We start from the raw sequence: 57,386 nt of genomic DNA, 5'->3' as shown, positions 1-57,386 counted from the left end.
TGGTGTCGGCCGTGGTCGCCTCGGTGACGCCCGGCGTCCCGGGGATGCCCAGCGTCAGGACGCCGGAACCGGCCTGAGCCAGCAGCGCGTCTACATGGCCGTGGTAGCAGCCGGCGAACTTCACGATCTTGGCGCGCCCGGTGAACCCGCGGGCCAGCCGGAGCGCGGACATCGTCGCCTCGGTCCCGGACGACACCAGCCGGACCTTGTCGACCGGCGTCCGCGCGACGATCTCCTCGCCGAGCAGGACCTCGGTCTCGGTCGGCGTGCCGTACGACGTCCCGCGGCCGACGGCGGCCTGGACGGCGGCGATCACCTCGGGATGCGCGTGGCCGAGCAGCAGCGGGCCCCAGGAGGAGACCAGGTCGAGGTAGCGGTTGCCGTCGACATCGGTCATGTGACATCCGTCACCGGAGGCCATGAAACGCGGCACGCCGCCGACGGCGCGGAACGCGCGGACGGGAGAGTTGACCCCGCCCGGCGTCACGGCGGAGGCCCTGTCGAAGAGCGCGGCGGACTGTTCTGTGTGGTCGGGCCCAAGGTCACTCACCGGGCCATTCTCCCCGACCGGGCGAACGGCCCGGCGGGCAGGGCCGGGCCAATTCCTGGTACCGATCGTTCCCAAGGGGTTCACAGGCGCTTTGTTACGCGCCAGTATGGGTACCCGGTCACCGCACGTACACGGCCTACTTCCGACGCGTAACCCACGCAACGGGGCGGACGTTAGACCTATGACGACGGGCAACCGACAACGACACAAAGACTGTCCGCAGCGTGGGGCCGGGCTGGTCGATGAGTCACGGAGGGGACTAATCGATGGCGAAGGGCAAGCGCCGCGCCACGGGTAGCGGGTGGCGTCAGGTGGCGCCGCTGATCCCGTTGGCGCTGTTCGCGAGCGCGTTCACCGTCAGCGCCACGGACGACCCGGCGATCGCGACCGCGTCGCTGGAGAACGGCCTGTCCGGCGGCAGCCCGGTCGTCGTACCGAAGCAGCCGGTCCGCGAGCCGGCCAACGTGCCGGTGCCGGGCGTGGTCGGCCATGGCGTCGACCCCGGCGAGCAGCCGACCCAGGTGGTCTCGGGTCTGTCCCGCAACGGCATCCCGAACGCCGCGCTGAAGGCGTACTCGCGGGCCCAGCAGGTGCTCGCCCAGGTGGACCCGTCGTGCCACCTGCCGTGGACGCTGGTGGCCGCGATCGGCCGCGTCGAGTCCAACCACGGCCGCTTCGGCGGCAACGCGCTGAACGCGCAGGGCGTCGCGATCCCGGGTATCTTCGGCCCGCGGCTGGACGGCTCGTCCGGCATGGCCCGGATCTCGGACACCGACGCGGGCTCGTTCGACGGTGACGGCGCGTTCGACCGCGCGGTCGGGCCGATGCAGTTCATCCCCGGCACCTGGCGGGCGATGGGCGTGGACGGCGACGGCGACGGCGTGCGGAACCCGCAGGACATCGACGACGCGGCCATGTCGACCGGGGTGTACCTGTGCTCCGGCAAGACCGACCTCGCCGACGCGAGCGACCTGAACGCCGCGATCCTGCGCTACAACCACTCCCAGCAGTACGTCGACCTGGTGACGAGCATCGCCAAGGCGTACGCCGGCGGCAGCTGGATCGCGGTCGGCGACGGCACCGCGGGTGACGACGTCGACGAGGCCGGCGACCAGATCGGCGACTCGACGATCGACGCGCCGTCCGACAAGGACCTGCCGCAGGCGATCGACATCCCGACGCCGACGGCCACGCCGACCCCGACACTGACCGACGGCCGCGGCGGCACCCGCGAGACGACCCGGCCGACCGCCGAGCCGACCGCGACGCCGAGCAGCCGGCCGACCGCGACGCCGACGTCGAAGCCGTCGCCCTCGAAGCCGACGACGGCCAAGCCGACGGTTCCGACCACCACGACCACGACCACGACGCCGGGGCTCACCAGCCTCACCACGGCCGTCGGCGTGATCGTCGGCACGGTCGGCAGCACGCTGCAGGAGCTGCAGAAGGCCACGACGTACTGCCAGAGCGAGATGGCGAAGGTGACGATCACCAAGCCGACCCAGGCGCAGCTGCAGAAGTGCGTGACTGCCTACCAGACCGGTGGCGCGAAGGCTGTCGACCAGGTCATCCGCGGTCTCCTGTCCGCCCTCGGACTGCTGGGCATCCTGGGCGGAGGCATCCTCGGCAGCTGAACCTCACCGGACCGGCGCGCCTGCCCCCACCCCTCCCTAGGCGCGCCCCTGGCGACGCCACGAAGCAATCCCCCCGCTTCGTGGCGTCGCCTTTTAACGTTCAGCTCGCCCAGGCCCGGTCGATCGTCTGGGTGATGCTGTTGCCGATCAGGTCCGTCGAGGTCACCCGGAGACTCGGGTACGCGCCGGCCGGGACCTGCGTCCGCACGGTGCCGATCCCGCGCAGCGCCAGCTTCGTCCAGGTCTTCCCGTCGTACGAGATCTCGGCTGTCGTCCGGAAGACTCCCAGGCCGCGCACACCCGGCTGGTAGCGCGGCGTGAGCTCGAGCCACCCGTTGGTGTGCCTGTAGTCGACCTGGACGAGCGGCAGGACCGCCCGGCTCTTCGACGGCGCCGAGACGAAGTGCCACCGGGTGTGGGTCGACGTGGACGTCTTCGCCCAGCTGTTCGGCCCACGCTTCTGGCCCAGCGTCAGGTCGTACCAGGCCGCCTTGGCGGGGACCGTGAACTGCGCCACCGACCAGTTCTTGCTGCCGAGTTCGACGCCGTTGCTGCTCAGCTTCATGCTCGTCACGTCGCCGCGGTCGCCCCAGCCGAACACCGTCCGGTCGCCGCTGACGTACGGCGGGATCGCGATCCGCAACGCGTTCTCGAACCGCGCCGGCGGCCAGCCCTGCGCCTCGTCACTGGAGACGTCCGACAACCCCGGTACGGCGGGCCGCGTCAGCGACTCCCACCAGCCGCGCGTGACCTGCTCGCCCGGCCGGTACGCCCGCGTGATCGTCGACTCGAAGCCGCTCTCGTTCCACTCGCCCGCGGACGTCGTCTCGTCCCACGTGACGCCCTTCTGATCCGTCACCAGATAGTCGGTCCGCTTGACCGCGCCCGCGATCAACCGCGACGAGGTCAGGCCGGTCGCGATCCCGGGCAGGTGCGCGATCCGCTGGTCCCGGTGCAGCCAGAACGCGTCGTTGCGCTGGAAGTCGGTCGTCACGACGGCCGGGCGCATCTTGGCGACGTCGTACATCAGCGCGCCCTTCACGACCGACGGGGCGAGGGCGACGTCGTACCGGTAGGTGCTGTCGAGCAGGCCGGTGAGCTGCAGCGAGACCGGGCCTGCGCTGAGCTGGTTGAGCAACTGCTTGCCCTGCTCGGCGCGCAGCAAGTAGAGGGGGACGCCCTGCTCGGTTCCGGTCGACCAGTAGCCGGGGTCCTCGTTGTAGAGGAACACCACCTTCGCGCCGGCCGCCTTCGCCGCCTTCACCTGTTCGGTGGTCGCGTCGAAGCCGCCCCACCGGATGAGCACGGCCTTGTCCTTGGCGCCGGTCAGCTCGCCCGCCGTGCCGTCGCCGCCGTTGGAGAGCGGCAGCTTCTCGTTCCCGACGTACACGGACCGCTGCGAGCCCTCGGCCGGTGTGGAGAGGCGGGCGCCGTTGACGTCCACGGTCAGCTTCGGCTGCGCGAGGTCCCAGCGCTGCACGACCTGGAAGGTGCCGTTGGCAACCTTTCCGAAGTCCTGCACGTAGACGCCGTCGGCGACCCGGCCGTTGTACGCCCAGCCGGACACCGCGTCGCGGTCGCCGACCTTGCGGTGCCAGGCGACCCCGATGCTCTGCGCCTCGGCCGGTCGCGGCGTCTTGATCGTCACCTTGTGCGCGGTCCGGGCGTCGAACGTGAACGTCCGGTCGCGGTCGATCCACTCGTCCGGATCACCGAGCAGCGTGATCGAGTTCGCCCAGTCCGCCTCGTCGCCGCCGACGGCGTACGCCATCACGCTGTAGCGCCCGGTCGGTACTTCGAGGGTGCGGCTACCGGTCTCGTCGAACGCGATCGCGTTCACGTCGCCGGTGTCCTGGTTCCACAGCTGGACGCCGCTCGCGCCGGCTCTGGTCGTGGCGGGCTGCCCGTCGCGGCCGATCGCCTTCACGGTCACCTGGTTCAGCCGCCCACCGGCCGCGAACCCGAGGCCGGTCCGGTACGCCGTGGTGCCGGCGCGGGCCGTCAGTACGCCCGCGTACTTGGCCGGCTGGGTCTTCGCCAGATCAAGCGTGACGGTCGCGGACGCCGTACCACCGGCGGGGACGGTCAGCCGGGCCGGGCTCACCGTCAGCCCGGCCGCCACCCCCGCCGGAGACTGTGCGGCGACCGACAGCGTCAGCGTCACCGCGCGGTTCGAGTTGTTGCGATAGGCAACGCTACGGGTGACCGGCGCCGGCGCCGCCGGGCCGGTCCAGGACAGGTCGCCGAAGAACAGGTTGGCGGTGTCCGGCAGGACCTTGGGGTCGAGCGCGTTCGGGATGTCGACCCGGCCGAGTCCCTGCTGGTCGGTGCGGGCGCCCGCGGACGGGACGGCCGTCGAGGCCAGCGCGGCCTTCAGCTGCGGACCGGTCCAGTCGGGATGCCGCTGCGCGAGGATCGCCGCGGCGCCGGCGACATGCGGCGTCGCCATCGACGTACCGCTCATCGCCGTGTAGTACTGGCCGAGGACGTGCCCCTGCTCGGTGCCGGCCGCGCGGGCGGCGGCGATCTCCACACCCGGAGCGGTGACCTCGGGCTTGAGCGCGCCGTCACCGAGCCGCGGGCCGCGGCTGGAGAAGGCTGCCAGGCTGTCGTCGCGGTCGACTGCGCCGACGGTCAGCGCCTCGGACGCCGTCCCCGGAGACCCGACGGTTTCCTCTGCGCCCGAGTTGCCGGCCGCGATCACGAACAGCGCGCCGCTCGACTTCGACAGCCGGTCGACGGCCTCGCTCATCGGGTCGGTACCGTCGGACGGCCAGCCGCCGAGGCTCATGCTGACCACCTTGGCGCCCTGCTGGACGGCCCACTCCATCCCGGCGATCGCCTCGGAGTCGTACCCGCCGCCGTTGTTGTCGAGCACTTTGCCGATCAGCAGGTCCGCCCCCGGCGCGACACCCTTCCGGACGCCGCCGGACGCCGTACCGAGGCCCGCGACGATCGACGCGGTGTGCGTGCCGTGGCCGTGCAGGTCCTGGACGGCCTCGTCGGGGACGAAGCTCTCCGACGCGACGACCTGCTTCGCGAGGTCCGGGTGGCCGGCGTCGTACCCGGTGTCGAGCACGGCGACCTTCACGCCGTTGCCGTCGTACCCCTGCTTCCAGGCGGTCGGGGCCCCGATCTGCTTCGTGGAGCGGTCGAGGGTGGCGTGTGTGCGGCCGTCGAGCCAGATCTTGGTCACCTGGCTGCTCTTGAACGTGGTCGGGCCGCTGATGCCGTCCCAGAAGGTCTTAGCGTCGGCCTTCCGTACGGAGACCGCGCTGCTTCCGACGCTGGGCAGCGTACGGCGGAGCGTGGCCGCCGTACTGCGCAACGTCGCGGACCCGGTGATCAGCAGCGGCAACTGGTCGGTGCTCGCGTCGTCGTACCCCTGCGCGGCCAGCTCGGTCAGGTTGAAGAGGCGCTTGTCGAGCCGGCCCGCGGTGAGCAACGGGTACGCATCGGCCGGGACCAGCGTGAGGTCTCCGTCGAACGTGCCGAAGTAGTACGGCTCGTCACCGAGCAGGCGGGCCGACACCTGGCCGTTCGAGCTCGTGGTGAGCTCGGCGACGTCGCCGGTGACCAGCGTGATCCGCTTGCTGCCCGCACCGGGCGTCGCCTGGGCGCCCGGTGCGGACCCGGTGGGTGGACCGGCTGGTGGAGCGGCACTCGCCGTGGTGGTCGTCAGCAGCAGGGAACCGGCGACCACCGCGGCGAGCAGGCCCGTCGCGGTCCGGGACGATCGGGAAAACATAGGTGGACACCTCCCGACAGCCCGACCCACGCGAGGCCGTCGCCGAGAGCCTGACAGTTGCCCTCAGCCCCGGTCCACCACTACCACTGACCTACATCCGCCATGACTGATACCGGCCACCACCCCATTTGCCTGGTGAGCCAGGCGAATGGGGGGTTCCACACCCTGGTTACGGGTGTAGAACCCCCAAGCTGGCTGGTGGGCCAGTCAAATGCGGCCTGGTGCGGCCCGGTGCGGCCTGGTGCGGCTGCGGTCAGGCGAAGCGCTTCGTGATGTTCTCGACGCGCTCCAGCAGGTCGAGGTCGTAGGCGACGCCGGGGACGTAGAAGATCACGTAGTCGGCGCCGGCCTCGAGGACCGCCTCGACCTTGTCGGCGATCTCGTCCTCGGTGGCGATCAGGTTGTCCCGGTCGAACTTCTCCCGGTTCATCGGGCCGAGCGCCTTCTCGGTCGCCTTCTGCGGGTCGTCGCCCTTGTCGATCGGGAACACGTTGAAGTTCGTCGACTTGATGATCTCGTCGTAGTCGCGGCCGACCTTCTGGCAGTGCCCGCGGAGGATGTCCGCCTTCTCCTTGAAGGTCTCCGGGTTGCCGCCGCCGATGTTCGCCGCGTCGGCGTACTGTGCGACCAGCTTCAGCGTGACCTTCGGGCCGCCGCCGCCGATCCAGAAGCTCGGGTGCGGCTTGCGGACGCCCTTCGGCTCGTTGATCGGGGCATCGATCGAGTAGTACTTGCCGTTGTAGACCGGCTTGTCCTCGGTCCACATCTTGTAGATGATCTCGGTCGCCTCGCGGAACGCCGCCATCCGCTGCGGGATGTCGGTCCACTCGTAGCCGTACGCCTTCCACTCGTGCTCGTACCAGCCCGCGCCGATCCCGGCGTACAGGCGGCCGTGGCTGGCGACGTCGACGGTGGAGGCGATCTTCGCGTACAGCGAGGGGTTGCGGTACCCGTTGCAGCCGACCATCTGGCCGATGTTCACCCGCTTGGTGTCGCGGGCCAGCGCCGCGGTGGCGCTCCAGCACTCGAAGGTGGTGTTGTCACTCGGCTCCGGCACCGTGTGGAAGTGGTCGAACAGCCAGATCGAGTCCCAGGACTGCTCGTCGGCGCGCTGGGCGACGGCCGTCATCGCCTCCCACTGCTCGATCGGGTCGGCGATCCCGGCCAGGTCCATCTTCCAGCCCTGCGGTACGAAGACCCCGAAACGTGTAGTCATGCCGCCATCCTTTCCGGGGATGGCGGCATCGGTCCATGACTACGAGTACTGAATTCGTTCTCAATCGGACCACTACAGCTTCTGAATCAGCGCGCGCTCAGCACCCCCGCGCCGAACTCGGCGCCGCTGCGGTGCTTCGCCCGGGCCGCGAGGATCACGTTCAGGGCCACCGGGGCGAGCTTGCCGCCGAACTCCTGCCTGGTCAGGGCCGCGACGCCCGCCGCGGTGGGCGCGCTCGCCGACGTACCGAAGAAGCGGCACGCGCCCTGCACGGTGGTCGGGCAGGTGCCGGAGCCGAAGCCGCCCGCGCCGCTCACGGAGACACCGTCCGACGCCACCCAGTACGGCGCCGGGAACGTCCTCGCCCCCGGGCCGGCGACGCCGCGGCACGGACCCGGCTTGCCACCCGGGCACCGCGTCGTGGTCAGGATCTGCGTCGGGCCCGCCGCGCTGTACGCCTCCACCGGGATGGTGGCCGGGTCGACCGACACGCTGGCGTTGACGGCGCCGGCGCTGGTGGCGAAGCCCAGGTAGTTCGAGTCCGGGTTCATCGAGCCGGCGCGCTCCGGCGGGTCGATCGTCTGGACGCCGGCCGAGAGCGCCCGCCAGCGCAGGTCGAGGATCGGCGGCGTCACGGCCGACGACGTGCCCTGGACGTCGACGACCAGCTTGGCGGGCTGCGCCACACCGGTCGTGTTCTCGTAGATGAACTGCTCGATGGTGTCGCCGACACCGTTCGCCTGGACGCCCGTGCTGGACGCGAGACACGTCGTACCGGCGGCGTCCATCAGGTACAGGTTCAGGTCGGTGAAGCCGCCCTGGCCCGCCGTGGGGTAGACGGCCCGCGGCTCGCTCCACTGCAGCGTCGGCATCACGGTCGCACCGGGCAGCAGGTTGAGGTTGTACGTCGTGTCGGTGCCGCGCAGCTGCACGACGTTGTCAGGTGCGTTCGGGCAGCCGGTGAACGGGCCGGTGGCGCCGTCCGGTCCGCTGCCCGTGCCGATCGCCTTGACCCGCGGCGCGTGCCGGCCGCCGAGGTTGCCGGCCGACGAGCTGACCCAGATGCCGTGCTTGGCGAGGCTCTCCGCCGTCGCCGCGCCGATGCCCTGCTGGAACGCGGGCTCGTCGTCGAGCGCGATGTCCTCGGCGATCATCGTGACGCCGGCGGCGGCCAGCGTGTGGAACGCCTCGACGTACTGCGCGGTCGTGTCCTGCGTGCTGGCGAAGGCGAGCTTCGCGCCCGGCGCCAGGTCGTGGATGATCTCGAGCATGGCGGTGCCCTCGTCGTCCTCGTACGACGCGGCCTGCTGCAGCACCTGGACGTCGGCCGGTAGCTCACCCTGCGCGATCGAGTCGGCGATGTGGTCGACGTCGCCGGAGATCGCGCCGACCTTCTGGCCGCGTCCGGTCAGGCCGCGCGCCTGGGCCAGGTCGGCCTTGTGCAACGCGACGCCCTCGGCGGTGATCGGTCCGACGTCGACGGCCGGGCGCAGCGAGGGCCGCAGCGCGGTCACCCAGCCGAGCGCGGCGACGGCGTCGAGCTTGTCGTACGGCACCGAGGCGGACACGAGCCCGGTGCTCGGCATGTCGACGCCTGGCACCTCCTGGAAGTCGGCAGAGTTCTTCAGGACCGACACGCCCAAGGACGCCAGGTCGGCCCGCTGCTGCGCGGTGACCGGCTGCGCGGCGTACACCTGTACGCCGAGACGCCGGCCGCTCGCGTCGGCGCTCAGTGCGCGCGCCTTCACACCGGTCTGTTTGGCCGCGGCCGCCTTCGCGGCGTCCCGCAACAGCGACGGGACCTTCGCGGATGCACCGGGGCTTGCAGCAGAGCTCTGAGCCGGTCCCGCGGCGGCCGGTGTCACGACTGCGACCACCGCCATCGGGACCATCAGTGCCACGCTGCTCAGGACATAACGGAGCTTCATCGATTCCTCCCCACTCGACGCCGGGCACAACAGTCACCCACCGACGAACCACCTGTCCAGACCTCGCGTCGTACCCGAGCGAAGGAGGCAGGATCATCGACACCACGAAGTTCGATCAGTTGTTCGCCCTCGCCGCCCCGCAGATCAGCGCCGGGACACACCAGCGCGACGAGATCCCGCGCGACGGCGGCCGCTGGCCCGTCAGCGTCGTACTGCGCCCCTCGCCCGGGCCTCTCGCGTACGCCCTCGACGCGCTGACCCAGGAAGCCGCCGAACTGGCCGGGCCGGGTCACTGGCAGACCGGGCAGCTCGGATCAGCCCACTTGACCGTGCGGGCTCTGGAGCCGCGCCGCGAGTTGATCCCGCCCGACGACCCGGCTCTGACCCGCTACCGGTCGGCCCTCGGCCGCGCGGCCGCCCGCAGCCCCTGGCCGATCGGCTTCCGCGTCACCGGCCTCACCCTCACCCCCGGCACCGTCATGGCCTGCGCCGAGCCGGTCGACGCCACCGCCGACACCTTCAGCGATCACCTCACCGCCGAACTCGGCCCCGACGCCTGGCACGAACCCGACCGCCGCGACATCTGGTACCTCAACCTCCTCCACTTCACCGAAGACATCACCCACCCCGAAGACCTGATCACCTGGGTCAAGTCCCGCCGTCACCTCCCGCTCGGCACCACCACCATCCCCACCGCCGACCTGGTCCGCTCCGACCACCACCTCCGACCGCGTCCCCACATGCGCCCGGCGCGCCTGTGAGAGCGCTCTAGTTCCGGAACCGGTGAGGTCTTGACCGCGGAGGGTGGGTGTTTGAGAGTCGGGGCCGGACGTGGGCGTCGGGCCCGGGTTCCGGGAGGGAGCGGCCATGCGTGGGTGGCGGCGGGTTGGTGTGGTTGTGGTGGCGGCGCTGGTGGCGGGGATGCTGCCGTTGGAGGCGGTGGCCGCTGATCCGGCGCCGGTGACGCTGGCGGCGTTCGAGGGCGGCGAGCCGTTCGCCGCGCCGCCGAACGCCGGGATCTTCACCTGGGGCAGTGACGCGGACGATCCGCCGACACTCGAGCTCCAGGCCCGCGCGGACGCGCCCGCGGGCGAGAAGGTGCTGCACGGGACCTACGACATCAGCGGCTGGGGCGGGTTCAGCCACGACGTGACGTACGACGTGAACCCGGGCGACTGGTCGCCGTACAAGGGGATCCGCTTCTGGTGGTACGGGCAGAACACCGCTCCGCTGCCGCCCGGCTCGGGGAAGCGGATCTTCTTCGAGATCAAGGACGGCGGCGCGAACGCCGAGGCGTCGGAGTTGTGGAACACGAGCTTCACCGACGACTGGCAGGGCTGGCACCAGGTCGAGATCCCGTTCAGCGAGCTCGTGTACCGCGGCGACTACCAGCCGGTCGGCGGTATCGACCACGTGCTGAACCTGACGCAGATGTGGGGCTACGCGTTCACAATGCCGGCCGGTTCGCCGGGTGAGTTCGCGATCGACCAGGTCGAGGTCTACGGCAAGGCCGACCCGGCACTGAAGAACAGCGTGGTCACCGACGCCGACGTCTACCCGGTCAAGGAGGGCGGGACCGCGCAGGTGAAGGTCACTGTCGCGACCACCGGCGGCACGCCGCTCGACGAGCCGGTCACGGTCGCCTACCGGACCGGAAACGGAACGGCCGGCGCCGACGACTACACACCAGTTTCCGGAACGCTCACGTTCCCTGCCGGAACGGTTTCCGGAACGTCGCAGAACGTTTCCGTGACCACCCGGAAAGACAGTTCCGCGGAAGTTGCGGAAACCGTTCCCCTCGAGCTCACGGTGACCGGCGCGAAGGCCCCGCAGACCCAGCCCGTCGTGGTGATCGACGCGCACGACCTGCCGTACCTGGACCGGAAACTCCCGATCCGCAACCGCGTCGACGATCTGCTCGCCCGGATGACGGTGGCGGAAAAGGTCGGCCAGATGACCCAGGCCGAGCGGAACGCGCTCCGGTCCCGTTCCGACATCGCGTCCTACGCGCTCGGCTCGCTGCTGTCCGGCGGCGGCTCCGTCCCGACCCCGAACACGCCGGCCGCCTGGGCCGCGATGATCGACACCTTCCAGCGGAACGCGCAGGCCACCCGCCTGCAGATCCCGCTGATCTACGGCGTCGACGCCGTCCACGGGCACAACAACGTGGTCGGCGCCACGATCCTCCCGCACAACATCGCGATCGGCGCCACCCGCGACCCGGACCTGGCCCGGCGGACCGGCGAGGTCACCGCGACCGAGGTCCGCGCCACCGGCATCCCGTGGGACTTCGCGCCGTGCGTGTGCGTGGTCCGCGACGACCGCTGGGGCCGTGCCTACGAGGGGTACGGCGAGGACCCGGCGCTGGTCCAGTCGATGGCTACCGTCGTGACCGGGCTGCAGGGCAAGGCCGACGGCAGCCAGCTCGCGCGCAACAACCACGTGCTCGCGACCGCGAAGCACTTCGTCGGTGACGGCGGTACGACGTACGGCAGCTCGACGACCGGCTCGTACAAGATCGACCAGGGCATCACCCAGGTCACCCGGCAGCAGCTTGAGACGATCCACCTGGCACCATTCCAGACGGCCGTGGACCTCGGCGTCGGCACCGTGATGCCGTCGTATTCGAGCCTCTCGGTCGACGGCGCGACGCCGGTCAAGATGCACGGCAACGGCGAGCTGATCAACGGCGTGCTGAAGCAGCGGATGGGCTTCGACGGGTTCGTGATCAGCGACTGGCAGGCGATCGACCAACTCCCGGGCGACTACGCGAGCGACATCCGGACGTCGATCAACGCCGGCCTGGACATGATCATGGTGCCGACGAACTACCAGGGCTTCACCCAGGGCCTGACCGCCGAGATCGACGCCGGCCGGATCCCGATGCCGCGGATCGACGACGCGGTCCGCCGGATCCTGACCGAGAAGTTCAAGCTCGGCCTGTTCGAGCACCCGTACGCCGACACGACCAACGCCGCGTCGGTCGGATCCGCCGCCCACCGCGCCGTCGGGCGCGAGGCCGCGGCGAAGTCGCAGGTGCTGCTGAAGAACCAGGAAGATCTGTTGCCGTTGGCATCAACCAGCAAGGTGTACGTCGCGGGCAGCAACGCAGCAGACCTCGGCAACCAGATGGGCGGCTGGAGCATCAGCTGGCAGGGCGGATCGGGCGCGACCACCACCGGCACGACGATCCTCGACGGGATCAGGCAGGTGGTCCCGGACGCGACCTTCAGCGCGGACGCGTCGGCGCCGCTCGCGGGTCACGACGTCGGCGTGGTCGTGGTCGGCGAACGCCCGTACGCCGAAGGGATCGGCGACGTCGGCAACGGCCACGACCTGCTGCTCTCGGCTGCCGACAAGGCGGCCGTCGACAAGGTCTGCGGCGCGATGAAGTGCGTGGTGCTGATCGTGTCCGGCCGGCCGCAGGTCATCGCCGACCAACTCGGCGAGATCGACGCGCTCGTCGCCTCCTGGCTTCCGGGGACCGAAGGCGCCGGTGTCGCGGACGTACTGTTCGGCAAGGTCCCGTTCAGCGGCCGGCTGCCGGTCAGCTGGCCGCGCACCGAGGACCAGCAGCCGCTCAACGTAGGCGATGCTTCCTACGACCCGCAGTACCCGTTCGGCTGGGGCCTCAGCACCCAGGCGGCCGCCCGGCAGGCGTTGACCGAAGCGCGCAATAGCCTGCTGCGCAAGCACGACCCGTACGCGGTGGCGGCCGCGGCGACGGCGAGCGCCGCGCTCGGAATCGGCGACTGGTCAGGGCCGCAGGCAACTGTTGCGCTGGCCGCGGCCGCCCGATCCGCCACGTTCCTGGAGCGTACGAAGGCGGACACGTTCGCCGAGGACGACGCGGTCGTCGGCGTGGCCCGCTGGATCGCGCAGAACCACATCGGGCAGAACTTGGACGAGTCCGCATCGAAGCTCGTCTCCGACGCCGACCACGCCCTCCTGAGCGGTCAGTTGAGTACGGCGGTCGCGAAGCTGACAGCCGCGACCAGGTAGTACAAGTGCCGGCCGGGACGGTGACCCCTCATCCGTCCCGGCCGGCACGTCCCCGCCCAGCACCTTCCCCCCCGCTGGGCTCCTAGCGGCTGATCTTGGCCGCTGCCTGCCGAGCGAGCTTGTCGAAGTTCGGCGCGGGCATCCCCGGGCCCATCTCGCTGAACGCCAGCACCGAGACGTTGCGGCCCTTCAGCGTGACGGCGTACGGGAACCCGCCGGCCTCGCTGCCCGGGTCGTTCGGCTTCGGGTAGTCGTACCAGCGGATCACCTGCGTGAGGTCGCCCGAGGCGCCCTTCACCACGCGGTTCTCGGTGATCTTCCGCGCGTGCGTCGGGGCCGGCTTGCTGTACGTGCAGCTCTTCAGCGTCGCGATGATCGAGTTGTACGCCGCCCGCGCGCTCGCCGCGTTCGCGTACTGGCTGACGTACTGCGCGCCGTAGGAGTCCATGTCGTTGCTGAACCCGCGCGCCATCCGCGCCGCGACCCGCTTGCCCTCGGTCGAGGCCGGTCCGCAATAGGTCCTCGGCAGGATTCCCCTGTCCACCTGCCGAAGCCAGCCCGCCCGCGCGTCCGCCTTGCGCACCTCGGCGACGGTCAGCATCTGCGACCGGCTCAGCGCGGTCGCCGACGTCGCGGAGGTCGCCGACGTCGTACCGGCGTCCGCCCCCGGCGCCGCCAGTACGGTGAGTCCCACGGCCAGCACACCGGCCGCCGCACCGGTCGCAACCACACCCCGGCGCATGCCCCGAGCAACAAACTTCATGTTCCGTCCCCCTCGTCGTTGGTTGTGCACGAGTAGACGTACGGGTTGCGGAAAAAGTTGTTCCGGACTAGACGGAATTCCGGCTGCGGAGGCGGCGCAGCATCCGGGCGTCCTCGAAACCGACGGTCCGGGCGGCGGACTCGACGGTGGCGCCGTGGCCGATCAGATGTTCGGCCCGCTCCAGCCGGAGGAGCTGCTGGTACCGCAGCGGCGTGAGGCCGGTTGCGGCGGTGAAGAGGCGGGTCAGCGTGCGCTCACTGACGCCGACCTGCCCGGCCAGGTCGGCCAGCGGGAGCCGGTCGGCGTACCGGACGTCGATGACGTCCTGGACGCGGTGCGCCAGATCGTTGAGGTGGTCCCGGTGCCGCAGCATCACGGACTCCTGCAGCTCGTCGCCGTTGCGCCGGGCGTAAACGACCATCTCGCGCGCGACCCGCGCGGCCGCCTCGGCGCCCCGGCCGACCGCGACCAGGTGCAGCGCCAGGTCGATCCCGCTGGCGATCCCGGCGGAGGTGATGACGCGGTCGTCCTCGACATACAGCACGTCACGCACGATGGTCGCCCGCGGGTAACGGGCGGCCAGTTCGTCGGTCAGGTCGTGGTGGGTGGTGAACCGGCGCCCGTCGAGGAGGCCGGCCCAGCCGAGCGCGTCGGCGCCGGAGCAGACGCTCGCCACCGACCCGCCGCTCGCGTGGTGCGCCCGCAGCCGCTGCCGGAACCCGGGCCCGATCGGCGGCTCCGGGGACAGCCGCGGCGACCGCCATCCCGGGACCACGACCAGGTCTCCCGGATCGAGCTCCGGCCACACCGGCGAGGTCCGCAACGGCACGCCCTGGGCGGTCGCGATCTCGTCGGATTCGGCCACGTACGACACGTCGTACCCGTAGCCGAAGTCGTTCGCGGTCGTGAACACCTGCGCCGGGCCGGCGAGATCGAGCAGATGCAGCTTCGGCACGAGCACGAAGACCACGCGGGTGGGACGCATCCGGTCAGGATGCCACGGGGACGCCGGTGAGCTCGTCGAGGGTCCGGATGGTGGCGAACCGGCCGGCCAGCACGTACTCCGTCCGCTCGACGACCTGCTCCGCGGTGAGGGTCCGCGAATCGGCGAGGATCTCCTCGACGGTCGCCTCGTCGCGGATCGAGGGGTGCGCCAGCGCCATCGTCGCGGTCGCCTCGGAGACGAACACCACGTCGTACCCGAGGTCGGACCCGACCCGCGCGGTGGTCTCACAGCACTGCTCGGTCCGGATGCCGCAGACAACGATTTCGGAAACGCCGTTCTGAGTGAGCACCTGCTGCAGATTCGTTGTGGTGAAAGCGTTGTGCGACGTTTTCCGGATCGTCGTTTCCGTCGGCAACGGTTCGAGACCGTCGATCAGCCGGACGTGCCCGGTCGCCGGGTCGAAGGCGCCGCCGGTCCCCGGTTCGGTGTGCAGCACCCAGACGACGAGGTCGCCGGCCTCCCGGGCAGCGCGCACCAGCCGGTCCACCCGGTCGGCGATGTCGGGGTGGTTCACCAGCTGCCAGTTCGGGCGGACCCGGAACGATTCCTGGACGTCGATCACGATCAGTGCGGTTCGGCTCATGCCCCCAGGATCGCCCGCGCCCGGCGCCCGGCTGAAGGCTCGATCGGGGCCGGGACCGGAACGATCCGGTCAGCGCGGAGAGATCGGACGAATTCACACCCTTCCGAACTGTTCCAAACACTCCTCTGGCGTGCTTATCGTGCCCGGGTCTGGTCTCTACAACGATTGAGGGGATTGCGATGCCCGATCACCTGCCCCGCCGCCAGGTCCTGCGGACCGCCGGCGCCCTGGGCCTCGGTGCCGCCGCCGCGGGCGCACTCACCAGTACCGCCCAAGCCGGCACCGACGCCGCCCGAACCGGTTCGGCCACTGGTACGCCGGATAGATTGACCGGCATGCGCGGACACCACGGCAAGCTCGAAATCACCAAGGCCCCGTTCGGCACCACACCGGACGGTCAGCAGGTCGACGTGTACACGTTCACCAACGGCCGGGTGACGATCTCGATGCTCACCTGGGGCGCGACGATCCAGCGCGTCGAGACCCCGGACCGCCGCGGCCGGACCACGAACATCAGCCTCGGCTTCGACAACCTGCCCGACTACGCGAAGCTCAGTCCGTACTTCGGCGCCACCATCGGCCGGTACGGCAACCGGATCGCGAAGGGCCGGTTCACGCTCGACGGGACGACGTACCAGATCCCGGTCAACAACGGCGAGAACGCGCTGCACGGCGGCACGATCGGCTTCGACAAGGTGGTCTGGAAGGCCAAGGTCGTGCAGAGCGACAAGGCCGTCGGCGTGGCCTTCACCTACGTCAGCCCGGACGGCGAGATGGGCTTCCCCGGTGAGCTCACCAGCACCGTCACGTACACGCTGGACCGGCGCGACAACCTGCGGATCGACTACCACGCGACGGTCGCCGGCAAGCCGACGATCGTGAACCTCACCAACCACGTGTACTTCAACCTGCTCGGCGAGGGCAACGGCACCATCTACGACCACGTGCTGGAGCTGAACGCGCCGAAGTACACGCCGGTCGACGCGACGCTGATCCCGACCGGCGAGATCGCCCCGGTCGCCGGGACGCCGTTCGACTTCAGCCGGCCGACCGCGATCGGCAAGCGGCTGCGCGGCGACCACCAGCAGCTGATCTTCGGCCGCGGGTACGACCACAACTTCGTCATCGGCGGCGAGCCGGACGACGACGGCCTGCGGCTCGCGGGCCGCTTCTGGGAGCCCGAGCACGGCCGCACGATCGAGGTGCTCACCGACCAGCCGGGCGTCCAGTTCTACAGCGGGAACTTCCTCGACGGCACGTTCCTCGGCATCGGCAACAAGGCCTACCGGCAGGGCGACGCGTTCGCGTTCGAGACCCAGCACTTCCCGGACTCGCCGAACCACGCGAACTTCCCGTCCACGGTCCTGCGCCCCGGCGAGACCTACAAGTCCACCACCATCTACTCCTTCGGCACCAAGTAACCGCCGCGGTATCGCCGTACCTCAGCCTGAATCCGTGGACGAGTCGGCGGTACGGACGGCCGGGCACGCCACCCGCCGGAGAACTTTCAGGGGTTCACCTCTGAAAGTGTCCCTTCACCCCCTGCACACCGTGGGCAAAGGGACGAGTTGGCAGGTGAACCTCCCAAAGTGCGGTCGGCCGCCCCGGGTGCTGCGCGCTCCGGTGCCGCGCTGCTGCGCTCGCCCGTCGGCGCGCCGGGGATCGGCTTCACCTCAGCGGTTCTCCACCCCTGTTGGGGGTTCTTCGCTCGGATACCAGCAGAGAACCCCCAACGCGACCGGACAACCCCTTGATTGCCGGTGCTGCTCAGCCGGCTGACAGGTGCCCCGGCCAATCCACGGATCCAGGCTCAGTGGTCCGCGCCGTAAGTTCGTCGGTGCACTCTGCACAGGACCTGCCGGACCTTACCTAGTGCACCTCAGCGCGAGGCGTACACCGTCCCGCCGTGCACTACCTGTCGAGCTTGCACGCACCGGCGCCGACACGCCGCAGACACACCGGGGTCCGCGCGGCCGGGCCCCGACGAACTTACCGAGCCGACCACTTAGGTCCTGACGGTACGGCCGTACGGCGTGGCGGACAGAGGGCCGAACGGCTGGCTGTAACACTCTCGACGCGCCGAGATCCGAAGCAAGGGTTACCTAAGTTGCCTAGGGTCGGGGGTATGACTGAGCCGGTCTTGCAGATTCCGTTCGAGGACGCGTTTCGGTTCGATCCGTCGCCGACGTTCGCCGCGTTGCGGGAGGACCGCCCGGTGGCGCGGGTGCGGACGCTGGCCGGCGCCGAGGTCTGGCTGGTCACCCGGTACGACGACGTCAAACTGGTGCTCGCCGATCCGCGCTTCTCGCGCGCCGCGGTGGTGAAGCAGGGAGCACCCCGGGTCGCGCTGGCCAAGCCGATGCCGAACAGCCTGACCACCACCGACCCGCCGGAGCACAGCCGGCTGCGACGATTGGTGGTACCAACGTTCGCGCACCGGAAGATCGAGCAGACCCGGCCGTGGGTCGCGGACCTGTCCGCGCAGCTCGCCGAGGACGTGGCGCGGGCCGGCGACGGCGCCGACATCCGCGAGCTGGTCGCGCTGCCGCTGCCGATCCAGGTGATCTGCCAACTGCTCGGCGTACCGTACGCGGACCGCGCGCAGTTCCGGGAGTGGACCGAGCTCGGGTACAGCATGAAGATGGCCGAGAAGGATCTGGTCGAGGACGCGATGACCAACCTGACGGCGTACATCGAGGACCTGGTCACCAAGAAGCTCGCCAACACCGACCAGCCCGCCGCGGACCTGCTCGACGAGCTCGTCCGCGCCCGCGAGGAGGGCGACCGGCTCAGCCAGGACGAGCTGATCGCGTTCGGCGTGAACCTGCTCGTCGCCGGGCACGAGACGTCGGCGAACCAGATCTCGAGCTGCGCTGCCACCTTGCTGCGCCGGCCGGAGAACTGGGCGCGGCTGGTCGCCGAGCCCGGGCTGATCCCGTCGGCGATCGAGGAACTGCTGCGGTTCAACCGGTTCAGCGAGGTCGGTCAGCTCCGCGTCGCGGTCGAGGACATCGAGCTCCACGGCGTACACATCAAGGCCGGTGACGGCGTGATGGCCGCGCTCAACTCCGCGAACCGGGACCCGCGGGCGTACGACGCACCGGACGAGCTGCGGCTGGATCGGCCGGACAACAAACATCTGTCCTTCGGCTTCGGCCCGCACTTCTGCCTCGGCGCGCAACTGGCGCGGATCGAGCTGCAGGAGTCGCTGGCGGCGCTCGTCCGGCGGTTCCCGCGGATGAGCCTGGCGAAGCCGGCCGAGGAGCTCGAGTGGCGCCGCGTGCTGGTGAGCGGCCTCGCGGAGCTGCCGGTGAACCTAGGAGCGTCCACCGGCAGCTGACGCGTCAGTTCGGCGAGCTGAACACGAGGCCGTGCTCGGCCTCGTACTGCTCGATGAAGCGCTTCGCCATCGGCTCGCTGCACCCCACAGACCGTGCCAGGTTCGCCGCGGTGCGCTCGTGACCCTCCGGCCACTCGGCCAGCATGTTCCACGCGCGCGTGCGCCGCTTCTCCAGATCGGTCGGCTCCGGCTCGGGCTCCGGGTCCGCCTTCACGACGACGGCCGGCGCCGGGTCCGGCAGGACCGGCTCGACCTTCGGGGTGGTGATCAGCGCGGGAGGCTGCGGGTCCGCCGGGCCCGCGAACGGCGACGGCGGCTTCGGCTTCTCCACCATCGGCTCGGCCTTCGGCTGCGGCGCGAACGGCTTCAGCTTCCCGTTCGCGGCACCGTTGCCGTTGACCACGTGCTGCGGCTCGCCGGCGTCCTCGACCACGACCGCCTCGGCGACCGACTCGTCGGTCTCCGGTCCCTGGTCGACGATCGCCATCAGCTCACCGGTCCACGCGTCGTCGTCGCGCAGTCCGACGCCGGTGCTGTCCGCACGCCGCGGCTGCCCGCCCTCCAGCACCCAGACGGCCGCCGGTACGGCGGGACGTTCCTCGGGCTGCTCCGGCGGCGGCGAGATCGCCTTGGTCAGCTTGTTGGTGATGACCTCGTAGTTGATCCGCTCCTCGAGCATCCCGGCCAGCCGGTCCGGGTCGTACGTCGTCTCGGCGATCTTCGCCAGTCGCTCGTCCTGGTGCTCGGACCGGATGTACTCGGCAACGGTCCCGGCGATCGCCTCGCGGCGGCTGCGGTTGCGGATCTGGTGCTGCGCGGCGCGCAGGCTCTCGTAGAGCGAGTAGCCGTGCTCGATCGCCAGCGAGCGCGCGAGCCAGGTCGTCTTCGGCTCACGGATCCACTGCACGATGCCGTACACCGGACCGGTGTCGCGCATCTGGCCCGCGCGGCGCAACGCGTCACGGCGCCGGGCCGAGCTGTGGATCAGCCAGAGCACGTAGGCGAACGCGGACAGGCCGCCGAAGCCGAAGGCCAGGAACCGCTCCTCGGGACGCCAGTGGCCGACCACGTTGAAGACGACCGCGACGAGCGCCGCGAAGAACGACATCGCCCGGTACGCGTAGGCCTGCTCGCCCTTGCGGCGGCGCAGGTCCGCGAGCGCCGCGGTGGCGACGCCACCGAGCTCGAGCACCGCGACCGCGGGCGTGACGAGGACGATCTTGAGCAGCGTCGAGAAGCCGCTGTCCGGCCATGGGATATGGGTCACGCCGGCCCAGACCTGGCCGACCAGCGCCGCGGCAGCCGCGGTCGCGTAGAAAGCGTAGGCGACTTTGTCCGCACCGGTGAGGGGTACGTTGACCAGTTCGCCAGTACTGGTTGTGCTGGTGTTCTCCTGCAAGACGTGCACTCCTGACCGGTTTGGGCTCTCCGGCAGTTCGTCGGGTGGGTGGTACGGCGGCCCCCATAGCGCGCTGCACGAGGCTACCGGTTTCCGGCCCCGAAAGGGGAGGCGAATCCGGAAACGTCTCGAACCTCCCCGTTCCGGTCCCGGTTCTAACCTATGAATTCTTTACAGAACGGATTTATTGACGAAGCAGGAAATTACCCCGGCATCGCGGTTCACAGCAAGATGGCAGGAAACGTGCAGCTGGTCCGAGGACCGGCCGCACATCCTGGGAGCATGAGGGTCGCGGCGCGTTCGTTGAGTGTGCGGGTCGCGGCGGCGATGGTGGCGCTGGTCGCGGTGGTGAGCATCGTGATCGGCGTACTGACGACCGCAGCGATCGGCTCGTACCTGACCGGGCAGCTCGACGGCAAGGTGATGGCCGCCCAAGGGCGCGCGATGGGCGCCTTGAACAACGGATCGTGGGGACCGCCACCGGACGCGCCGCACGGGCAGGACGCCGGCACGGTGACGGTCTACGCGCAGGGCGACAATGCGGCCGGGACAGTGGTCACTGCCGAAGGCAACGTCACCGACCTCACCGACGTGGTCGTCGGCAAGCTCGACAACCTCGCGGCCGGTCGGACCAGCACGGTCGACCTGCCCGGCCTCGGCAAGTACCGGGTGCGCGCGGCCGGCATCGACCAGATCACCGCGATCACCGGGCTGCCGACCAAGGACATCCAGGACACGATCACCAGCCTGATCGGGTGGGAAGCGTTGTTCGGCGGGATCGGCGTCCTCACCGCGGGCGGCGTCGCCGTGTTCGTCGTACGGCGTCAGTTGCGGCCGCTGCGCCGCGTCGCGCAGACGGCCCGCGAGGTGGCGGCGCTACCGCTCGACACCGGCGAGATCGGGGTGACCGCCCGGGTGCCTGACCAGCTCACCGACGAACGGACCGAGGTGGGACAGGTCGCGGTCGCGCTCAACACGTTGCTCGGGCACATGGAAGGTGCGCTCGACGCCAGGCACCGCAGCGAGCAGCAGGTCCGGCAGTTCGTGGCGGACGCGTCGCACGAGCTGCGGACGCCGCTGACGACGATCCACGGTTACGCCCAGCTGAGCCTGCACCAGCGCGATCCCGACCTGTTCGCGCACGCGATGGGCAAGGTGATGGTCGAGACCACCCGGATGGCGTCGCTGGTCGAGGACCTCCTGCTGCTTGCAAGGCTGGACGCCGGGCGGCCGCTCGACAGCCGCTCGGTCGACCTGTCGAGGCTGGCCCTCGACGCGGTCACCGACGCCCGGATCGTTGCCCCCAGCCACCATTGGGAGCTGGACCTGCCGGCCGAGCCGATCGTCGTCATCGGCGACGAGCAACGCCTGCACCAGGTCCTCGCCAACCTCGTGACGAACGCGCTCCGGCACACCCCACCCGGCACCACTGTCACCGTCACGGCCAACCGCAGCGACCACTCCGCCTTGCTCACCGTCCACGACAACGGCCCCGGCATCCCCGCCGACCTGCTGCCCAATGTCTTCCAGCGCTTCACCCGCGCCGACACCGCCCGAACGCGCGCCACCGGCGGCACCGGCCTCGGCCTGTCCTTGGCCCGATCCATCACCGAGGCTCACAACGGCACCCTGACCCTGAGCTCGAGCCCGGGCAGCACGTCGTTCACGCTGGCGTTGCCCGCGTGAGGCGGACCACCAGGCCATCACAATCGCCACCCGCGGCCATCGCCAGGCGGGAACGGGCCGCAGCCCACGAATTGTGATGGCCTGGAGAACCGCGTCAGCTCGCGGCGAGTGCCTTGGTGGCCTGGGCCGCGAAGGTGGCGGCGCGGTCGTCGTCGGAGAGGCCGTCGGCGACCAGGACGGCATAGCGGAGGCGGAGGGTGTCGCCGGCGGGGAACGGGAGTTGCTCGGAGAAGAACGGGGCGGGGCAGACCGCCGCGAAGTCCTCCGAGCGGACGAACCACTCCGGTGGATGGCGGACGTTGTCGGCGGCGTCGGCGACGATGATCGTCGACGCGGTGTCGGTCTCGTCCTGGCGGGCGGTGAAGCCCATCCACGGCGCGCGCTGACCGCGGAGCTCGTCGCGGCCGCTGCCCTGCGGGGCGAGGATGGTGCCGTTGGTGAACGCCCGCGGCCCGCGCCAGAACAACCCGCCGTACCCGGCGTTCGGGCGGCCCGCGGTGGTCGGGCTGCCGATCTGGATCGTGGCGCCGGACGTGTTGGTCATCGCGGTCTCGTAGACCAGCACCCAGCCGTCGTCCGCGAGCCGCGCGGTGATGGTGCGGGACTCGTCGACGACGTGCTCGCCGCTCTGCCGGTGCCACGAGAGGTGGTGCGCGAACCGGACCTCGTCGTCGGACACGTCCAGCGCGTCGACCCGGTCGTGGTCCTGCGAGCCGTTGTTGTCGCGTGGCTGATACCCGTCCGCCTGCGCGTACGTCGGCCCGCCCCAGAAGTTGTCGTGCCCGAAGTGCGGCAGCGACCAGGACAGGCCCTTGTGCCAGAGGTGGTCCCACGGGCGATAGACGCTGACCAGGTCACCGGTCAGCGTCCGGATCGGGTGGAAGTACGGCCGCGGCGACTCGTACTGCGGGTCGTCCGCGTTGTAGACATAGGTGAACAGCTCGCCGCCGCCCGCCGTCACCTGGATCGACTGGTTGACAGCGTGGTTGCAGCCGAGTTTCTGCGACATTCAGCTCTCCCGTTGTTGGGTCCAGGGCGCCCCGATCTCGCTGAACAGCGCCAGCTCGTCCGAGGCCTGGTCGATCCATTGCTCGACGTCTAGGAGGATCGGCCGGCGCTCGAGTCCTTCGCCGTCCCAGCGCACCAGCTCCGGCGCGATCGGTGCCGGGTCCGGCGCCGTCCGGACCGCCTCGACCACGCGGGTGAACCCACCCGTCGCGGCCAGCGGCACGTACAGCGGCACCGCGGGGTCGGCCCGGTGCGCGAGCAGGTTCTCCAGCAGGTCGGCCCGGCCGTACTTCGTGTCGCCGATCAGATCCGACTGGTACGTGAGGACCGCGCGGCCCTCCGATCCGTGCACGATCACCGTCGCCTCGAGGTGCTCGGCCGCGCACAACGTGACCGCGATCAGGATCGGCGTACCGCGCGCGGTCGTGATCCGCACCGACGAGGTGTCGTCGGACTCGATCGGGTTCGCCCGGTACAGCTCGGTCTCGATCGACCGTACGTCGTCCACGCCGGTCGAACCGTCCAGCAGCAGCGCCGCCGCGGTCGCGTGCGCGAGCGGATTCGTCACCGCCCCGTCGACGACGTCCACACCGTCGAGCCGCCGCTTGCCGGACCAGCGCGCGCGCTGGAAGTACCGCGCCGTCCGCACCCACTTCCCCACCGCGCTGATCCCGCGGATCTCACCGAGCTGCCCCTCGGCCATCATCGCCGCGAGCTTCAGCGTGGCCTCCGACGCCTGCGCCTGGAACCCGACCTGCAACGCCCGCCCGGTCTCGGCCACGACCGCGGACAGTTGCTCGAACTCGGCCATGGACGCGGTCGGCGGCTTCTCCAGCAGTACGTCGGCGCCGGCGCGCATCGCCGGCTCGGCCAGCGGGACGTGTGTCTGGATCGGCGTACAGATCACCACGACGTCGACCTCGGTCGCCGCGAGCAGCTCGTCCAGGCTGTCGAAGACCCGGACGCCCGGCAGCAGGTCGCCGCCGCCCCGGGGATCGGCGACCGCCACCAGCTCGGCCCGCCCGGCCTGCGCCAGCCGGGCGACGTTACGGACATGGGAGGCGCCGTGGCCGTGGATTCCCACCACGGCCACGCGGGCCCCCGTCATCGGCAATCAGTTGCCGTCAGCAACACTATTTGAGCTCCCCGTTGACCTCGTCCAGGAAGGCCTTGGCGGCCGCGTCCGGCGCCTGCCTGCCGAACAGCACCTCGGTCGTGTACCGCTGGATGATCTTCTCCACCTGACCGCCGCCGACCGGCGGGGCCGGCGAGGGGTCGCCGAGCTCCTTGCCGATGTCCTGGATGAACTTCGCGGACGCGGCGTCGGCCGGCTGCAGCTTCGGCGTCACCGAGGCGCGGACCTCGGTGTTCGGCGGCACACCCCGCTCGGCGAGCAGTACGTCGCCGGCGGCGGTGTTGTTGGCCAGGTAGTTGACGAACTCCGCGGCCTCCTTCTGGTGCTTGGACCGCGCCGAGATCGACCAGAACATCGAGCCCTTGTAGTACGAGCCGTTGTCGGCGGCCTTGCCGTCGGCGCTCGGGATCCGCAGCAGCTTGAGCTGCTGGCCGGTCGCCTTGCTGAAGGCCACCAGCTGGTTGCTCCAGATGAAGCTCATCGCCAGCTTGCCGGTCGCGAACGCCGACTGGTCGAGCGACGCGTTCATGTCCTGGGAGATCGCCTCGGCCGACGGGATCGCCTTCGCGTCGCGCAGCTTCAGGACGTACTTGAAGAAGTCGGTGGTCTTCTCCGGCGAGACGCCGAGCTTGCCGTCCTTCGTCCAGAGCGACTCGCCGTTCTGCCGGGCCCACAGGTTCAGGCCGGCCTCGTTCGTGCCCAGCGCGCCGGTCCCGGTGATCTTGCCGCCGGTCTTGGTGGTGATCTCCGCGGCGATCCGGGAGAAGTCGTCCCAGGTCCACGTGGTGTCGTCCGGGATCGCCACGCCGGCGGTCTTGAAGGCCGCCGGGTTCACGACCACCGCGAACGAGTTGATGCCGGCGTTCAGCCCGTACAGGCCGCCGTCGAACTCGCCGGCGCCGAGCGTGTCCGGCTCGAACTTGCCGGTGTCCAGGCCCTGCGCCTTCTTCAGGTCGAGCAGCGCGCCGCGGTCGGCGTACTCCCGCAGGTACTTCTCGTCCATCTGGATGATGTCCGGCGCGTCGTTCGCCGCGACCGTGGTGGCGAGCTTGTCCCAGTAGCCGGACCACTCGCCGAACTCACCCTTGATCGTGACGTTCGGATGGTCCTTCTGGTACGCGTCGATCACCTGCTGGGTGAGTTTGGTCCTGGTGTCCGATCCCCACCAGGTGAATCGGAGCGTGACCTTGCCGCCGGCGTCGGACGACCCGCCCGGGCCGCCGGAGTCGCCGCCGCAGGCACTGGCCGCCAGCAACGTGGTGGCCAGCGCCAGGGCCGTCAGGGCGCGTGGGATGTGCCTCATGAAGTGCACCTTTCAGGGAGTTACTTGATGCCGGTGGTCGCGATGCCCTTGATCAGGAACCGCTGGCCCAGCAGGAAGGCGAGGAAGACCGGGACGAGGGAGACGACCGACATCGCGAACATCGATCCCCACGACGAGCTGGAGGTCGAGTCGACGAACGACCGCAGCGCGACCGGGACGGTGTACATGTGCGGGTCGGTCAGGTAGATCAGCTGGCTGAAGAAGTCGTTCCAGGTCCAGATGAACGTGAAGATCGTCGTGGTGGCCAGGGCCGGCACCATCAGCGGCAGGATGATCCGCAGGAAGATCGAGGCCTTGCCGCAGCCGTCGATCCGGGCGGCCTCGTCCAGCTCGCGCGGGATGCCGCGGATGAACTGCACCATCAGGAACACGAAGAACGCGTCGGTGGCCAGCAGCTTCGGCACCACCAGCGGCAGCACCGTGTTGATCCAGCCCAGGTTCGAGAACAGGATGTACTGCGGCACGATCACCACGTGGATCGGCAGCATGATGCTGAGCAGCATGATCGCGAACCAGAACTTCTTCGCGGTGAACTCCAGCCGGGCGAACGCGTAGGCCGCCATCGAGCAGGACACCAGGTTGCCGACGATCGAGCCGAGCACCACCAGCGCCGAGTTCAGCAGGTAGCGGGTGAACGGCTCGGTCAGCGCGTGCCAGCCGACCCGGTAGTTCTCGATTCGCAGGTCCTTCACCAAGATCCCGGGGTCGCGGAAGATCTCGTTGCCCGGGCGCAGCGAGCTGACCACCATCCAGATCACCGGGTACAGCATCACCAGCGCGGAACCGGCCAGCACGACGTGGATCACCAGCGGCCGGATCCGGGACCAGGTGACGGCCGAGGCCCGGCGGGTGGCGACGGTGCGGGTCAGCGTCTCGGTCGTCGTCTCAGTCGTCATAGAACACCCAGTACTTCGAGGCGAAGAAGTTCGCGGCGGTGAAGACCCCGATGATCACGAGCAGGAACCACGCCATCGCGGAGGCGTAGCCCATGTCGAAGTTCCCGAAGCCCCGGTCGTAGAGGTACAGCGTGAAGAACATCGTCGAGTCCGACGGCCCGCCGCTGCCCCCGGAGACGACGAACGCCTGGGTGAACGACTGGAACGCGTGGATGATCTGCAGCACCAGGTTGAAGAAGATGATCGGCGTCAGCAGCGGCAGCGTGATGCTGAAGAACCGCCGCAGGACGCCGGCGCCGTCGACCGACGCCGCCTCGTAGTACATCGTCGGGATCTGCCGCAGCCCGGCCAGGAAGATCACCATCGGCGACCCGAACGTCCAGACGTTCAGGACGACGAGCGTGCCGAGCGCGGTGCTCGGGTCGGAGATCCAGCCCTTGCCCTCGATGCCGAACACGTCCAGCACCTGGTTGAGCAGACCGGTGGTGCCGAACACCTGCCGCCAGAGGATCGCGATCGCGACACTCGAGCCGAGCAGTGACGGCAGGTAGAACACCGAGCGGTAGAACGCCATCCCGCGGACGCCGCGGTCGAGGACGACGGCCAGCAGCAGGGCGATCGCCAGCTGCAGCGGCACCGAGACGAACACGTAGGTGAAGGTCACCCGCAGCGAGTTGTGCAGCCGCTCGTCGGACAGCATCCGGGTGAAGTTCTCCAGGCCGATCCACTTCGGGGCCTGGATCAGGTTGTAGTCCGTGAAGGACAGGTACAGCGAGGCCAGCATCGGCCCGATCGTGATCAGGAACAGACCCAGCAACCACGGCGCCAGGAACAGGTAGCCGGCCAGGTTGTCCTTCTTCTGACCTGCCGTCTTCTTGCCCCTCAGACTGCCCAGCTCACCCAGCGCACTCAATGGTCACCTCTCTTCCGTCCCCGTCGGCCTTCGGCCCGACGCTTAGGAAAGCGCTTGCCTTGGCCGGTCAAGCTAGTACAAGAAACCGGTTCCCGCAAGGGTTCATCGATGAAGGAAGAGGCTGGATCCGGACCGATTGCGAGCTATTGACAGGACAAAGTTCCGGCGCGACAGTTCTGAGCATTTGGCAACCGCTTACCGACGGAGATCCCGATGCTGCGACGTACTTTTCTCACCGGTTCGCTGACCACGGTCGCGCTCGGCGCGCTGCATCCAGGTGCGGCTCGTGCTGAGGTGGCAGCCGTGGACGAGGACTTCCTGACCCTGCTGACCGAGGCGAACCGGAAACAGATTCCGATCGTGCTCGGCAACTTTCAGAACGTTTCCGACAGTGTCCGGACCGTGGCCCGCAAGGCCCGCCGGCTCGTTTCCGGCTATGCGTGGGGACGGTCGCCGTACCATCACGACGCCACGCTCCTCGAGCCGTTGGCCTGGCTCGTCGACCAGCTCGCCGCGCGGCAGCACGAGGACGGCCTGTACGACGTCGGCAACCTGCACTCGCCGCCGGACAGCGCTTTCGCGATCCAGGACGTGTGCATGCTGTACGCACTGCTCGACGCGGACGGTCAGCCGGAGACTGCGTCGATGCGTGCCACGCTGGCCTCGGTGATCAAGAAGGCGGGGCCCGCGTTGGCGTCGGGCGGCGTCCACACGCCCAACCACCGGTGGGAGGTGTCCGCGGCGCTGGCCCGGGCGCACCACCTCTTCCCGGACCGGCGGTACGCGGCGCGGATCGACGACTGGCTCGACGAAGGCATCGACGCGACCCCGGACGGGATCTACAGCGAGCGCAGCTCGACGTACGCCGCCGAGGTGACGAACCCGTGCCTGCTGACGATCGCCTGGCTGTACGACAAGCCCGCTCTGCTCGACTACGTGCAGCGGAATCTCGACGTCACGCTGTACCTGCTCGAGCCGAACGGCGAGGTGGACACGACCGCGTCGCGCCGGCAGGACCAGAAGGGCATCCGCGAGGTCTGGTGGTACCTGACGCAGTTCCGCGAGCTGGCGCTGCACACCGGAGACGGCCGGTTCACGACCGTCGCCAAGAGCATCGAGGCGCGCGGAACCGGTGAACTCGGGGATTTCCTCGCCGAGGTGCTGGAGCGGCCGGAGCTGTCCGCGGTTCTGCCGGCCGCGACCCCGGCGCCTACGGACTTCGTGCAGCACTACCCGTCGCAGGCCTCGGTGCGGATCCGCCACGAGGCTCGGACGGCAACCGTTTTCGGCGGCACCGACTTCCACGACATCCCGGTGATCTCGTCGGGCCTGTCGACGAACCCGACCTTCTTCAAGCTCCGCAACGGTGCGGCGATCCTCGACTCGGTCCGGCTGTCACCGCAGTTCTTCAGCACCGGCCATTTCCGCAGCGACGGGCTGCGGCGTACGGCGCCCGGTACGTTCAAGCTGCAGCAGGAGGTGCAGGTCCCGTACCACCTGCCACTCCCGAAGCGCTATCGCCGCGCGGACGGCCGCTACGCACTGACTCCTGAGGGCCGTTTCTACGCATCCATGGATTTTCCGCACCGCCCGAAGCAGTACCGGGTGTTGCGGACCGAGATCACCGTCGCCGAGGTTTCGTCCGGCTACGACCTGACGTTCGACTTCGCCGGAGACGAGACCGGCTACGCCCTCGAGCTCTGCTTCCGCCCGGGCGGCACCCTGAGCGGCGTGGCGCAGTTGGATGCCGCAGGCAACTACCAGCTGGCGTCGGGGACCGGTAGCTACACCGTCGGCACGGACCGGATCGAGTTCGGCCCGGGCAACGGCGCCGCCCGGGTCGCGATGGACCCGGGCGAGCGCTACACCTACCTGGGCGGCAGCCTCACCCCGGACGGCCTCCGCGTGTACCTGACCGGCCGGACACCGGGGCGTCAGGTGCTCCGGCTGCGCACGTCCTGATCAGGCGGTCCGCACGACGGTCTCGAGTGAGCCGTCGTGCGGAATCCGCAGTACGTGGACGCGCCGCCGCTGGTCCCGCAGGTACGTCCGCGACGACGTGCTGAGCGTCGCCGGACGGCGTGCCGACCAGGTGATCGCGATCGTGGCCGCGCCGCGGCGGATCACGATGCCGTCGGCGGTCGCCGTCCGCGTTTCGCCGTACGGCACGACGGTGCCGTCCGAGAACACCACCTCGTCGCCCGGCTGCAGCACCAACGGGATCTGCTCCGTTGCGGCGCCCGTCGCGGTGACCCGGCGGCTGACCGACTGCGAGCCGATGACGAGCTCCGTCGACACCGAGCCGTCCGGCGTGCGGTAGCGGATCAGGTCCTTCGACGGGTACTCCGCGACCAGGTTGGTCTCGGCATCCGCCTTGCCGTCACGGACCGTGCCCCAGCAGCCGGTCGCGGTCTGCTGCGCGTGGATCAGGGTGCCGGCCGCCGGGTGCCACAGGAAGCCGGTCCCGGCCTTCACCGCGCTGCCTTGCCGCTCGCCGAAGAACGCGCCGAGGTACAGACCGGGCCGGCGGACGTAGAGGTAGTCCTGGTTGCCGTCGTTCTCGTGGCGGCGCTCGGTGAAGTTGTCGCGGCTCAGGTACGGGATGTTCGCGATCGCTGCGCGTTTGGCGGACCGGGTCGGCAGCGTCTCGCCGTACGGCGCGTGCGCGATGATCCGCGGCGACGTGTCTTGCTTGGCCAAGGCCGGCACCGGCGCCGCGTCCGCGGCCCATGCCTGGCGGGTCGCGGCCTTGTCCTCGCGGGAGGTGAAGAACGCCCCGAGTTTCGGGACGGCCGGGACGAAGTGCGAGCCGAGGATGCTCCGGTCGGGGTCCGGGATCACGTCGTCGTAGTACGCGACCGAGGTCCGGTCGGAGACCGCGTAGTACGTCAGCCAGCCGGAGCCGTCGGGCTCGCGGAGCAGGTTGTAGCCGAACCAGTCGGTGAACTTGCGCGTCATCGAGACCAGCAGCGGGTTCCTGGTCTGCAGGTAGAGCTCGGCCATCTCCGGCAGCATGACCTCGAAGTTGTAGTTGATGTCCATGCCGCGCGGGTCGTAGAAGAACCCGGCCGGACTCTGCGCCCGCTTCGCGACGAACCGGATCCGGTCCTCCAGCTTGAGCCACCGGGCCTGGTCGGGCATCAGCCGCAGCGTCAGTGCCGAGCCGGCAACTCCGGCGACAGCCTGGTTCGTGTACTCGAACGGATCGTCCCAGACGACCGAGTTGCCCGGGTCGAGGTACCAGTCGACGCCCTTGCGCAGGGCACCTTCCAGCTGGGTCCGCCGGGTCGGCAAGGCGTTCGCCTGACGCAGATTGGCCAGTGTCTTGGCCAGGTAGCCGATTCCGAAACCGCTGGACGCTTTTCCGCGCTCGCCTGGGGAGTACTCCGGCCATGAGCCGTCCGGGTTCTGCAGACCCAAGTAGTGGTGCAGCGCGGCGTCGAGCCGGCCGAGGAGTGCGCTGTCGCGGTAATACGGGTTCCACGCACGTTGGTTGGCGTAGAACCAGCTGAGCGTGAAAACGTGTTCCTGGACCCGGGAGTTGTACGGCTGGGCCGGCGTCCGCCACCAGCCGCCGCCCATGAAGCCGTACGGGTCGGTGTCGACGATGTCGTTCGTCATCGGCGCGAGGATCACCAGGTACCCCGCGAACCGCTGCTCGCCGGGCGTGAACAGCCGCCGGTCCGGCGCGCCGGCCGGCAGACCCGCCAGCAACGGCAGCCCAGCAGCACGGGCCGGGGCGGCCGTCACAGCTGGGACCAGACCGGCGCCGACGGCACCGAGCAGCACGGTACGACGTTTGACGTGCATGAGTGAGCTCCTGAAGTAGTTTTCAGCGGACGGTGAGAACGGCGAACTCGGGATCGGGGACGCCGCGGCCGCTCCGGACGTGGGCGACCGCGGCGCCCCACTGGGTGAACTCGGGTGTCTTGTCGCGGTAGCCGCGAATGCCACGGAAAACGATGTCGTGACAGTTCCGCAGACCGGCGCCGTACGGGGACGGGCCGAGGACTGTCGCCCTTGTACGTGAAGCGGGGTCGCCGCCCGGCACGTCGTCCGGGTGCCACTTCACGAACTGGGGCCGGCCGGTGGAGTGGCGGCGACTCAGCATGGACGCTCTCCTCGCGACGATCGGAACTGCGGCGAGTTTTCTGCGCCGAACCAGCCGTGGTCAAGACCTCGGCTTTAGTAATCCGAATTAGCAGCGTCGGCGAGCTCTTGACGCCGCTCGGGCAGCTGTTCTAATGTCCCCGGCAATCCGTATTACTGCGAAGGATCGATCGATGCCGGACAAGGCGACCGCCCGACTCACCCAGCGCGACATCGCGCGGCTGGCCAAGGTCAGCCAGACGACCGTCTCGCTGGTGCTGAACAACCGCAGCGACGCGAGCGCGCGGATCCCGGCCGAGACTCGCGACCGGGTGCTGAAGGTGATCCGCGAGACCGGCTACCAGGCCGATCCGCTGGCCCGCCGGATGACCAAGCAGCGCAACCAGATTCTCGGTGTGTTCACCTACGAGTCGGTGTTCCCGAGTGCGAGCGGCGACTTCTACCACCCGTTCCTGGCCGGCATCGAGGACCGCGCCGAGCGGCTCGGGTGGGACCTGTTGCTGTTCACCAGCGCTCCGGTGACCGACGGCCACCGGCGGATCTTCCACGAGAACAACCGGCTCCGGATCGCGGACGGCTGCCTGCTGCTCGGGCGCGAGATCCCGGCCGACGAGCTGGCCAGGTTGATCGCCGAGGACTACCCGTTCGTCTCGGTCGGCCGCCGCGACGACGCCGGCGGCCCGGTGCCGTACGTCGGCGCCGACTACGGCACGGCCACGCGGACGGTCGCGGAGCGGGCGCAGGCGCTCGGCCACCGGCGGATCGCGTTCGTCGGGCTCGGCGAGGGCGCCGAGTCGTCGGCGGACCGGCTGCGCGGCTTCCGGGAGGCGGCCGGCCCGCGCGCACCGCACCTCCCGACGCTCGACCGAACGCCCGGTGAGGTGCTCGACGACCTGCTGGACCGCCGGATCACCGCCGCGTTCGTCGAGGAGCGCGCCGACGCGATCGCGCTGTACGCCGCGGCGGCCGAGCGCGGGGTCGACGTGCCGGGTGACCTGTCCGTGGTCGCGCTCGGCGACGCCACCCGGGCTGCGGCCAGCGACCTGGACTTCTCCGGCTTCCACGTCCCGCGGCGGGCGATGGGCGTCCGCGCGGTCGAGCTGCTCGAGGCAGTCCTCAGCGGCACGGCCACCGAGCAGCAGCTGCTGCTGCCCTGCGAGCTGACCGACGGAATCACACTCACTCCACCCGAAGGTGCCTGAATGCATACCGATGTCCTTGTGATCGGCGGCGGACTCGGCGGCGTAGCCGCGGCTCTCGCCGCGCTGCGTGCCGGTCGCTCGGTGATCATGACCGAGGAGTTCGACTGGCTCGGCGGCCAGCTGACCAGCCAGGCCGTCCCGCCGGACGAGCACACGTGGGTCGAGCAGTTCGGCGTCACGGCGTCGTACCGGGCGCTGCGTGACGGCATCCGTGACTACTACCGCCGCCACTACCCGCTGACCGAGGCGTCGCGGGCCGCTGCCCACCTCAACCCGGGCGCCGGTTACGTGTCCAAGCTCTGCCACGAGCCCCGCGTCGCGCTCGCGGTGCTGGAGGCGATGCTCGCGCCGTACCGAGCCGGTCGCCGGCTCCAGGTCCTGCAGCCGTACCGTCCGGTCGCGGCCGACACCTACGGCGATCGGGTCAGCGCGGTCACGGTGCAGCATCGCGACACCGAGGAGCGGCTGACGCTGACCGCGCCGTACATCCTCGACGCGACCGAGACGGGCGAGCTGCTGCCGCTGACCGGGACGGAGTACGTCACCGGCTTCGAGGCGCAGAGCGAGACCGGTGAGCCGAGTGCGCCCGCCGAGGCGCAGCCGCTGAACATGCAGGCGGTCTCGTACTGCTTCGCGGTCGACCACGTCGACGGCGACGGTGTCGACATGGTCGGGGACAAGCCGGCGAACTACGCCTTCTGGCGGAACTACCAGCCGTCGTTCTGGGGTGATCGGCTGCTGTCCTGGACCGCGCCGAACCCGCGCACCCTGGAGAGCTCGCGGCGGACCTTCACCCCCAACCCCGACGACGACCCGCTCGCGGTGGTCGCGGACCAGCGGCGGACGGGCGGTGACACGAACCTGTGGACGTTCCGCCGGATCGCGGCCCGCCGGCACTTCGTCCCGGGGACGTACGCGAGCGACATCTGCCTGGTGAACTGGCCGATGATCGACTACTTCGAGGGCCCGGTGATCGACGTACCGGACGCGGCGAAGCATCTCGCGGCGGCGCGCGAACTCTCGCACTCCGTCCTCTACTGGCTGCAGACCGAGGCGCCGCGGCCCGACGGCGGCACCGGCTTCCCCGGTCTGCGGTTGCGCAAGGACGTGGTCGGCTCCGCGGACGGTCTGGCGCAGGCGCCGTACATCCGCGAGTCCCGGCGGATCAAGGCGGAGTACACAGTCGTCGAGCAGGACCTGTCGGTTGCGGTCCGCGGTGAGCGCGGCGCGGTGGAGTACGACGACAGCGTCGGCGTCGGCATGTACCGGATCGACCTGCACCCGTCGACCGGCGGCGACAACTACATCGACGTGGCGAGCAGCCCGTTCCGGATCCCGCTCGGCGCCCTGCTCCCGGAGCGGGTCGAGAACCTGCTGCCCGCGAACAAGAACCTCGGCACCACCCACATCACCAACGGCTGTTACCGGCTGCATCCCGTCGAGTGGAACATCGGCGAGTCCGCCGGCGCGCTCGCGGCGTACTGCCTGGACCGCGGCGTCGCGCCGCGGGCGGTCCGCAACACCCCTGCTCTGCTCGCCGAGTTCCAGGACCGCCTGGTTGCTCAGGGCATCGAACTCGCCTGGCCGGCCGTCGCCGGCTACTGATGGAGGACTCCCATGAAGATCCTGACAGCGGCGTTGACCGCCGCGGCACTGCTGACGGCGGCCGGCTGTGGGGGCGGGTCCGGCTCCGGCTCGGGCTCGGGTGACAGCGGGCCGATCGACCTGCGGATGACGATCTGGAGCGCGAACGCCAAGCACGTCGCGCTGTTCGACCAGATCGCCGCCGCCTACAAGAAGGACCATCCGGAGATCGGCAAGATCACCTTCGAGTCGATCCCGTTCGACAGCTACACGACCACGCTGACCACGCAGATCGGCGGCGGCAACGTGCCCGACCTGGCGTGGATCTTCGAGAGCAACGCGCCGGACTTCGTCAGCTCGGGCGCGCTCGAGCCGATCGACAAGGACGCCGACCTGCTGCCGAGCACGACGGCCAACTGGGAGAAGGACGGCAAGCTGTACGCGTACCCGTTCTCCACCTCGCCGCTGGGGGTGTTCGTGAACACCGACCTGGTGAAGGCGGCGGGGCGGCCGGCTCCGGCCCAGCAGATCTCCTCCGGGACGTGGACCTGGGAGGAGGCCGCCAAGACCGCGGCCGCCGTCCAGGCGCGCGGCAAGGGCGGTGTCGTGGTCGGCGACTTCGACTACAAGGGCTGGGACACACTGAACGCGATCTGGGCGGGCTGGGGCGCGCGGCCGTGGAGCGAGGACGGCAAGACCTGCCAGTTCGACCAGCCGGCGATGGTGGACGCGATGACGTTCGTCCACAAGCTGATCTTCACCGACAAGGGCATGCCGGGTCCCGGTGTGACGAAAGACTTCTACGCCGGCGACTCGGCGATGGTGGTGACGCAGATCAGCCGCGCCGCGCTGCTCGAGAAGGCCAAGTTCCACTGGGATCTGGTGCCGTTGCCCAAGGGCCCGTCGGGTGAGTACTCCGTGGTCGGGCAGGCCGGGATCGGCGTCTTCAAGCGCGGCAAGCACGCCGACGCCGCCAAGCAGTTCCTGGCGTACTTCAGCAACGCGGAGAACTCGGCGAGGCTCGCGCAGTTCTTCCCGCCGCCGCGCAAGTCGCAGCTGAACTCGGCCACGCTGGCCAAGGCCAACCCGCTGCTCAAGCCGGCCCAGCTGGACAGCGTCGTGGTCAAGGGCATCGAGAACGGCACGATCAAGCCCAGCCACACCGGGTACGCCGAGGTGCAGCAGACCGTCCGCGCCGCGCTCGATCCGCTGTGGAAGCCGGACGCGGACGTCAAGAGCGTGCTGTCCGGTGTCTGCTCGAAGATCAACCCCCTGCTGGCGAAATGACCTTGCTCCTCGACAAGCCGGCGCCTCCGGTGGCGCCGGCGGAGCGTGCGCCGTACTGGACGATGCGGCGGCGGGACACGTTGGCCGGCTGGCTGATGGTCCTGCCGCAGCTCGCCGGGATCGTGACCTTCGTCCTCGTGCCGCTCGGGCTGGTGGTCTGGTACAGCGTGCACGAGTGGAACGTGCTCGGCGGGACGTTCGAGTTCGTCGGCGGCGACAACTACGCGGCGCTGACGTCCGACGCCCGGCTGGGTCCGGTGCTCAGGGCAACGGGGTTGTTCTCGGTCGGTCTGGTCGTGCTGAACCTCAGCCTCGCGCTGTTCCTGGCCGTGCTGCTGAACCAGAAACTGCGCGGAACGGTGATTTTCCGGACCCTGTTCTTCTCGCCGGTCGTGGTGACGCTGGTGGCCTGGACGATCGTCTGGGGTTTCCTGCTCCAGGACAACGGCGGAATCAACGGTTTCCTGAATTTCCTGGGCATCGACGGGCCGAACTGGCTGCGTTCCGGCGGTACGGCGATGGCGTCGGTGATCGTGGTCCAGCTGTTCAAGAACGTCGGCCTCAACATGGTGCTGTTCCTGGCCGCGCTGCAGGGTGTGCCCGCGGAGCTGTACGAGGCGGCGCGGATCGACGGCGCGTCCGCGTGGGCCCGGTTCCGGCGCGTGACCGTGCCGCTGATCAGTCCGACGATCCTGCTGACGATGATCCTGACCATCGTCGGATCGCTGCAGGTGTTCGCGCAGATCGCCGTACTGACCCAGGGCGGGCCGGAGACGTCGACGACCGTGCTCGTCTACTACCTGTACCAGCAGGCGTTCCAGTTCCATCACTTCGGCTACGGCGCGACGCTCTCGCTGCTGCTGTTCTTCATCGTCCTGGTGCTGACCGTCGTCCAATGGCGGATGCGTCGTAGGTGGGTGTTCCATGAGGCTTAAGTTGGTGGTGTACGGCGTACTGCTGGTGTGCTGTGTGCCGTTCGTGTTCCCGATCTGGTGGATGGCGACGACGTCGTTGAAGCCGGTGTCCGAGATCTTCGCGTTCCCGCCCTCGCTGCTGCCGGGATCGCCGACGCTGGACGCCTATCGCCAGGTGTTCGCGTTGCAGCCGTTCGGCCGCCAGTACCTGAACAGCCTCTACATCGCGCTGGTCGTCACCCTCGGGACGCTGGCCGTGTCGGCGCTCGCCGGGTATGCGTTCGCGCGGATCCGGTTCCGCGGCGCCGGGTTCGTGTTCGTGATCGTCCTGAGCGGTCTTCTCGTGCCGAACGAGGTGACGATCATCCCGCTGTACCGGATGTTCGACGCCTTCGGCCTGGTGGACACGCACTGGCCGCTGATCCTGATCCCGATGCTCGGCGCGCCGAGCGTGCTGGCGACGTTCATCATGCGGCAGTTCTTCATCACCCTGCCTTCCGAACTGGAGGAGGCCGGCAGGGTCGACGGACTGGGTCGCTTCGGCCTGTTCTGGCGGGTCTGCCTCCCGCTGGCCCGGCCGGCGATCGGGGCTGTGTCGATCTTCACGTTCCTGCACAGCTGGAACCTCTACCTCGAACCGATCGTGTTCCTGTCCTCGAAGCAGAAGTTCACCGTCCCGCAGGCCCTCACCCAGTACGTCGACGCGTACGGCGGGCCGATGTGGAACACCCAGCTCGCCGCCGCGACCCTGTCCGCGCTGCCCGTCCTGATCATCTTCGTTCTGGCCCAGCGCCAGTTCGTCGAAGGCCTCGCCCAGACCGGCCTGAAGGGCTGACCGTCAGCCGAAGTCGCGCTCGGCCTCCGGGGGCAGCTCGCGGATCCTGCGCGCGCCCTTGTTCGTCCGCCGCCGCAGGTCCGCGAAGTTGCCGATCAGGTTGACCGCTTCGGGCATGGCCTTCGTCAGCCACAAGGACAGGCCGAGTGACCACCTGCCGTTCACGTCCTTGACCTCGAACCGGACGACGGTCTTGCCGATCCGCACGCGGTGGTACGGCAGGTTTTCGTGCAGATACACCCCGGCGGCGCGCGCGGACTCGGTGAAGCCCCTCTCGAGCAGGGAGGCCCGGATCTCCCTGGCCGCCATGTCACGCAGATCCTGGGCGCTGACGTGCGAGACGTCGTACTCACCGGTCTGGAAACCGCTGGCGGACTCGGGCTGCGCCACCGATTCGGTCAGATGCAGCACCGCCCGCAGCTCCTCCACGCGCGGGACCGGATCGAAGAACGCCTTCGCGTACCTGACCAGATCGGGCTGGTCGGTCGACTGCAGCGCGGACAGCGGGTCGTCGTCCTCGGCGTACACCGCGTCGGTCAGGTCCTGGTACTCCGCCGGCCAGCGCAACTGCAGTCCGACGAGCCCGGCGATCAGCCGCGGGTTCGCCGAGATGGCGCGGACACCGGCGATCCGGAGCAGTAGCAGGAACGAGTTGATGAAGCGCTTGACCTGCCGCGGGTTCACCGCGAGCCCCAGCGTGGCGACGTCGTACGCGATAGCGCCGAAGTCGTCGGGCAGCGAACCCTTCGGCGGGCTCCACCCCGGCACCAGCTCGTTCAGGAAGACGCCGGCCTGGATGTCCAGCCGCGGCACCCGGAACGGGACCTGCACCATCTTCTCGATGAACACGTGCCCCGACGCGTACGGGTACTTCGCGGCGACCGCGCGGACCAGGACGTCGTAGTCGAGCGCCAGGACGAACACGAACCCCGGCACGTCCAGCACCAGGTTGATCGCCTCCAGCAACGACACCACCTTGGCCGGCGAGCACCGGTCCAGGTCGTCGACGAGCACCACGATCCGCCGCTTCCCGAGCGCGCCGGCGATCGCCCTCAGGTCCTGGTACGGCCGGACGTAGGCCGAGTCGAGCGCCGCGGCGTACCCCGCGTCGGGCGCCGCCGGCGCGAATGCCGCGCCGGGGTCGACCTTCACCGGCCCGAGGCTGATCGTCACGCTGCGGACCACCGACGCCAGCGCCGACCGGACCTTCTCGGTCAGCTTCGGGTCGTTCAGCCCCGGGCTGGCGCTGTAGATCGCGTTGAGCATCGGTACGACGATGTGCTCGGCCCGCTCGTACCGCCAGGCGTCGAACGGCACCGTCAGCACACCGGCGTCCTTCGCGAGCTCGGCCCGGATCGCGTTCAGCAGCGACGACTTCCCGCTGCCCCAGGACCCGTAGATGCCCACGGTGAACTGCGGCGGCGACCCGCCCCGGATCGCGGCCGCGATTGCCTCCGCGTACGCCTGGAACCCCATCGTGGGCTGCTCGCTCGGCGTGTCAGCCACGATCGGCAACAACTCAGCCGCCACCGTCTCCTCCCCGGTTGCCATTGTGCCGACCGGCCACCGGCGAGGGAACGGCTCGCGCCCGCGTGGAAAAATAGGTGTGTGAGTTTCCATGCGGCCGCGTTCATCGCCACCAGCCTCGACGGGTACATCGCGCGTACCGACGGTTCCATCGACTGGCTCACCAGCCGGGCCGAGCACGCCGGCGAGACCGGGTACGACGAGTTCCTGGCGTCGGTGGACACCGTCGTCCTCGGACGGAACACGTACCAGCTGGCCTGCACCTTCGACAGCTGGCCGTACGAAGGCAAGCAGGTCGAGGTGCTGAGCACCACGCTCGACCCGGACACCGACGACCGCATCCTCGTCCATCGCACCCTGGACGCGCTGGTCGAGACACTCAACGACCGCGGCGCCCAACGCATCTACGCCGACGGCGCGGCCACCATCCAGACCTTCCTCGCGGCCGGCCTCCTGAACGAGCTCACCATCACCACAGCCCCCGTCCTCCTGGGCGCCGGCATCCCCCTCTTCGGCCCCGTCCCGGCCGACATCCCCCTCAACCACAACGCCACCCGGACCCTGAAGGCCGGCTTCACCCAGTCCGACTACACCGTCGTGCGCTAGAGAAGGCGCGGCGGGAGCGTCGCCGCCCGGCCTCGGCTAGCGGGGTGGGAGTTTGACGACGAGGGTGCCTGCGACGCGGTCGTGGAGGCCCTGGCGGCGGCCGGACTTGTCCCAGTACGGGGTCAGGTAGACAAGCGCGAAGGTGCAGGTTGCCCAGGCGAGGAGCTGGATGAACCAGCGCAGCAACGATTCGCTCCAGCCGACCGGGCCGCGGTCGTCGCTGCGGACCACTTGCAGTCGCAGGAGGCGCTTGCCCAGGGTTCTGCCCCAGATGGCGGTGAGCACGACCTCGTAGGTCGCGATGGCCAGGATGATGCCTCCGAGACGCAGCGTGTCGCCGGTGCTGATCTGTTCGCCGGTTTCCGGCGCGTACCGCGGTGTCAGAAGCAGGAGCGGGATCAGGTAGATGCCCAGGTCGACGAGCCGGGCGAACAGGCGGTCGCGCATGTCGGCGACCACTGGTCGGCCCGCGGCCTGCGCTTGTTCGCGGGCTTGTTTGCGAGCGGCGGTTTCGAGCTTGGATTTCGCGGAGGCGGTCAGGCGGGCTGTTTCCTTGTCTGTGGCGCCGAGCCGATCCAGCTGCTCGGCCACCGTGAGCACATCCGCCCACTGACCCGCCGAGTACAACCGCCGAGCCTCGGCAACCAGCCCGGCACGCCGCTGCTGAGCCTGCGCAGACCGCAGACGTTGCATGGTCGCCGGATCGTTCTGGCCCGCATTCACGAGCTGCTCCAGCACCCCAACCGCGTCGTCCCACCGCCCCTCCCGCATGGCCCCCGCCGCCACCTCGTTCCACTCCCCCACCCGCCGATCCCGCTCCCGCCGCTCCTCTACCTCCCGCTGGCGCCGCTCAGCCTCCTCCCGCCGACGCTCGTCCTCTTCGCGCGCCCGCCGTTCCGCTGCTTCCTGCTCCCGGCGCTCACCCGACTCCCGCTCCCGCCGCTCGGTCTCCTCGCGTTCGCGTTGTTCTTTCTCTTCGTCGACCGGGACCTCGGCGAAGATCCGGCCGTCGGGCGCGCGAAGGTAGATCACCGGTGTCGCCCATTCGACTTCGTTGTCGGCGGCAAAGATCGCCCGCCGTGCCTCGACCATCGCCTCGTCGGCAGGCAGCAGATCCGCGAGCGCCTGATAGAACGACTGGCTGAACACGACAGCCACCGGATCAGAGATCTCGAACTGCATGGCGATCACCGCCGGCACCCCCTGCCGCACCAACGCCTGCGCCACCCCACCGAACGGATCATCGACCGCACTCCGCGCACCCTCACAAGCATTCAGCACAACCAGGCGAAGCGACCGATGACCGCGAAGCATCGTGCCGAGATCGCGGCCCGTCACCAGCCGCCCCTGCCCGCTCTCGTCCTCGAGTACGAGCGCCCCGTCCTCGGCGTCCTCGTCGTACAACCCATGCCCGACGAAGTGCAGCACGTGGTACTCCCGCCGCCGCAACGGACGCTGCAACGCCGCGAGCGACCCGACCGGCAACCGGTCGAGCTGAACCATCCCCCGCTCGATCAGCTCACCGAGCGACCCGTTGAGCTTGTTCCACTCGTCCTCGTTCTGGAGTGCCTGTACGTCGGTGGGCGCGGCGATCATCGCCAGGATCCGCAACGGCGGACGGACCGGGAAGGGCCGCACCGGCCGCGGGATCTCGACGTACCGCACCAGCGGTGTCTCCGGGGACAAACACAGGAACCCGTAGTCCCGGTCGTAGAGGTACTCCCACGGCACGTTCTCCAGCGACGGCGCCAGCCGCAGACGGATGCGCAGCCCGGCATCTTCACCTTCAGCGGCCGCGAGGCTGCGCTCCAGACAGCTGCGTACGCTGCCCGAGAACACAGCCTCGAACAGCTGACCGCCGAAGTCCTCCAGCATCCGGCGTTCCACCGACTCGAAGCGCCGGAGCTTGCGACGCCTCCGTCCGACCGATCCGATGACCTTCAGGACCAGGATCTGCAGATCCTTGTCCGAGAACGGAAGCTCGAAGCTGCCTTCCGCCTCACCGGCCGGTGACGCCATCACCCTGGCGCGGTATCCGTCCGCCCGGGCCTCGATCGCCAGGTCGAAGTTCAGCAGCGCTTGCATGACCTCAGCCCTCGCGGCTCCGCCAGGTCACGGTGATCTTGAAATTGGCCTGCGCCGCGGCCGACGCGATGAACGCCCCGGTCTGTGCGCTGAGCTGCAACCCGAACTCGACACCGACCTCGTCCGGAGCGTCGTCCATCGCCCGCAGCCGGGCGATCAGACTCCGGGCAGCCGGCGCGACCACCGACGTCGCGGCCTCGAAGGTCCGGTCCGCCTCTTCGACCAGCGCCGCCCGGTCCTTCGCGATCCCGCGCATCACCGGCCCGCCCTCGTCCACCTCGACCAGGACCGTCCCGCCCTGGTCCAGCGGAAACTCCACAAGCCGCCTCATCGAACCCACCCCCACCATCCACGATGGCACGGCCTGGCCCGCCGCACCATGACGAGCGGCTGCGGAATGCGCGGTGAGTCGGTTACCTGTTGCCGAGGAGGTGGACGGCTTCGGCGGCCCAGTAGGTGAGGATGGTGTCGGCGCCGGCGCGGCGGATCGACGTGAGGGTTTCGAGGATGGCCTGGTCGCGGTCGATCCAGCCGTTCGCGGCGGCGGCTTCGACCATCGCGTACTCGCCGGAGATGTTGTAGGCGGCAACCGGGACGTTCACGTGGTCGCGGACCTGGCGGATGATGTCCAGGTACGCCAGGGCCGGCTTGACCATGACGATGTCGGCGCCTTCGGCGATGTCGAGGTCGACCTCGCGGATCGCGTCGCGGGCGTTGGCGTTGTCCTGCTGGTACGTCTTCCGGTCGCCGGTCAGCGACGAGTCGACGGCCTCGCGGAACGGGCCGAAGAACGCCGACGCGTACTTCACGGCGTACGCCAGGATCACCGTGTCGAGGAAGCCGGCCGCGTCCAGCGCGGTCCGGATCACGCCGACCTGGCCGTCCATCATCCCGGACGGGCCGACGACGTGCGCGCCGGCCGTCGCCTGCGCGACACCCATCTCGGCGTAGATCTTCAGCGTCGCGTCGTTGTCCACGCGTCCTGCGGCATCGAGGACGCCGCAGTGTCCGTGTGACGTGAACTCGTCCAGGCAGAGGTCGGACATGATCAGCAGTGAGTCGCCGACCTCGGACACCGCGTCCCGGATCGCGACGTTGAGGATCCCGTCGGGATCAAGTGCACCGGAGCCGACAGGGTCCTTCGAGGACGGTACGCCGAACAGCATCACGCCGCCGAGGCCGAGCTGCGCCGCCTCCGCGATCGCCTTGCGGGCGGTGTCCCGGGTGTGCTGCACGACGCCCGGCATCGAGTTGATCGCGATCGGCTCGCGGGCGTCTTCCCGGACGAACATCGGCAGGATCAGCTGCCGCGGTTCCAGCGTGGTCTCCGCGACCAGCCTGCGCACCGCCGCCGACGACCGGAGCCGCCGGGGCCTCACTTCCGGGAAACCAGGCACAGAATCAGCTCTTCCTACGAGAACCCGGGCGACGCTCGGACGGACGGGTGACCGGCTCTCCGGCCTCCACCATGGTGTCACGCCGGTCGGCGCCGAACCGGGCGAGAGCGTCGGCGAGCTCCTCGACGGACGGCGTCTCGGCCATCGCGTCGACCCGCAGGCCGTGCTCCTCGGCGGTCTTCAGCGTCGCCGGGCCGATCACCGCGATCACCGTCGACGCGTGCGGCTTGCCGGCGATGCCCACCAGGTTGCGCACCGTCGAGGACGAGGTGAACACGACCGCGTCGAACTTGCCGGACTTGATCGCCTCGCGGGTCGGCGCGGGCGGCGGGGCGGCCCGCACGGTCCGGTACGCCGTGACGTCGTCGACCTCCCAGCCGAGATCGGTCAGGCCCGCGACCAGGGTCTCGGTGGCGATGTCGGCGCGCGGCAGGAAGACCCGGTTGATCGGGTCCAGCACCTCGTCGAACGGCGGCCAGTCCTCGACCAGCCCGGCGGCCGACTGCTCACCGGACGGGACCAGGTCCGGACGGATGCCCCAGGCACCGATCGCTTCGGCGGTCTTGTCGCCGACCGCCGCGATCTTCAGCCCGGAGAACGCCCGCGCGTCCAGCCCGTACTCGTCGAACTTCTCCCGGACCGCCTTGACCGCGTTGACCGAGGTGAACGCGACCCATTCGTAGCGTCCCTCGACCAGGCCGCGGATCGCCTTGTCCATCTGCTGCGGGTTGCGCGGCGGCTCGACCGAGATCGTCGGGACCTCTTCCGGCATCGCGCCGTACCGGCGCAGGCGGTCCATCAGCGGACCGGCCTGGTCCTTGGTGCGCGGCACCAGGATCCGCCAGCCGAACAGCGGCTTGGTCTCGAACCACGACAGCGCCTCGCGCTGCTCGACGACCGCGCCGACCACCACCACGGCCTCGCCGGTCACCTTCGCCGCGCGCAGGTCGGCGACGATGGTCTCGAGCGTTCCGACCACGCTGGTCTGCGACGTCGTCGTACCGCCGACGGTCAGGGCGACCGGCGTGGAAGCGTCGAAGCCGGCCTCGACCAGCGCGCCGACGGTCTCCTTCAGGACGTCCATCGCGTTCAGCAGGACGAGCGTCTGCTTCGGCTGCAGGCGGGTCAGGTCGAGCTTGTTCTCGGCGAGGTCGACGACGGTGACCTCGCGGTCGCCCTTCATGGTCAGCGGGATCCCGGCGTACGTCGGGACCGCGCTCACCTCGCTGACACCCGGGACGACGTTGAAGGCGATGCCCGCCTTCTTGCAGGCGGCCGCCTCCTCGGCGCCGCTGGAGAAGGTGAACGGGTCACCGCTCAGCAGCCGGACGACGTTCGCCGCGGACTTGGCGGTCTTCACGACCAGCCGGGCCCGGGCGGCGACGCGCAGCGCGCGGCTGCCCTCGGCGCCGGAACCGTCCACGACCTCGACGCCCGGCCTGCAGTAGCTCAGGAACGCGTCGTGCTCCGGGCCCTCGACGACGACTGCGTCGGCGTTCGCGAGCACGTCGCGGCCGGCCAGCGTCAGCAGTGCCGGGTCACCGGGACCGACGCCGACGAATGTCACGTGGCCGAGCGGTTTGGTCTGCTTGACGGTACTGGTCGCGGCCTTCTGCGGTGCCGCGGTGGCGGCTGTCTTCGCGCTCACGTCTGCCTTCGCCCTCGTCGTTTTCCTGCTCGTCCTGTGGGCCGTCTTCTTGGCCTGCTGATGGGCCGCCGTACTCGTGCCCTGTGCCGGTGTCATGTTCGCTCCAGCAACTCGTTCGCCAGCGCCTTGCCGAGAGACACCGGGTCGTCCACCGGCCCGTTGGCGCTGAGCCGCCGTACGCCGTCGTCCTGGCCGAGCGCGCCCCGCAGCCACAACTCGGGGCCGTCCTCACCCTCGACCACCTCGGCGAGCGCGCCGACCGGAGCCGTGCACCCTGCCTCGAGGGTGGCCAGCAGCTGCCGTTCGGCCGTCACCGCCGCGCGGGTGGCCGGGTCCTCCAGCGGAGCCAGCGCAGCCAGTACGCCGGTGTCGTCCGCGCGGCACTCGATCGCCAGCGCGCCCTGCCCCGGGGCGGGCAGCACCTGGATCGGGTCCAGCGTCTCGGTCGCCTCGCCGAGCCGTCCCAGCCGGGCCAGCCCCGCCCGCGCGACCACCACCGCGTCCAGCTTGCCGTCGGTGACCAGCCCGATCCGGGTGTCCACGTTGCCGCGGATCCCGGTGCACTCGACCCCGAGGCCGAGCGCGTCGATCTGGGCGACCCGGCGGGCCGCGCCGGTGCCGATCAGGGCGCCGTGCGGCAGCTCGCCGAGGGTCAGGCCGTCGCGGGCGACGAGGACGTCGCGCGGGTCCTCGCGGACCGGGATCGCGCCGAGCGTCAGGCCGTCGACCGACTGGGTCGGCAGGTCCTTCAAGGAGTGCACCGCGATGTCGATCTCGTGCGCCAGCAAGGCGTCCCGCAGGGCGCTGACGAAGATGCCGGTGCCGCCGATCTGCTCGACCGGTGCGCGGTTGACGTCACCCGTGGTCGTGATCAACACGAGCTCGACCTCGTGGCCGAGGGCCCGCAGTTGGTCGGCGACGATGGTCGACTGCGCGGTCGCCAGCTTGGAGCGGCGGGTACCGAGGCGGATCATGCCTGCTCACTCCCCTTCGGCGTGGTGACGGCTTCCACGGTCGCCTGGTCGAGCGCGAACAACTGCCGCAGCGCGTCGGCGTACGTCGGTCCGCCCGGGTCGCCGCCGAGCTCCTTCACCCGGACGGTCGGGTTGTGCAGCACCTTGTCGACGACGCGGCGGATGGTCCGCTCGACCTCGTGCCGCTCGTGCTCGTCGAGGCCGGGCAGCCGCCGCTCGAGGCGGGCCAGCTCGGCGTCGACCAGCGAACTCGCCATCGCCCGCAGCGCGACCACGGTGGGCGCCACCGAGGCGGCCCGGCGGGTCGCCTCGAACGCACCGGTCTCCTCGCCGACGATCCGGCGGACCTCGTCGATGTCGGCCTGGCTGCCACCCGCCGTACCGATCAGGTCGGCCAAGGTGATCAGGGTGACGCCCGGGATCCGGGCCGCCTCAGGCGCGACGTCCCGCGGCAGCGCGACGTCCAGCACGCCGAGCGGCCGGCCGTCCGCGGCGGAGCGGATCATCTCCTCGGTCAGGACGACGCCGCGCGCGCCGGTGCAGGACACGACCAGGTCGGCGTCGTGCAGCGCGGCCGGTACGTCGGCCAGGCGGACCGCCGTACCACCGATCCGGTCCGCGAGCGCGACCGCGCGGTCGTAGTTGCGGTTGGCAACGGTCACGCTGCGGGCGCCGCCGTTCGCCAGGGTCTGCGCGGCCAGGGACGCCATCGAACCGGCGCCGACGATCAGCGCCCGGCGGCCCTCGAAGCCGCCGACCGCGTCCAGCCCGGCCGAGACCACCGAGCGGCCGGCCGCGTCGATCCCGGTCTCGGTGCGGGCCCGCTTGCCGACCCGCAACGCGTGCTGGAACAGGGCGTTCAGGTCGGTGCTGACGGTCTCCAGGTCCTGGCCGACGCGCAGCGTCTCCTTCACCTGGCCGAGGATCTGGCTCTCGCCGACGACCATCGAGTCCAGCCCGACCGCGACCTGGAACAGGTGCGCGACGGCGCCTTCCTCGAAGTGCACGTAGAGGTGCTCGGCCAGGTCCAGCAGCGGTACGCCGGTGATGTCGGACAGGATCGCGGTGACCTCGTCCATCCCGGCGTGGAACCGGTCGACCGTCGCGTACACCTCGGTGCGGTTGCAGGTGGCAAGCACCGCCGACTCCGCGACGGACGAGGAACTGCCGACCGCGAGGGCGAGCTTGGTGGCCGCCTCGGCGTCGAGGGCGACCCGCTCCAGCACGTCGATGGCAGCGGAACGATGACTGATGCCGACGACCAGGTAACTCATGCCCCGACACCTCCGCCGACACTCGGGAGATCCGTCAGACCGTTCATCGCTGGTAGTTCGGGCACCTGGGGGAGCGCCGCCTCTCCGGACTTTCGTTGTTCGTGGTACGCCAGGATCTGGAGCTCGATCGAGAGGTCCACCTTGCGGATGTCGACGCCGTCGGGCACGGACAGCACGACCGGCGCGAAGTTCAGGATGCTGGTGACGCCGGCGGCGACCAGCCGGTCGCACACCTCCTGCGCCGGACCGGCGGGCGTGGTGATCACTCCGATCGAGACCCGGTCGGCCTCGACGATCTCCTCGAGCTGGGCGAAGTCGCGGACCTCCATGTCGCCGATCCGCTCGCCGACCAGGTTCGGGTCGGCGTCGAGCAGGGCGACGATCCGGAAGCCGCGGGTGCCGAAGCCGGAGTAGTTGGCCAGCGCGTGACCCAGGTTTCCGATCCCGACGATGACCACGGCCCAGTCCTGGGTGACGCCGATCTCGCGGGCGATCTGGTACCGCAGGTACTCCACGTCGTAGCCGACGCCGCGGGTGCCGTAGGAGCCCAGGTAGGACAGGTCCTTGCGGAGCTTGGCCGAGTTGACGCCGGCGGCGGTCGCCAGGTCCTCGCTCGACGCGGTCGCGATGCCACTGTCCGAGAGCGCGGTCAGGGCCCGCAGGTAGACGGGCAAGCGCGCGACAGTCGCCTCGGGGATGCCGCGTTCGGTTCTCGTCGGCGGGCCGGGGCGACGGCTGCTGGCACGCGTCACAATTCTCCTGGGAGCGGTTGGTTCACCGCGGTCTGACGGCCGGCGGCTCTCTTACTCTAGGAGCTTGTGAACGTGAGAACAAAATCGGTGGAAGTGACCTAGCTCATCAGGGCCTTGCGTAGTCGGGCGGGGTCCACGCGCCAGAAGTCGTGCTGCTTGCCGTCGACGAAGGTGACCGGGATCTGTTCGCCGTACTGAGTGAACAGACGGTCGTCCTGGGTGATGTCGACCTCGCTCCACTCCACCCCGGTCTCGGCGCAGACGGCCCGGATGATCTCCCGGGCGTCGTCGCACAGATGACAGCCCGGCTTTCCGTACATCACCACCCGGCTCATCGCTCCGCCCCCCGCAGCCGGCCCTTCGCGACCTTGCCGGTGACCGAGTGCGGCAGGTTCTCCACCACCTCGATCTCGACCGGGCACTTGAACCGCGCCAGCCGGCTCCCGGCGTACTCGCGGACCGCCGCGACGTCGACCGATGCGTCCGGCAACGGCACCACGAACGCCTTCACCGCCTCGCCGGTCTCCTCGGACGGTACGCCGATGACCGCGGCCTCCCGGACTCCCGGAGCCGCGACCAGCACGTCCTCCACCTCGCTGGGGAAGACGTTGAACCCGGACACGATGATCAGCTCGCGCAACCGGTCCACCAGGAACAGGTCGCCGTCGCCGTCCAGGAATCCGACGTCGCCGGTCCGGTACCAGCCCTCCGCGTCCGGGCCGTCGACGCCGTCCGGCCAGTAGCCGGAGAACAGATTGCCGCCACGGATCAGGATCTCGCCGGGGTCGTCGCCCTCCACGTCCTCGCCCTGCTCGTCGGCGATGCGGATCTCGACGTTCGGCAGAGCGCGACCGACCGAGCCCGGCTTCGGCTCGGCCTCGCCCAGCGTCGTGGTGACCCCCGGGGACGCCTCGGTCAGGCCGTACCCCTGGTGGACATAGTGACCGCTGGCCTGCTCGAAGCGGTCCGCGAGCGCCCGGTCCAGCGTGGAGGCGCCGGTCAGCACGACCTTGACCGTCTTGAGCGCGTCGCGCAGATCGGTCCGGGTCAGCAAGGCGTGCAGCGCCGGCGGAGCGAGCGGCAGCCGCGTCACGCCGTACCTGCGGATCAGGTCGAGGGTCTGCTCGGGGTCGAAGCGCTGCTCGACGACGAGCGCGGCGCCGGTCGCGACCGCCCAGCCGAGGACCGCGTTCAGACCGAAGGCGTGGAACATCGGCAGCACGCCGAGCACCACGTCGTCGGGACCCATCCGGTCCTCGCCGAGCTCGCCGAGGTTCCGTACGTTCGCCGCGAGCGCCCGGTGGGTGAGCATCGCCGCGCGCGGATCTCCACTGGTTCCGGAGGTGTAGAGGAGCACCGCGAGCGTCTCGGGGTCGATCGACGGAAGTAACGGAGCGTCACCCTGGAGCTCGCCGGGCGCCACCGTCCGGAGGCCCTCGAAACGGTCCGCGAGCCCCGGGCCGGCGATCGCGAGCCGGGCCCCGGAGTGCGCCGCCACAGTCGCCAGCTCAGCCTCGGTGAGCCCGGTGTTCAGCGGCACGGCGACCAGCCCGGCGCGGAGAATGCCCAGGTAGGACGTGACGAACTCGACGCTGTTGGCCACCAGCAGCAGGACCCGGTACCCGGGCACCAGGCCGGCTGCGGCGAGGCCCTGCGCGGTCCGGTCGACGGCCTGGTCGAGCTCGCTCCAGGTCAGCCGCCGATCCCCGTCGACCAGCGCGGGACGCTCGCCGTGACGTTGCGCTGTGTCACGAAGAATGTCCGCGAAATTCACCATCACCAGGCGAGTCTGTCACGCCGGGGATCCGGCCCGGGACCGACCGTCTTACCCAGAATGGTTGCAGCGGAGCGTAACCACCGATATACAGGTGACTTCGCGGGCGCGCTTCTGCTGAACCTCACACTGCAGAAACCCGGCCGCGCGGGGACCTCATGCGCGATGCAACACCCCCGACAGCAGGCTGCTCCGTCGACGGAGGCAGTCCGCTGGCGCATTCGTGACCATCGGACCGGACGGAAGGCGGCACGCCCCAGCCTGTTGACAGTACGTGCCCGAGCAGTAACGTTCGGTGCTGTCCAATCGCTGTGGCCATTCGCGGATGTGTCGAACGACGTGTCAGTTGAACGGGGAGAACACTTGACCACGCCGGAACCAAGCCCGGACGGGATGCGACGTGCGGAGCTCGTCGATCGCGCCCAGGCCGGGGACGTCGGTGCCTTCGGCGAGCTGTACGACGAGTACTCGCTCACCGTCTATCGCTACATCTACGCGCGGGTGTCGTCGTCGGCACTCGCGGAGGACCTGACCAGCGAGACCTTCGTCCGGGCGTTGCGCGCACTGGACTCGTTCCGCTGGCAGGGCCGGGACTTCGGCGCCTGGCTGGTGACGATCGCCCGGAACCTGATCACCGACCACTACAAGTCCGGCCGGGTCCGGCTCGAAGTGGTCACGGACGAGATCGAGACCCACGACCGGCAGACCGAGGGTCCGGAGATCGACGTGCTGGCCGCGGCCACCGCCGAGGTACTCCGGGACGCGGTCGCCGGCCTGCCCGACGAGCAGCGCGACTGTCTGACGATGCGGTTCTTCGCCGGTCTGTCGATCGCCGAGACGGCCAAGGCGCTGGAGAAATCCGAAGGCGCCGTCAAGCAACTGCAACTGAGGGCCGTACGGCACTTGGCGAAGGTTATCCCCAAGGACTTGAGATGAGGCGGATGACAACGAACGTCTTTCGTAACCCGTCAGGGAGTTACCTCGTTTGCCTGGTGAGGACCTGTCGGTGACCCCGACTGGCCATTGAGGAGAACGAGAACTCATGAGTGACCTACACAGGGCTCGAGCGCGCGCGGAGACATTCGCGCACGCCGTCGATCACGGGCCCCGTCACTCCACGCGACTGGGCGACGACCCCGAGTTACTGGAAGCTGTGGAACTGGTCGGACGGCTGAGGACCGCCGGCGCAGTTGCACCGCGACCGGAGTTCAGTGCCGAACTGCGGCACCGCCTGCTGGAGCAGGCGGCGGCGCGCGCGGCGACCACTGCGACTCCACTGACGGTGCACACCGCACCAGACGACTCGGACGAGCCGCCGGGGAGCGAGGACGTTGGCGCGTCCGTGACAGCTATCCGTCGCCGCCAGGGCCGGAGGATCCGCCTGGTGGCCAGCACCGCCGCGCTGGTGCTGCTCGGAGGTGGCATCGGTTCGGCCGCTGCCGCGCAGCAGGCCATGCCCGGCGACACCTTGTACGGCATGAAGCGCAGCATCGAGAACGTGGCGACCAATGTCGGGGTCGGCGACGACTCCCGCGGCCGGCGCGATCTCGAGCACGCGATGACCCGACTGTCCGAAGTCCGCGAGCTGGCCGGCAACGGCGGGTCCGTGGGCACGATCAACGCGACCCTGGACGACTTCTCGGCACAGGCCCGCAAGGGTGTGTCCAGACTGCTCGCCTCGTACCAGCAGAACGGCGACGAGAGCTCGATCACCGCGATCACCTCGTTCATCACCAGTGCCCGCCAGGCTTTGGTGGCGGCGACGCCGAACCTCCCGCCGGAGTCCTTGAAGTCCGGTGTCGAGGCGCTGGCCACGATCGAGCAGCTGACGCAGCTCACCTCGGCGGCGTGCCCGAAGTGCGCGTCACCGAAACCGGCCGGCGCGCCGGGCACCGGCACCACGAGCAACACCAAGCCGGGCCGCACCACGCCCGGCACCGGCGCCGAGTCGAGCAATCCGGTCAAGGCGTCGTCGAGCCCGAAGGCGTCGACGACGATCCCGGCACCGGTCGGCTCGAGCACCCAGGAGCCGTCCACCCTGCCGACGAAGGTGCCGAACACCACCATCGTGGGCGAGTCCACCGCACCACCGACCAACCTGAAGACGCCACCCCAGCCGTCGTCGTCAAACTCGCCGATTGCGACGCCCACGGTGCTGCCTTCACTGACGCCGACCACGCCGTCCTGGCCGTGGCCGTTCCCGACGACACCGCTGATCAACCTGCCGGGCATCATCCAGACCCTGCTTCCACCCTGGAAGTAGCAGGATCCCCAGCACCCGCAGCCCCCGGCACAGCACCACGTGCCGGGGGCTGCGTCGTATCCCGACCCGCCCTTGCGCCCACCCCCGCGTCCACCTCCGCGTCGTGCTCATCACGGCCGCGCTCACCACATCCCGTCTGCGCGTAACAGCCGCCCGTGTGTACGCCGCTGCCCGCCATCACCGCACCGGCGTACTGCATTCCAGGGGATATCCCGTGGTGTTGTGGCTTCTCCCCTCGCATACCAACAGAGAAGCCCCAACAGCAGGGGATAACCCCTCCTCTGCCAACGGGAGGTGGTGAGGCCCAGCGGGAACGCGGCGCGCGGGGGCAGAGGTGATCTGGGGGCGGCTGGCGTTGGCGCGGGTGGTCAGAAGAAGACGCTGCGGCGTTGCATGAGCAACGCGTAGAGCGTCTGCTGGATGGTCTCGCGGACCTGGTCGGTCACGTTGAAGACCAGCATCGGGTCGTCGGCGGCCCCGTCGGGGAACTCGTCGGTGCGGATCGGCTCGCCGAACTCGATCAGCCACTTGGACGGCAGCGGGATCAGGCCGAGCGGCCCGAGCAGCGGGAAGAACGGCGTGACCGGGATGTACGGGACGCCGAGCAGCCGGGCCAGCGAGGCGATGTTCCCGACCAGTGGATAGATCTCCTCGGCGCCGACGATCGAGCACGGCACGATCGGTACGCCGGTCCGCATCGCGGCGCTGACGAAGCCGCCGCGCCCGAAGCGCTGCAGCTTGTACCGCTCCGAGAACGGCTTGCCGAGTCCCTTGAAGCCCTCCGGCCAGACCCCGACCAGGTTGCCCTGCCGGAGCAGCCGCTCGGCGTCATCGTTGTTGGCCAGCGTCGCGCCGCCCTTGCGGGACAGCTCGCCGACGAACGGCGTCTGGAACACCAGGTCCGCCGCGAGCGTGCGCAGCGGCCGTCCGGTGTGGTCCGCGACGACCACCTGGGTGACGAGCCCGTCGAGCGGCATCGTCCCGGAGTGGTTCGCGACGATCAGCGCACTGCGGTCGGACGGGATGTTCTCGATCCCCCGGACCTCGACCCGGAACCACTTCTCCACCATCGGCCGCAGCATCGGCAGCAGCACCTGGTCGGACAGGTCACGGTCGTACCCGAACTCGTCGAGCTCGTAGTCGCCGGTCAGGCGGCGGCGCAGGAACGCCAGCCACTCGGCCACCCGGCGCTCGCCGTCCTCGCCGAACAGCCCACGGACGGCCCGCTCCAGTCCTGCGAAGTCCAACGGCGGCAGCTCGGGTCCGTCGACGTCCGGTACGGCGCCGGCCGGCTCGCCCTGGAGCTCCGCCGCCCGCGAACCCGCGGCGACGTCGTCGGCGCGCTTGTCGGCGCGGCCCTTCTTCGGGCGGCCGGCCTGTCCGGCGAGCGCCCGCGCCGCGGCCGAAGGCGTCGTACGGCGTCCGGTACCCCTGCCCGGGCGACCGCCGGAGCCGATCGGGATCACGTCCGCGTCAGCCACGCAGCGCCCCCAGGCCCGCGGTGAGCAGACTCGACACCCGCGTCGTCGCGCCGGTCCCGAGCGACCGCCGGAAGTCGTCGAAGGCCTCCGCGGTCGTGTACTTCGGCTCGAACCCGAACTCGGTGCGCATCCGCGTGGTGTCCACGCCGCGCCCGAAGGTGAGGAAGGTGATCTGGTCCGGCGAGAAGTCCGCCAGCCGGGCCCGCCGGACGGCGGCGGCGGTGCCGGACGCGGTGAACGAGGGCATCCGCAGCGTCGGGCGGCCGAGCCGCCGGATCGCCTGGGACAGCGAGAGGACGCCGTCACCGGCCAGGTTGAACGTCCCGGGAAGGTCGTTCACGGTCGCGTGGTGGATCGCCTCGACGCCGTCGTCCTCGTGCAGGAACTGCAGGCGGGCGTCGTACCCGAGCACGGTCGGGACGACGGGCAGGCCGAAGTACCGCGTGATCGGGGAATCGGTCTTGGGACCGATCCAGTTCGCCATCCGCAGCGTGCTGACGCAGACGTCGGGACGGCGCCGGGCGAAGCCCCGCACGTACCCCTCGACCTCGACCGCGTCCTTGCTCAACCCGTGGTGATGGATCGCCCGCGGCGCCATCTCCTCGGTGAACATCGCCGGATCCCGCGCACCCGCGCCGTACACCGTGGTGGACGACTTGACCACCAGCTTGGCCACGCCGGGCGCCTTCTGGCAGGCGGCGAGCAGCTGCATGGTGCCGATGACGTTGATCTCCTTCATCGACGACCGGCCGCCGGCGCTGCCGGGAGTGGCCACGACGCCGGTGTGGACGACCGTGTCCACGGCCTCGGCGGCGATCACCTTGGCGATCACCGGGTTACGGATGTCGGCCCGGACGAACCGGACCCGCCCGAGCTCCGCGCGCGGCGGAACCACATCGATACCGAGAACGGTGCCGATCGACGGGTCCTCGGCCAGTCTGCGGGCACAGCGAGCGCCGGCGTCTCGCGAGACGCCGGTCACCATCACCACCTGTGCCACGGGCAACTCCCAGCCGACCGGGCGCGGCAGACCTGCTTACTTACCGAGCTTGCGGCGCTGCACCCGCGTCTTCTTCAGCAGCTTACGGTGCTTCTTCTTCGCCATACGCTTGCGGCGCTTCTTGATTACGGAACCCACGGTGGACCATCCAAACTCAAAGAGAACGTCGGCAAAGCTTACCCGGAGGTCGCTTCCCCGACCTAAAGCAGGCTCCGTAGGTAGGGTGGACACGGACCTGGGGAGGCTGGATGAAGGCCCGTAAGACTGCGCGGTACGACGGTCTGGCGGAGTGGTACGACGAGCGGTTCGTGGTCGACGCGGAGCCGCATCAGCCCGGTCTGCTGGACCTGCTCGGGCCCGGATCCGGGCCGTGCCTGGACATCGGCTGCGGCACCGGACGCAACTTCGGCACGATCCGGGTCAGCGGCCGCACCCCCGTGGGGCTGGACTACTCGATCGACCAGCTCGGCCGTGCCCGGACGCGCACCGACGGCCCGCTGCTGCACGGTGACGCCGCGGTCCTGCCGTTCGCCGACGCGTCCTTCGGCACGGCGGTCTCGATGTGGATCTCGACCGATGTCGACGACTTCGGCGCCGTCCTGCGAGAGGCGGCCCGAGTGCTGCGGCCGGGCGGCATCCTGGTCGCGTACGGCGTGCACCCCTGCTTCAACGGACCGCATATCGTCTACGAGGACGACGGTCGCCGGACCGTGCATCCGACGTACCGCCAGTCGGGCTGGCACACCGACATGCCGTGGTGGGGCGAGGACGGCATCCGCCGGCGGATCGGCATGTCCCACCTCACCCTGGCCGACTACCTGAACGCCGTCGTCGACAGCGGTCTGGTCATCGAGCGCTTCGAGGAGCCCGGCGGTTACGACATCCCGCACGCACTCGCGTTCCGGGCGCGGAAGGCTTAAGCCGCCTTTCGGATCGCGACCGGGGCGATCGGCTCGGTCAGGACGGCCAGGTGGGGTGTGGCGGTCTTGGTGCTGGTGCTTGCGTAGGCGGCGGGAGTGAAGGCGACGGCGGCCAGGCCCAGGGTCGCGATGGTGCCTACGGCAACGCTCTTGACGAAACGGATCGGCATCGGGAGCCTCCTTCAGGTTGGTGATTCCATCCTGGTCTCCCGGCCTGCGACGGTGCTGCGGGATTCCTGGGAGGTCCTTGGGAGGTCCGGGTACCGTGGCGGCATGGCGTACGTCGTGTTTCTCGCCGGGTTGGCGGCGGTGCTCGCGGGGCTGACCTGGTTCGCCCGGTGGGCCAAGCGCCACGGTCGCGGATCCGGGGTGGCCGGCGCGCTGGCGGCGTACGAGGAGGCGTACCGGACGACCGCACACGAGTCGCACCACGAGCTGCGTCGGCAGGCCGACCGGAAGTCCGAGTCCGGCTCTCCGGACGACTTCTAGCCGAGGTAGCCGGCGATCGGGCCGAGGGTGAGCAGGCCGCTGCCGGCCGCGTGTTCGCCGGCCGCCGGCGCGAGAGCAGCTCGCGCTCTCGCCAGCAGCTCGGGGTCTCTGGTGCTGTGGGCGGTGAATGCCCAGTACGCCTCGAAGAGCAGCCCAGGCGGCGGATCCGGCGATCCGTACACCCACGGGGCGTGCGGTCCGTAGTCGGCCTCGGGGATCGGTTCGTCATGCCGTACGGCGTGCGCGGCCAACGCCAGCGGCAGAAGCCCCTCGCTCAGGCCGGGCATGCCCGCGCCGTCGAGCAGCGCGGCAGCTGCGCGGTAGGACTCCGGGGTGTCGTCGCGCAGCGCGGCGTACCAGCGGGTGAAGACGGCGACCAGCGGCAGCTCGTGCCGGGCGGCCAACGCGTCGGCGGCTGCGGCGTGGTCGTCGGCCGCGGTGTGATCGGCTCTCGCGCACGCGGACTGCAGACGGATCAGGTGGCCGAGAACCTCGTAGGTAAAGAGGTTGTGGCGCTGCGCGAGTGTGACGAGCTCAGCACCGATCACGTCGCGTTCGGGCGCCAGGCCGGCGCGGTAGCAGGTCTGCATGAACCGGCCGTTCAGCGCGAACGCGAGCAGCGCGGGATCGTCGAGACCGCGGGCGAGTTGCTCGGCCTCGAGCGCTGCCTCGCGGGCCCGCGGCGACCGGGAACCGCGGGACTCGAGCGCGATCGTGGCGAGCAGCCGCGCGCGGGGGCCGGCGTGATCCTGTGTCGGCAGCACCCGTTCCGCCGCCGCGACAATCGCGGCCGCCTGCGCCTCGTCGTCGGAGCGGGTCCAGATCGCCGGTACGTCGTACGCGCCGATCACGCGCGCGGTGAGATCGGGGTCGCCGAGTTCCGCGGCCGCCGAGATGGCGGCGAGGCGATGCCGGCGGGCCGCTTCCAGGCCGCCGCCTCCGGTGACCGCGAGGTTGCGCAGCAGGCCGACCGTCGACTCGATCCGGGCGCGGGTGCCGCCGACGGCACGGTCGTACGCGGCGGTGGTCTCGGCCCAGACGGTGCCGGTCGGCGTCAGATGCGCCGCCTGGTTGAGGATGTCGCCCTCGAGCCGGCTCAGCGCGGGACCGGGATCGACGCCGAGCTGATCCACCAGGGTCTCCCGGGCACGGCGCAGTACGGCGAGAGCGTCGCCCTGGCGCTCGCTCCGGTACAGCGCGAGCGCCAGCAACCGCCACGCGTCCTCGCGCCACGGATGTTCGGTGACGTGTGCGTCGAGATCCGGCACCGCCTCGGCGGCTCGTCCCAGCTCCAGCCGCGTCTCCGCGACCCGCTCGACCACCTGCAGCCGCAGCTCGGTCAGCCGGGCGCGCTCGGCCGACGCCCACGGCTCGTCCACGAACTCGGCGTACGCCGGCCCTCGCCACAAGGCCAATCCGGCCAGGAGTTCCGGCAGCAGTTGCTCCGGGGGCAGCGAGGCCCTGGCCGAGGTCTCGAATCGCCACGCGTCGACGTTGTCGGTCTTCAATGCGTAGCCAGGGCCGGACGTCACCAGCAGCCGGGCCGGTTGCCTGGGCGCTCGGTCGGGCTCGATCGCGCGGCGCAGCGCGGCCACGAACGTCCGCACGGCGCTCAGGGCGCCGTCGGGCGGATCGGCCCACAGGTCGTCCACCAGCACGCTCGCCGGCACGACCCGCCCTCTCGCCACGATCAGCCGCGCGAGGACCGCCCGGTGCCGCCGGCCCTTCAGGTCGACCGGTCCCCCGTCCCGGGCCACCACCGGTCCCAGCACCCCGAACTCCACGCGGCCACGGTAGCGCTCATCCGTTGCTCATCCGGATCCGCGACGCTGGTCGGCATGTTGATCGAAGGCTTTGAGTACCAGCAGGTCGAGGGCACGGACGGGGTCGACCTGAACGTGGCCGTCGGCGGATCCGGTCCGCCGATCGTGTTGCTGCACGGGTTTCCGCAGACGCACCTGATGTGGCGGCACGTCGCTCCGGCGCTGGCGGCGGATCACACCGTGATCTGCCCGGACCTCCGCGGGTACGGCGAGAGCGGCAAACCGGCCGACGGGTACTCGAAGCGGGCCATGGCGGCCGATATCGTCGCGGTGGCCGGTCGGTTGGGTCATCGGCGGTTTGCGCTGGCCG

Annotated in this window: 48 protein-coding genes (2 of these 48 running past the window's edge); 18 read left to right on the top strand and 30 right to left on the bottom strand. The window is 70.0% G+C overall.

Translation table 11 applies throughout. The annotated features are described in order from the left end of the window. Positions 1–550, bottom strand: the beginning of a protein-coding gene (hemL, locus tag AB0L64_RS22115) for a glutamate-1-semialdehyde 2,1-aminomutase (protein ID WP_363712755.1). The gene continues 776 nt to the left of window position 1, outside the view; the window shows 550 of its 1,326 coding nt (coding positions 1–550); the start codon lies at positions 548–550; its stop codon lies beyond the left edge, outside the window. 266 nt (positions 551–816) lie between these two features. On the opposite strand from hemL, the gene AB0L64_RS22110 reads away from it, so the two are divergent. After that, positions 817–2,184 carry a lytic murein transglycosylase gene (locus AB0L64_RS22110; RefSeq protein ID WP_363712753.1) on the top strand — a complete coding sequence of 456 codons (1,368 nt, stop codon included), beginning with the start codon at positions 817–819 and terminating at the stop codon, positions 2,182–2,184. A gap of 100 nt (positions 2,185–2,284) precedes the next feature. On the opposite strand, the gene AB0L64_RS22105 is transcribed toward AB0L64_RS22110, so the two are convergent. The 3 genes from AB0L64_RS22105 to AB0L64_RS22095 all read right to left on the bottom strand — a co-directional run bounded on the left by AB0L64_RS22105 (position 2,285) and on the right by AB0L64_RS22095 (position 9,076). Beyond that, entirely contained in the window at positions 2,285–5,932 is a 3,648-nt protein-coding gene (locus AB0L64_RS22105; protein ID WP_363712751.1) for a S8 family serine peptidase, read from the bottom strand. 253 nt (positions 5,933–6,185) lie between these two features. After that, on the bottom strand, positions 6,186–7,148 hold the full coding sequence (locus AB0L64_RS22100; protein WP_359940796.1) for an LLM class F420-dependent oxidoreductase: 963 nt from the start codon (positions 7,146–7,148) through the stop codon (positions 6,186–6,188). 86 nt (positions 7,149–7,234) lie between these two features. Then, a complete protein-coding gene (locus AB0L64_RS22095) occupies positions 7,235–9,076 on the bottom strand; it encodes a hypothetical protein (RefSeq protein WP_363712748.1) in 1,842 nt (613 codons plus the stop codon). Between the two features lie 119 nt (positions 9,077–9,195). On the opposite strand from AB0L64_RS22095, the gene AB0L64_RS22090 reads away from it, so the two are divergent. Together AB0L64_RS22090 and AB0L64_RS22085 are read left to right on the top strand one after the other, a co-directional pair. Next, the gene (locus tag AB0L64_RS22090; RefSeq protein WP_363712746.1) at positions 9,196–9,837 is read left to right on the top strand and encodes a hypothetical protein; all 642 of its coding nucleotides are present in this window, start codon (positions 9,196–9,198) and stop codon (positions 9,835–9,837) included. Positions 9,838–9,943: 106 nt separating this feature from the next. Next, positions 9,944–13,078, top strand: coding sequence for a glycoside hydrolase family 3 N-terminal domain-containing protein (locus AB0L64_RS22085; RefSeq protein ID WP_363712744.1), 3,135 nt, complete (start codon positions 9,944–9,946; stop codon positions 13,076–13,078). Between the two features lie 82 nt (positions 13,079–13,160). On the opposite strand, the gene AB0L64_RS22080 is transcribed toward AB0L64_RS22085, so the two are convergent. The 3 genes from AB0L64_RS22080 to AB0L64_RS22070 form a co-directional block, all read right to left on the bottom strand. After that, the gene (locus tag AB0L64_RS22080; RefSeq protein WP_363712742.1) at positions 13,161–13,841 is read right to left on the bottom strand and encodes a hypothetical protein; all 681 of its coding nucleotides are present in this window, start codon (positions 13,839–13,841) and stop codon (positions 13,161–13,163) included. Between the two features lie 67 nt (positions 13,842–13,908). Further along, entirely contained in the window at positions 13,909–14,826 is a 918-nt protein-coding gene (locus tag AB0L64_RS22075) for a DJ-1/PfpI family protein (RefSeq protein ID WP_363712740.1), read from the bottom strand. Between the two features lie 4 nt (positions 14,827–14,830). Next, positions 14,831–15,430: a cysteine hydrolase family protein gene (locus tag AB0L64_RS22070; protein ID WP_363712738.1), complete on the bottom strand. Its 600-nt coding sequence runs from the start codon at positions 15,428–15,430 to the stop codon at positions 14,831–14,833. 179 nt (positions 15,431–15,609) lie between these two features. Here AB0L64_RS22070 and AB0L64_RS22065 point away from each other — a divergent pair, with 179 nt between their 5' ends. After that, a complete protein-coding gene (locus AB0L64_RS22065; protein ID WP_363712736.1) occupies positions 15,610–16,851 on the top strand; it encodes an aldose epimerase family protein in 1,242 nt (413 codons plus the stop codon). A gap of 704 nt (positions 16,852–17,555) precedes the next feature. Then, entirely contained in the window at positions 17,556–18,770 is a 1,215-nt protein-coding gene (locus AB0L64_RS22060; protein WP_363712734.1) for a cytochrome P450, read from the top strand. Positions 18,771–18,774: 4 nt separating this feature from the next. Here AB0L64_RS22060 and AB0L64_RS22055 read toward each other — a convergent pair whose 3' ends face one another. Beyond that, positions 18,775–20,169 (bottom strand): hypothetical protein, encoded by a 1,395-nt coding sequence (locus AB0L64_RS22055; protein WP_363712732.1) that lies wholly within the window; start codon positions 20,167–20,169, stop codon positions 18,775–18,777. Positions 20,170–20,451: 282 nt separating this feature from the next. On the opposite strand from AB0L64_RS22055, the gene AB0L64_RS22050 reads away from it, so the two are divergent. Beyond that, positions 20,452–21,855: a HAMP domain-containing sensor histidine kinase gene (locus AB0L64_RS22050; protein ID WP_363712730.1), complete on the top strand. Its 1,404-nt coding sequence runs from the start codon at positions 20,452–20,454 to the stop codon at positions 21,853–21,855. Between the two features lie 94 nt (positions 21,856–21,949). On the opposite strand, the gene AB0L64_RS22045 is transcribed toward AB0L64_RS22050, so the two are convergent. Genes AB0L64_RS22045 through AB0L64_RS22025 form a run of 5 tightly spaced genes read right to left on the bottom strand, consistent with a single transcriptional unit; the run spans position 21,950 to position 27,131 of the window. Further along, complete coding sequence (locus AB0L64_RS22045; protein WP_363712728.1) at positions 21,950–22,864, bottom strand: PmoA family protein; 915 nt, start codon at positions 22,862–22,864, stop codon at positions 21,950–21,952. Continuing rightward, positions 22,865–23,971, bottom strand: a complete 1,107-nt coding sequence (locus AB0L64_RS22040; protein WP_363712726.1) for a Gfo/Idh/MocA family oxidoreductase — start codon at positions 23,969–23,971, stop codon at positions 22,865–22,867. It lies immediately after the preceding gene. 25 nt (positions 23,972–23,996) lie between these two features. Continuing rightward, positions 23,997–25,301, bottom strand: a complete 1,305-nt coding sequence (locus tag AB0L64_RS22035) for a sugar ABC transporter substrate-binding protein (RefSeq protein ID WP_363712724.1) — start codon at positions 25,299–25,301, stop codon at positions 23,997–23,999. A 20-nt stretch (positions 25,302–25,321) separates the two neighbouring features. After that, on the bottom strand, positions 25,322–26,218 hold the full coding sequence (locus AB0L64_RS22030) for a carbohydrate ABC transporter permease (RefSeq protein WP_363712722.1): 897 nt from the start codon (positions 26,216–26,218) through the stop codon (positions 25,322–25,324). Continuing rightward, entirely contained in the window at positions 26,208–27,131 is a 924-nt protein-coding gene (locus AB0L64_RS22025; RefSeq protein WP_359940752.1) for a sugar ABC transporter permease, read from the bottom strand. The genes AB0L64_RS22030 and AB0L64_RS22025 overlap by 11 nt, the downstream gene beginning before the upstream one ends. Positions 27,132–27,344: 213 nt before the next feature. On the opposite strand from AB0L64_RS22025, the gene AB0L64_RS22020 reads away from it, so the two are divergent. Continuing rightward, positions 27,345–29,093: a hypothetical protein gene (locus AB0L64_RS22020; RefSeq protein ID WP_363712719.1), complete on the top strand. Its 1,749-nt coding sequence runs from the start codon at positions 27,345–27,347 to the stop codon at positions 29,091–29,093. Here AB0L64_RS22020 and AB0L64_RS22015 read toward each other — a convergent pair whose 3' ends face one another. Continuing rightward, entirely contained in the window at positions 29,094–30,941 is a 1,848-nt protein-coding gene (locus AB0L64_RS22015) for a hypothetical protein (RefSeq protein ID WP_363712717.1), read from the bottom strand. Positions 30,942–30,963: 22 nt separating this feature from the next. Next, on the bottom strand, positions 30,964–31,242 hold the full coding sequence (locus AB0L64_RS22010) for a hypothetical protein (RefSeq protein WP_363712715.1): 279 nt from the start codon (positions 31,240–31,242) through the stop codon (positions 30,964–30,966). Between the two features lie 172 nt (positions 31,243–31,414). Here AB0L64_RS22010 and AB0L64_RS22005 point away from each other — a divergent pair, with 172 nt between their 5' ends. The 5 genes from AB0L64_RS22005 to AB0L64_RS21985 are packed head-to-tail and all read left to right on the top strand — an operon-like array spanning position 31,415 to position 37,063. Then, positions 31,415–32,443, top strand: a complete 1,029-nt coding sequence (locus tag AB0L64_RS22005) for a LacI family DNA-binding transcriptional regulator (protein ID WP_359940744.1) — start codon at positions 31,415–31,417, stop codon at positions 32,441–32,443. Next, positions 32,444–34,048: an FAD-dependent oxidoreductase gene (locus AB0L64_RS22000; RefSeq protein ID WP_363712712.1), complete on the top strand. Its 1,605-nt coding sequence runs from the start codon at positions 32,444–32,446 to the stop codon at positions 34,046–34,048. Positions 34,049–34,060: 12 nt separating this feature from the next. Continuing rightward, positions 34,061–35,314, top strand: coding sequence for a sugar ABC transporter substrate-binding protein (locus AB0L64_RS21995; RefSeq protein ID WP_363712710.1), 1,254 nt, complete (start codon positions 34,061–34,063; stop codon positions 35,312–35,314). Continuing rightward, positions 35,311–36,249 carry a sugar ABC transporter permease gene (locus AB0L64_RS21990; RefSeq protein WP_363712708.1) on the top strand — a complete coding sequence of 313 codons (939 nt, stop codon included), beginning with the start codon at positions 35,311–35,313 and terminating at the stop codon, positions 36,247–36,249. The genes AB0L64_RS21995 and AB0L64_RS21990 overlap by 4 nt, the downstream gene beginning before the upstream one ends. Further along, the gene (locus tag AB0L64_RS21985) at positions 36,239–37,063 is read left to right on the top strand and encodes a carbohydrate ABC transporter permease (RefSeq protein WP_363712706.1); all 825 of its coding nucleotides are present in this window, start codon (positions 36,239–36,241) and stop codon (positions 37,061–37,063) included. The genes AB0L64_RS21990 and AB0L64_RS21985 overlap by 11 nt, the downstream gene beginning before the upstream one ends. Positions 37,064–37,066: 3 nt before the next feature. Here the strand turns inward: AB0L64_RS21985 and AB0L64_RS21980 are convergent, their stop codons facing one another. Then, positions 37,067–38,593, bottom strand: a complete 1,527-nt coding sequence (locus AB0L64_RS21980; protein ID WP_363712704.1) for a P-loop NTPase fold protein — start codon at positions 38,591–38,593, stop codon at positions 37,067–37,069. Positions 38,594–38,671: 78 nt separating this feature from the next. Between AB0L64_RS21980 and AB0L64_RS21975 the strand changes: the two genes are divergently transcribed. Beyond that, complete coding sequence (locus tag AB0L64_RS21975; RefSeq protein WP_363712702.1) at positions 38,672–39,196, top strand: dihydrofolate reductase family protein; 525 nt, start codon at positions 38,672–38,674, stop codon at positions 39,194–39,196. A gap of 36 nt (positions 39,197–39,232) precedes the next feature. Here the strand turns inward: AB0L64_RS21975 and AB0L64_RS21970 are convergent, their stop codons facing one another. The 9 genes from AB0L64_RS21970 to AB0L64_RS21930 form a co-directional block, all read right to left on the bottom strand. Next, positions 39,233–41,281, bottom strand: coding sequence for a CHAT domain-containing protein (locus AB0L64_RS21970; RefSeq protein ID WP_363712700.1), 2,049 nt, complete (start codon positions 41,279–41,281; stop codon positions 39,233–39,235). Between the two features lie 4 nt (positions 41,282–41,285). After that, positions 41,286–41,612, bottom strand: coding sequence for a CU044_2847 family protein (locus tag AB0L64_RS21965; RefSeq protein ID WP_363712698.1), 327 nt, complete (start codon positions 41,610–41,612; stop codon positions 41,286–41,288). Between the two features lie 82 nt (positions 41,613–41,694). Then, the gene (gene hemB / locus AB0L64_RS21960; protein WP_363712696.1) at positions 41,695–42,660 is read right to left on the bottom strand and encodes a porphobilinogen synthase; all 966 of its coding nucleotides are present in this window, start codon (positions 42,658–42,660) and stop codon (positions 41,695–41,697) included. A 22-nt stretch (positions 42,661–42,682) separates the two neighbouring features. Next, on the bottom strand, positions 42,683–44,422 hold the full coding sequence (locus tag AB0L64_RS21955) for a uroporphyrinogen-III synthase (RefSeq protein ID WP_355694660.1): 1,740 nt from the start codon (positions 44,420–44,422) through the stop codon (positions 42,683–42,685). Beyond that, positions 44,419–45,300 carry a hydroxymethylbilane synthase gene (gene hemC, locus AB0L64_RS21950; RefSeq protein ID WP_363712694.1) on the bottom strand — a complete coding sequence of 294 codons (882 nt, stop codon included), beginning with the start codon at positions 45,298–45,300 and terminating at the stop codon, positions 44,419–44,421. Before hemC ends, AB0L64_RS21955 begins: the two co-directional genes overlap by 4 nt. After that, on the bottom strand, positions 45,297–46,574 hold the full coding sequence (locus tag AB0L64_RS21945) for a glutamyl-tRNA reductase (protein ID WP_363712692.1): 1,278 nt from the start codon (positions 46,572–46,574) through the stop codon (positions 45,297–45,299). Before AB0L64_RS21945 ends, hemC begins: the two co-directional genes overlap by 4 nt. Beyond that, complete coding sequence (locus tag AB0L64_RS21940; RefSeq protein ID WP_355694665.1) at positions 46,571–47,326, bottom strand: redox-sensing transcriptional repressor Rex; 756 nt, start codon at positions 47,324–47,326, stop codon at positions 46,571–46,573. Before AB0L64_RS21940 ends, AB0L64_RS21945 begins: the two co-directional genes overlap by 4 nt. 98 nt (positions 47,327–47,424) lie before the next feature. Continuing rightward, entirely contained in the window at positions 47,425–47,661 is a 237-nt protein-coding gene (locus tag AB0L64_RS21935) for a glutaredoxin family protein (protein WP_363712689.1), read from the bottom strand. Next, entirely contained in the window at positions 47,658–49,103 is a 1,446-nt protein-coding gene (locus AB0L64_RS21930; protein WP_363713493.1) for an AMP-binding protein, read from the bottom strand. Before AB0L64_RS21930 ends, AB0L64_RS21935 begins: the two co-directional genes overlap by 4 nt. 360 nt (positions 49,104–49,463) lie before the next feature. Between AB0L64_RS21930 and AB0L64_RS21925 the strand changes: the two genes are divergently transcribed. Further along, positions 49,464–50,036 (top strand): sigma-70 family RNA polymerase sigma factor, encoded by a 573-nt coding sequence (locus tag AB0L64_RS21925; RefSeq protein WP_238332099.1) that lies wholly within the window; start codon positions 49,464–49,466, stop codon positions 50,034–50,036. 448 nt (positions 50,037–50,484) lie between these two features. Beyond that, the gene (locus AB0L64_RS21920; protein WP_363712687.1) at positions 50,485–51,363 is read left to right on the top strand and encodes a DUF5667 domain-containing protein; all 879 of its coding nucleotides are present in this window, start codon (positions 50,485–50,487) and stop codon (positions 51,361–51,363) included. 368 nt (positions 51,364–51,731) lie between these two features. On the opposite strand, the gene AB0L64_RS21915 is transcribed toward AB0L64_RS21920, so the two are convergent. From AB0L64_RS21915 to AB0L64_RS21905, 3 genes are read right to left on the bottom strand one after another with little or no spacing between them, the layout of a single operon-like run. After that, the gene (locus AB0L64_RS21915) at positions 51,732–52,844 is read right to left on the bottom strand and encodes a lysophospholipid acyltransferase family protein (protein WP_363712685.1); all 1,113 of its coding nucleotides are present in this window, start codon (positions 52,842–52,844) and stop codon (positions 51,732–51,734) included. Then, the gene (locus tag AB0L64_RS21910; RefSeq protein ID WP_363712683.1) at positions 52,837–53,844 is read right to left on the bottom strand and encodes an NAD-dependent epimerase/dehydratase family protein; all 1,008 of its coding nucleotides are present in this window, start codon (positions 53,842–53,844) and stop codon (positions 52,837–52,839) included. Before AB0L64_RS21910 ends, AB0L64_RS21915 begins: the two co-directional genes overlap by 8 nt. Positions 53,845–53,880: 36 nt before the next feature. Then, on the bottom strand, positions 53,881–53,982 hold the full coding sequence (locus tag AB0L64_RS21905; protein ID WP_008356322.1) for an AURKAIP1/COX24 domain-containing protein: 102 nt from the start codon (positions 53,980–53,982) through the stop codon (positions 53,881–53,883). Positions 53,983–54,092: 110 nt separating this feature from the next. Between AB0L64_RS21905 and AB0L64_RS21900 the strand changes: the two genes are divergently transcribed. Beyond that, entirely contained in the window at positions 54,093–54,764 is a 672-nt protein-coding gene (locus tag AB0L64_RS21900) for a class I SAM-dependent methyltransferase (RefSeq protein ID WP_363712681.1), read from the top strand. Here the strand turns inward: AB0L64_RS21900 and AB0L64_RS21895 are convergent. Continuing rightward, on the bottom strand, positions 54,761–54,934 hold the full coding sequence (locus AB0L64_RS21895) for a hypothetical protein (protein WP_363712679.1): 174 nt from the start codon (positions 54,932–54,934) through the stop codon (positions 54,761–54,763). The two genes, AB0L64_RS21900 and AB0L64_RS21895, sit on opposite strands and share 4 nt — an antisense overlap. Positions 54,935–55,037: 103 nt before the next feature. Between AB0L64_RS21895 and AB0L64_RS21890 the strand changes: the two genes are divergently transcribed. Beyond that, the gene (locus AB0L64_RS21890; RefSeq protein ID WP_363712677.1) at positions 55,038–55,253 is read left to right on the top strand and encodes a hypothetical protein; all 216 of its coding nucleotides are present in this window, start codon (positions 55,038–55,040) and stop codon (positions 55,251–55,253) included. On the opposite strand, the gene AB0L64_RS21885 is transcribed toward AB0L64_RS21890, so the two are convergent. Next, on the bottom strand, positions 55,250–57,037 hold the full coding sequence (locus AB0L64_RS21885; RefSeq protein ID WP_363712675.1) for a BTAD domain-containing putative transcriptional regulator: 1,788 nt from the start codon (positions 57,035–57,037) through the stop codon (positions 55,250–55,252). The genes AB0L64_RS21890 and AB0L64_RS21885 overlap by 4 nt on opposite strands. Positions 57,038–57,091: 54 nt before the next feature. On the opposite strand from AB0L64_RS21885, the gene AB0L64_RS21880 reads away from it, so the two are divergent. After that, positions 57,092–57,386: the 5' portion of an alpha/beta hydrolase gene (locus AB0L64_RS21880; RefSeq protein WP_363712673.1), read on the top strand. It continues 566 nt past the right edge of the window; 295 of the gene's 861 nt are visible here — the first part of the coding sequence; the start codon lies at positions 57,092–57,094; its stop codon lies beyond the right edge, outside the window.

This window comes from Kribbella sp. NPDC051936 (assembly GCF_040680955.1).
Lineage (GTDB): Bacteria > Actinomycetota > Actinomycetes > Propionibacteriales > Kribbellaceae > Kribbella.
Note: the sequence above shows the minus strand (reverse complement) of the source record. Positions and strands in the feature narration are given on the sequence as shown.

What these genes read in the sequence shown, in the direction of transcription:
- AB0L64_RS22105 (WP_363712751.1), bottom strand. Translation starts at nt 5,932, where the DNA reads ATGTTTTCCCGATCGTCCCGGACCGCGACGGGCCTGCTCGCCGCGGTG.
- hemC (WP_363712694.1), bottom strand. Translation starts at nt 45,300, where the DNA reads ATGATCCGCCTCGGTACCCGCCGCTCCAAGCTGGCGACCGCGCAGTCG.
- AB0L64_RS22030 (WP_363712722.1), bottom strand. Translation starts at nt 26,218, where the DNA reads ATGACGACTGAGACGACGACCGAGACGCTGACCCGCACCGTCGCCACC.
- AB0L64_RS22045 (WP_363712728.1), bottom strand. Translation starts at nt 22,864, where the DNA reads ATGTCGCAGAAACTCGGCTGCAACCACGCTGTCAACCAGTCGATCCAG.
- AB0L64_RS21895 (WP_363712679.1), bottom strand. Translation starts at nt 54,934, where the DNA reads ATGCCGATCCGTTTCGTCAAGAGCGTTGCCGTAGGCACCATCGCGACC.
- AB0L64_RS21985 (WP_363712706.1), top strand. Translation starts at nt 36,239, where the DNA reads ATGAGGCTTAAGTTGGTGGTGTACGGCGTACTGCTGGTGTGCTGTGTG.
- AB0L64_RS21900 (WP_363712681.1), top strand. Translation starts at nt 54,093, where the DNA reads ATGAAGGCCCGTAAGACTGCGCGGTACGACGGTCTGGCGGAGTGGTAC.
- AB0L64_RS21935 (WP_363712689.1), bottom strand. Translation starts at nt 47,661, where the DNA reads ATGAGCCGGGTGGTGATGTACGGAAAGCCGGGCTGTCATCTGTGCGAC.
- AB0L64_RS21945 (WP_363712692.1), bottom strand. Translation starts at nt 46,574, where the DNA reads ATGAGTTACCTGGTCGTCGGCATCAGTCATCGTTCCGCTGCCATCGAC.
- AB0L64_RS21930 (WP_363713493.1), bottom strand. Translation starts at nt 49,103, where the DNA reads ATGGTGAATTTCGCGGACATTCTTCGTGACACAGCGCAACGTCACGGC.
- AB0L64_RS22060 (WP_363712734.1), top strand. Translation starts at nt 17,556, where the DNA reads ATGACTGAGCCGGTCTTGCAGATTCCGTTCGAGGACGCGTTTCGGTTC.
- AB0L64_RS21970 (WP_363712700.1), bottom strand. Translation starts at nt 41,281, where the DNA reads ATGCAAGCGCTGCTGAACTTCGACCTGGCGATCGAGGCCCGGGCGGAC.
- AB0L64_RS21955 (WP_355694660.1), bottom strand. Translation starts at nt 44,422, where the DNA reads ATGACACCGGCACAGGGCACGAGTACGGCGGCCCATCAGCAGGCCAAG.
- AB0L64_RS22100 (WP_359940796.1), bottom strand. Translation starts at nt 7,148, where the DNA reads ATGACTACACGTTTCGGGGTCTTCGTACCGCAGGGCTGGAAGATGGAC.
- AB0L64_RS22070 (WP_363712738.1), bottom strand. Translation starts at nt 15,430, where the DNA reads ATGAGCCGAACCGCACTGATCGTGATCGACGTCCAGGAATCGTTCCGG.
- AB0L64_RS21990 (WP_363712708.1), top strand. Translation starts at nt 35,311, where the DNA reads ATGACCTTGCTCCTCGACAAGCCGGCGCCTCCGGTGGCGCCGGCGGAG.
- AB0L64_RS22040 (WP_363712726.1), bottom strand. Translation starts at nt 23,971, where the DNA reads ATGACGGGGGCCCGCGTGGCCGTGGTGGGAATCCACGGCCACGGCGCC.
- AB0L64_RS21965 (WP_363712698.1), bottom strand. Translation starts at nt 41,612, where the DNA reads ATGAGGCGGCTTGTGGAGTTTCCGCTGGACCAGGGCGGGACGGTCCTG.
- AB0L64_RS21890 (WP_363712677.1), top strand. Translation starts at nt 55,038, where the DNA reads ATGGCGTACGTCGTGTTTCTCGCCGGGTTGGCGGCGGTGCTCGCGGGG.
- AB0L64_RS22035 (WP_363712724.1), bottom strand. Translation starts at nt 25,301, where the DNA reads ATGAGGCACATCCCACGCGCCCTGACGGCCCTGGCGCTGGCCACCACG.
- AB0L64_RS21995 (WP_363712710.1), top strand. Translation starts at nt 34,061, where the DNA reads ATGAAGATCCTGACAGCGGCGTTGACCGCCGCGGCACTGCTGACGGCG.
- AB0L64_RS22000 (WP_363712712.1), top strand. Translation starts at nt 32,444, where the DNA reads ATGCATACCGATGTCCTTGTGATCGGCGGCGGACTCGGCGGCGTAGCC.
- AB0L64_RS22075 (WP_363712740.1), bottom strand. Translation starts at nt 14,826, where the DNA reads ATGCGTCCCACCCGCGTGGTCTTCGTGCTCGTGCCGAAGCTGCATCTG.
- AB0L64_RS22050 (WP_363712730.1), top strand. Translation starts at nt 20,452, where the DNA reads ATGAGGGTCGCGGCGCGTTCGTTGAGTGTGCGGGTCGCGGCGGCGATG.
- AB0L64_RS22095 (WP_363712748.1), bottom strand. Translation starts at nt 9,076, where the DNA reads ATGAAGCTCCGTTATGTCCTGAGCAGCGTGGCACTGATGGTCCCGATG.
- AB0L64_RS22015 (WP_363712717.1), bottom strand. Translation starts at nt 30,941, where the DNA reads ATGCACGTCAAACGTCGTACCGTGCTGCTCGGTGCCGTCGGCGCCGGT.
- AB0L64_RS22005 (WP_359940744.1), top strand. Translation starts at nt 31,415, where the DNA reads ATGCCGGACAAGGCGACCGCCCGACTCACCCAGCGCGACATCGCGCGG.
- AB0L64_RS22010 (WP_363712715.1), bottom strand. Translation starts at nt 31,242, where the DNA reads ATGCTGAGTCGCCGCCACTCCACCGGCCGGCCCCAGTTCGTGAAGTGG.
- AB0L64_RS22080 (WP_363712742.1), bottom strand. Translation starts at nt 13,841, where the DNA reads ATGAAGTTTGTTGCTCGGGGCATGCGCCGGGGTGTGGTTGCGACCGGT.
- AB0L64_RS22110 (WP_363712753.1), top strand. Translation starts at nt 817, where the DNA reads ATGGCGAAGGGCAAGCGCCGCGCCACGGGTAGCGGGTGGCGTCAGGTG.
- AB0L64_RS22020 (WP_363712719.1), top strand. Translation starts at nt 27,345, where the DNA reads ATGCTGCGACGTACTTTTCTCACCGGTTCGCTGACCACGGTCGCGCTC.
- AB0L64_RS22065 (WP_363712736.1), top strand. Translation starts at nt 15,610, where the DNA reads ATGCCCGATCACCTGCCCCGCCGCCAGGTCCTGCGGACCGCCGGCGCC.
- AB0L64_RS22085 (WP_363712744.1), top strand. Translation starts at nt 9,944, where the DNA reads ATGCGTGGGTGGCGGCGGGTTGGTGTGGTTGTGGTGGCGGCGCTGGTG.